This window comes from uncultured Porphyromonas sp., assembly GCF_947254915.1.
Taxonomy (GTDB): Bacteria; Bacteroidota; Bacteroidia; order Bacteroidales; family Porphyromonadaceae; genus Porphyromonas.
Window position 1 is genome coordinate 1 of sequence record NZ_CAMYEZ010000003.1, and the last position, 48,995, is coordinate 48,995.

Annotated in this window: 45 protein-coding genes; 22 read left to right on the plus strand and 23 right to left on the minus strand. The window is 53.3% G+C overall.

The genetic code is table 11. The features are described 5' to 3' along the window. The 8 genes from Q0X57_RS00385 to Q0X57_RS00420 all read left to right on the plus strand — a co-directional run. Positions 1 to 190 (plus strand): hypothetical protein (locus Q0X57_RS00385; protein ID WP_297726009.1); only part of this gene is annotated, 190 nt, incomplete at its 5' end. Then, positions 190 to 564: a hypothetical protein gene (locus tag Q0X57_RS00390; RefSeq protein WP_297726012.1), complete on the plus strand. Its 375-nt coding sequence runs from the start codon at positions 190 to 192 to the stop codon at positions 562 to 564. The genes Q0X57_RS00385 and Q0X57_RS00390, both read left to right, overlap by 1 nt. Beyond that, positions 501 to 1,853 (plus strand): hypothetical protein, encoded by a 1,353-nt coding sequence (locus Q0X57_RS00395; protein ID WP_297726015.1) that lies wholly within the window; start codon positions 501 to 503, stop codon positions 1,851 to 1,853. Before Q0X57_RS00390 ends, Q0X57_RS00395 begins: the two co-directional genes overlap by 64 nt. A gap of 207 nt (positions 1,854 to 2,060) precedes the next feature. After that, positions 2,061 to 3,188: a hypothetical protein gene (locus Q0X57_RS00400; protein WP_297726017.1), complete on the plus strand. Its 1,128-nt coding sequence runs from the start codon at positions 2,061 to 2,063 to the stop codon at positions 3,186 to 3,188. A 175-nt stretch (positions 3,189 to 3,363) separates the two neighbouring features. Beyond that, positions 3,364 to 4,266: a FimB/Mfa2 family fimbrial subunit gene (locus Q0X57_RS00405; protein ID WP_297726020.1), complete on the plus strand. Its 903-nt coding sequence runs from the start codon at positions 3,364 to 3,366 to the stop codon at positions 4,264 to 4,266. 198 nt (positions 4,267 to 4,464) lie between these two features. Then, positions 4,465 to 8,154, plus strand: coding sequence for a fimbria major subunit (locus Q0X57_RS00410; protein WP_297726023.1), 3,690 nt, complete (start codon positions 4,465 to 4,467; stop codon positions 8,152 to 8,154). A gap of 602 nt (positions 8,155 to 8,756) precedes the next feature. Then, positions 8,757 to 8,936, plus strand: coding sequence for a hypothetical protein (locus tag Q0X57_RS00415; protein ID WP_297726026.1), 180 nt, complete (start codon positions 8,757 to 8,759; stop codon positions 8,934 to 8,936). Between the two features lie 29 nt (positions 8,937 to 8,965). Beyond that, entirely contained in the window at positions 8,966 to 9,520 is a 555-nt protein-coding gene (locus tag Q0X57_RS00420) for a four helix bundle suffix domain-containing protein (RefSeq protein ID WP_297726029.1), read from the plus strand. A 318-nt stretch (positions 9,521 to 9,838) separates the two neighbouring features. Here Q0X57_RS00420 and Q0X57_RS00425 read toward each other — a convergent pair whose 3' ends face one another. Further along, positions 9,839 to 10,105, minus strand: coding sequence for a DUF4248 domain-containing protein (locus tag Q0X57_RS00425; protein WP_297726032.1), 267 nt, complete (start codon positions 10,103 to 10,105; stop codon positions 9,839 to 9,841). Between the two features lie 511 nt (positions 10,106 to 10,616). Here Q0X57_RS00425 and Q0X57_RS00430 point away from each other — a divergent pair. The 9 genes from Q0X57_RS00430 (at position 10,617) to Q0X57_RS00470 (ending at position 17,982) form a co-directional block, all read left to right on the plus strand. Next, complete coding sequence (locus Q0X57_RS00430) at positions 10,617 to 11,972, plus strand: Na(+)-translocating NADH-quinone reductase subunit A (protein WP_297726035.1); 1,356 nt, start codon at positions 10,617 to 10,619, stop codon at positions 11,970 to 11,972. Positions 11,973 to 12,042: 70 nt separating this feature from the next. Then, the gene (locus Q0X57_RS00435; RefSeq protein ID WP_297726037.1) at positions 12,043 to 13,266 is read left to right on the plus strand and encodes an NADH:ubiquinone reductase (Na(+)-transporting) subunit B; all 1,224 of its coding nucleotides are present in this window, start codon (positions 12,043 to 12,045) and stop codon (positions 13,264 to 13,266) included. A 14-nt stretch (positions 13,267 to 13,280) separates the two neighbouring features. Further along, on the plus strand, positions 13,281 to 14,033 hold the full coding sequence (nqrC, locus tag Q0X57_RS00440) for an NADH:ubiquinone reductase (Na(+)-transporting) subunit C (protein ID WP_297726040.1): 753 nt from the start codon (positions 13,281 to 13,283) through the stop codon (positions 14,031 to 14,033). 24 nt (positions 14,034 to 14,057) lie between these two features. Then, complete coding sequence (locus tag Q0X57_RS00445) at positions 14,058 to 14,681, plus strand: NADH:ubiquinone reductase (Na(+)-transporting) subunit D (protein WP_297726043.1); 624 nt, start codon at positions 14,058 to 14,060, stop codon at positions 14,679 to 14,681. Between the two features lie 51 nt (positions 14,682 to 14,732). Beyond that, positions 14,733 to 15,347 carry an NADH:ubiquinone reductase (Na(+)-transporting) subunit E gene (nqrE, locus tag Q0X57_RS00450; RefSeq protein WP_297726045.1) on the plus strand — a complete coding sequence of 205 codons (615 nt, stop codon included), beginning with the start codon at positions 14,733 to 14,735 and terminating at the stop codon, positions 15,345 to 15,347. A 21-nt stretch (positions 15,348 to 15,368) separates the two neighbouring features. Then, on the plus strand, positions 15,369 to 16,607 hold the full coding sequence (gene nqrF / locus Q0X57_RS00455; RefSeq protein ID WP_297726162.1) for an NADH:ubiquinone reductase (Na(+)-transporting) subunit F: 1,239 nt from the start codon (positions 15,369 to 15,371) through the stop codon (positions 16,605 to 16,607). A gap of 713 nt (positions 16,608 to 17,320) precedes the next feature. Beyond that, positions 17,321 to 17,569, plus strand: coding sequence for a 50S ribosomal protein L28 (gene rpmB / locus Q0X57_RS00460; RefSeq protein ID WP_297726048.1), 249 nt, complete (start codon positions 17,321 to 17,323; stop codon positions 17,567 to 17,569). A 31-nt stretch (positions 17,570 to 17,600) separates the two neighbouring features. Continuing rightward, positions 17,601 to 17,789, plus strand: a complete 189-nt coding sequence (gene rpmG / locus Q0X57_RS00465) for a 50S ribosomal protein L33 (RefSeq protein WP_007366007.1) — start codon at positions 17,601 to 17,603, stop codon at positions 17,787 to 17,789. A gap of 40 nt (positions 17,790 to 17,829) precedes the next feature. Beyond that, a complete protein-coding gene (locus Q0X57_RS00470; protein WP_004331849.1) occupies positions 17,830 to 17,982 on the plus strand; it encodes a DUF4295 domain-containing protein in 153 nt (50 codons plus the stop codon). A 484-nt stretch (positions 17,983 to 18,466) separates the two neighbouring features. On the opposite strand, the gene Q0X57_RS00475 is transcribed toward Q0X57_RS00470, so the two are convergent. After that, positions 18,467 to 20,581, minus strand: a complete 2,115-nt coding sequence (locus Q0X57_RS00475; protein WP_297726051.1) for a M3 family metallopeptidase — start codon at positions 20,579 to 20,581, stop codon at positions 18,467 to 18,469. Positions 20,582 to 20,688: 107 nt separating this feature from the next. On the opposite strand from Q0X57_RS00475, the gene xseB reads away from it, so the two are divergent. Beyond that, complete coding sequence (gene xseB / locus Q0X57_RS00480) at positions 20,689 to 20,922, plus strand: exodeoxyribonuclease VII small subunit (protein ID WP_297726054.1); 234 nt, start codon at positions 20,689 to 20,691, stop codon at positions 20,920 to 20,922. 9 nt (positions 20,923 to 20,931) lie between these two features. Here the strand turns inward: xseB and Q0X57_RS00485 are convergent, their stop codons facing one another. From Q0X57_RS00485 to Q0X57_RS00585, 21 genes are all read right to left on the minus strand, one after another. Next, positions 20,932 to 21,903 carry an NAD(P)-dependent oxidoreductase gene (locus tag Q0X57_RS00485; RefSeq protein WP_025883668.1) on the minus strand — a complete coding sequence of 324 codons (972 nt, stop codon included), beginning with the start codon at positions 21,901 to 21,903 and terminating at the stop codon, positions 20,932 to 20,934. A gap of 25 nt (positions 21,904 to 21,928) precedes the next feature. After that, the gene (locus Q0X57_RS00490) at positions 21,929 to 23,314 is read right to left on the minus strand and encodes a hypothetical protein (protein WP_297726059.1); all 1,386 of its coding nucleotides are present in this window, start codon (positions 23,312 to 23,314) and stop codon (positions 21,929 to 21,931) included. A 13-nt stretch (positions 23,315 to 23,327) separates the two neighbouring features. Further along, positions 23,328 to 24,005 carry a peptidylprolyl isomerase gene (locus Q0X57_RS00495; protein ID WP_297726062.1) on the minus strand — a complete coding sequence of 226 codons (678 nt, stop codon included), beginning with the start codon at positions 24,003 to 24,005 and terminating at the stop codon, positions 23,328 to 23,330. Between the two features lie 3 nt (positions 24,006 to 24,008). Further along, positions 24,009 to 24,959 carry a YitT family protein gene (locus tag Q0X57_RS00500; protein ID WP_297726065.1) on the minus strand — a complete coding sequence of 317 codons (951 nt, stop codon included), beginning with the start codon at positions 24,957 to 24,959 and terminating at the stop codon, positions 24,009 to 24,011. Between the two features lie 447 nt (positions 24,960 to 25,406). After that, positions 25,407 to 25,880: a hotdog domain-containing protein gene (locus tag Q0X57_RS00505; RefSeq protein WP_297726068.1), complete on the minus strand. Its 474-nt coding sequence runs from the start codon at positions 25,878 to 25,880 to the stop codon at positions 25,407 to 25,409. Between the two features lie 35 nt (positions 25,881 to 25,915). Continuing rightward, positions 25,916 to 27,280, minus strand: coding sequence for a lytic transglycosylase domain-containing protein (locus Q0X57_RS00510; RefSeq protein ID WP_297726071.1), 1,365 nt, complete (start codon positions 27,278 to 27,280; stop codon positions 25,916 to 25,918). Between the two features lie 13 nt (positions 27,281 to 27,293). After that, a complete protein-coding gene (locus Q0X57_RS00515; RefSeq protein ID WP_297726075.1) occupies positions 27,294 to 28,109 on the minus strand; it encodes a DUF5683 domain-containing protein in 816 nt (271 codons plus the stop codon). Positions 28,110 to 28,125: 16 nt separating this feature from the next. Then, complete coding sequence (locus Q0X57_RS00520) at positions 28,126 to 29,022, minus strand: ParB/RepB/Spo0J family partition protein (RefSeq protein WP_297726078.1); 897 nt, start codon at positions 29,020 to 29,022, stop codon at positions 28,126 to 28,128. A 23-nt stretch (positions 29,023 to 29,045) separates the two neighbouring features. Beyond that, positions 29,046 to 29,825, minus strand: a complete 780-nt coding sequence (locus tag Q0X57_RS00525; RefSeq protein ID WP_007365989.1) for an AAA family ATPase — start codon at positions 29,823 to 29,825, stop codon at positions 29,046 to 29,048. A 542-nt stretch (positions 29,826 to 30,367) separates the two neighbouring features. Further along, positions 30,368 to 31,498, minus strand: coding sequence for a tRNA 2-thiouridine(34) synthase MnmA (mnmA, locus tag Q0X57_RS00530; protein WP_297726083.1), 1,131 nt, complete (start codon positions 31,496 to 31,498; stop codon positions 30,368 to 30,370). A gap of 30 nt (positions 31,499 to 31,528) precedes the next feature. Beyond that, entirely contained in the window at positions 31,529 to 33,343 is a 1,815-nt protein-coding gene (argS, locus tag Q0X57_RS00535) for an arginine--tRNA ligase (protein WP_297726085.1), read from the minus strand. Positions 33,344 to 33,361: 18 nt separating this feature from the next. Continuing rightward, on the minus strand, positions 33,362 to 34,435 hold the full coding sequence (locus Q0X57_RS00540; protein WP_297726087.1) for a porin: 1,074 nt from the start codon (positions 34,433 to 34,435) through the stop codon (positions 33,362 to 33,364). 25 nt (positions 34,436 to 34,460) lie between these two features. After that, complete coding sequence (locus tag Q0X57_RS00545; protein WP_297726121.1) at positions 34,461 to 35,465, minus strand: YitT family protein; 1,005 nt, start codon at positions 35,463 to 35,465, stop codon at positions 34,461 to 34,463. Positions 35,466 to 36,160: 695 nt separating this feature from the next. Continuing rightward, positions 36,161 to 36,592: an Hsp20/alpha crystallin family protein gene (locus Q0X57_RS00550; protein ID WP_039865826.1), complete on the minus strand. Its 432-nt coding sequence runs from the start codon at positions 36,590 to 36,592 to the stop codon at positions 36,161 to 36,163. Positions 36,593 to 36,737: 145 nt separating this feature from the next. Further along, the gene (locus Q0X57_RS00555; RefSeq protein ID WP_297726127.1) at positions 36,738 to 37,484 is read right to left on the minus strand and encodes an ABC transporter ATP-binding protein; all 747 of its coding nucleotides are present in this window, start codon (positions 37,482 to 37,484) and stop codon (positions 36,738 to 36,740) included. 3 nt (positions 37,485 to 37,487) lie between these two features. Next, a complete protein-coding gene (locus Q0X57_RS00560) occupies positions 37,488 to 38,423 on the minus strand; it encodes an ABC transporter ATP-binding protein (RefSeq protein WP_297726130.1) in 936 nt (311 codons plus the stop codon). 4 nt (positions 38,424 to 38,427) lie between these two features. After that, positions 38,428 to 39,342: an HlyD family efflux transporter periplasmic adaptor subunit gene (locus tag Q0X57_RS00565; RefSeq protein WP_297726133.1), complete on the minus strand. Its 915-nt coding sequence runs from the start codon at positions 39,340 to 39,342 to the stop codon at positions 38,428 to 38,430. A 37-nt stretch (positions 39,343 to 39,379) separates the two neighbouring features. Beyond that, the gene (locus Q0X57_RS00570) at positions 39,380 to 40,123 is read right to left on the minus strand and encodes an ATP-binding cassette domain-containing protein (RefSeq protein ID WP_297726136.1); all 744 of its coding nucleotides are present in this window, start codon (positions 40,121 to 40,123) and stop codon (positions 39,380 to 39,382) included. Between the two features lie 2 nt (positions 40,124 to 40,125). Beyond that, positions 40,126 to 40,881: an ABC transporter permease gene (locus Q0X57_RS00575; protein WP_297726139.1), complete on the minus strand. Its 756-nt coding sequence runs from the start codon at positions 40,879 to 40,881 to the stop codon at positions 40,126 to 40,128. A gap of 42 nt (positions 40,882 to 40,923) precedes the next feature. Beyond that, positions 40,924 to 42,198, minus strand: a complete 1,275-nt coding sequence (locus Q0X57_RS00580) for a nucleoside permease (protein WP_297726143.1) — start codon at positions 42,196 to 42,198, stop codon at positions 40,924 to 40,926. A gap of 11 nt (positions 42,199 to 42,209) precedes the next feature. Continuing rightward, on the minus strand, positions 42,210 to 43,643 hold the full coding sequence (locus Q0X57_RS00585; protein WP_297726146.1) for a DUF4270 domain-containing protein: 1,434 nt from the start codon (positions 43,641 to 43,643) through the stop codon (positions 42,210 to 42,212). A gap of 561 nt (positions 43,644 to 44,204) precedes the next feature. Between Q0X57_RS00585 and rsmG the strand changes: the two genes are divergently transcribed. The 4 genes from rsmG to mscL are packed head-to-tail and all read left to right on the plus strand — an operon-like array spanning position 44,205 to position 48,870. Further along, positions 44,205 to 44,879 (plus strand): 16S rRNA (guanine(527)-N(7))-methyltransferase RsmG, encoded by a 675-nt coding sequence (gene rsmG / locus Q0X57_RS00590; RefSeq protein ID WP_297726150.1) that lies wholly within the window; start codon positions 44,205 to 44,207, stop codon positions 44,877 to 44,879. Between the two features lie 13 nt (positions 44,880 to 44,892). After that, on the plus strand, positions 44,893 to 45,546 hold the full coding sequence (locus Q0X57_RS00595) for an MBL fold metallo-hydrolase (RefSeq protein WP_297726153.1): 654 nt from the start codon (positions 44,893 to 44,895) through the stop codon (positions 45,544 to 45,546). Between the two features lie 5 nt (positions 45,547 to 45,551). Beyond that, positions 45,552 to 48,437: an aminomethyl-transferring glycine dehydrogenase gene (gene gcvP, locus Q0X57_RS00600; protein WP_297726156.1), complete on the plus strand. Its 2,886-nt coding sequence runs from the start codon at positions 45,552 to 45,554 to the stop codon at positions 48,435 to 48,437. Between the two features lie 7 nt (positions 48,438 to 48,444). Continuing rightward, entirely contained in the window at positions 48,445 to 48,870 is a 426-nt protein-coding gene (gene mscL, locus Q0X57_RS00605) for a large-conductance mechanosensitive channel protein MscL (protein WP_297726159.1), read from the plus strand. Positions 48,871 to 48,995 lie beyond the last annotated feature (125 nt).

Consider the following 48,995-nt stretch of genomic DNA (forward strand, 5'->3'; position numbering starts at 1 on the left):
TGTAGGGACGCACGGGAGTGTCGAGTCGGAGGGCGTCCGTTGTATCAAAGGTTACGGCGTCCGTTGTGTCAAAGATTCCAGCGTCGTGGTTTTAACGACAACGGACGCACAGATCGTGCGTCCCTACAAAGGGCTACACGTCAATGAGGGCTACTCGTCCCGTGCTTCACGACAACGATTCCCGCTCTGATGGCTCCGATGGCTCCGATGGCTCTGATGGCTCCGATGGCTCTGATCGCTCTGATGGCTCTGATGGCTCCGATGGCTCTGATCGCTCCGATGGCTCTGATCGCTCTGATCGCTCTGATGGCTCCGATGGCTCTGATCGCTCTGATAGCTCTGATAGCTCCGATCGCTCCGATTCCCTCTCCCCTCTACTCTCCAAATCTCTCCAATCAAATACCGAAAATGCAAAAAGAAATACCGATTTGGACAAACACGCTATCACAAATGCGTCGTACCTTTGCACCAAGAGATACTAAAAAGCAACACCAACTCCTATGCGATCACGCATTCATAACATATTACTATTGGCAGGCCTGCTACTCTCCGCAGTGGCATTGACTGGTTGTGGCCGCTCCCCTCTAGAGGGGAGTGATGAGGAGCAGACGCTCCTCATCAGATTTTCCCCTATACACTCTTTCCGTGCCGTCGAGGGTGGTGCTAATGAAAAATCATACACGGTAGACACCTACACCCCCATCACACTCTTCTTCTACGATGCTCAGGGCAACCCCACTGAGCCGTACCGTGTCGAGCTCAAGGACGCAAACGATATAGCTCTAGCTATGGGCAATGGCTACGAGATGGAGGTTCGTGAAGCTGTCAGCAAAGTCTCTGCCGTCGCTGGCATCGAGGGTGTCATCAAGCCCTCAGAGCTTGACGCTCGACAGATTTACAGCCTGCAAGGCCGCGGTGGTGCCGACGAAGCTCAGAAGAAAGGCTTCCTATATAATGTACCCTACGTAGCTCCTAAGACCGATATAGACCGAAGCAATCCCAACAAGCTCACCGTCACCCTCCAGCCGGTCCCCAACGTGGCACGCCTTGAGATCTTTGGCAATATAAAGGTACCCTTCGAGTCGACGCAGCCAGCCGTTGATTACATCATCAAGAAGTTTATGAAGCGCTACTCTGATGATCAGACTAACTACTCTTGGCTCCCAACCCCGCAAGATGTCACGCTGCGCACCATCAAGGATGTCACCATACGAGGTATATACGTCAATAATTATAAGGAGACACCCAACGTCGACAACGCTCATCGCACACGCCTGACTGATAAGGACTGGAAAAACGGTCAGTGGAATGGACACAAAGACGCAATGCACACCCTCTTTCCTGCTACAAACCCCTACGCTAGTCAGATGACCACTGGCAAGGTAGACGCTTATCAGATCTACCCTGGCAAGACTGAGGCTACAGATCCCGAGGCACTAGACCATATCATCGTAGAGGTTGAGTACACCCTGGGCCTTCAGGTAGGACACTTTAATTATAAGGTGTACAACGCTAAAGAGGGACACGATGTCTACGCCTGCACCGGTGTAGAGGATCTACGCGAGCAGACGGTGACGCGCTTCATCACCATACGTAAGTTCCTCGTCACCGAGAGCGGTGCCGACAAGTCGCTCGTCTCCTTTGACCCAGGCAAGATATACCGCATCGACCTGAAGTATCTCAGTCCGCTCTTCTCGACAAATGCCAAGCCTGGTATCAAGACAACGGACGAGATCACCGAGGTGACGCCACGTCCCGAGGGCACCGACGAGCGTCCCGAGGAGACGACCAACACGATCCCTGTATCCGTCGTCGACTGGATACACATCAACATCAATACCGAGCTAGACTAAACGAAGAACGAAACTAAACGAAGAATGAAACGACTAACCCGCTGTAGGGACGCACGATCTGTGCGTCCGTCCTCGTTAAAGGTTACTGCGTCAAGCTGGTTCGACAACGGACGCTCGGGTCGAGCGTCCCTACAAAGGGTTACTCGTCTCTCCAAAACCAAACAATAACCAAACAGAATAATCACTTTAATCAACTAATCAAACTTTATGAAGTACATGAAGATGGCCGCCATCGCCATGATGGCACTCGCTCTGTTCTCCTGCAACAAGAAGGACGAGCCAAAGAAACCTGAGGCAGCAGCCCTCAATATCCACATCAGCGACGCTACACTACGTGCTCTCGAAGCTGGTGTTGAGCAAAATGCTGAGACTGGCGTCACGACAGACGTTGTCCTCACACTACTCCCCAGTGGTCGTCAGATTACAATGACAGCTGATGATATCACTGCAGCTAAGGGTACAGATGGTAAGACCTATGATGTTGGCGAGGTCGTAGCACAGGTCTCTCTAACGGCTAACTATAAGGTCTCTCCAGAGCCTGAGATTACAGCATTCCAGGGTCAGCAAGCAACCTTTGCTACAACAATGCCTCTAGCGGCTACGCCTACGGATGTAACCGTTGGAACAGATCCTCAAGATTCAAAGACCACTATCTACTCGGTTACTCTTGAGCCAAAGCCTATTGTAGCTCGTGTTGAGGTCGCTGGTGACATCATGGCAGGTATTGGCAACGCAGGTCTACCTAAGAATAGCTCAAATAAGACCGCTTACAAGTCTATCAAGGTAGAGCAGGTTTACATCAACAACTACCTACTAACCCGCAACGCTGAGAATCGTACATACATCAAGGGTCAAGCAGGAAACTTCGCAAGCACCCCTGACACAAAGATGTGTGACGAGATTAAGGAGGCTAAGCAGGCAGACTTCAAGGCTAAGAAGTTGGTTGCTGGTTACCAGCTCTTCCCCATCAAGGAGAATGAGGCTGCTTCCGAGCATAGCTACTATGACCACATCATCCTCCGACTCACTGTAACGTATGATACAGAGGTTGCTAAGGGTTATCCTACAGAGCCTCAGACACGCTACGTCACGATGGTTCGCTTTATGAAGGAGAATACGGGTGACCTGAAGAGCTTTGAGGCTGGAACAATCTACAAGCTCGGTCTAGAGGAGCTCACCAAGGACTTCACAACTGATGACAACGGCAACCCAACTGGTCCTGATACACCAAACCCAGAGCAAGAGGGTAAGATGCTCCTCAACGTCAAGGTTAAGCCTTACAAGTGGGAGACTGTCAACATCAAGCCTGACGTCAACGGCGGTTACAAGAAGTAATCACGCCTGACGTACAGACACGTACGTCTACAATATAGTTTCGCGGCGTGGCTCTCGCTCCACGGCGAGCGGAGCCACGCTAGCGACACTAACTTCACTATCCACTAGCTACTACTCACTAGCTACTATCCACTATCCACTAGTTACTAACCACTAGTCAACTCCGCTACCTCCAATGGCAAAGAAAGTACTACTACCCCTCACAGTGCTACTCATGACACTCCTCTCCTCATGCGTATATGAGGACCTGAGTAAGTGTCCCGAGCCACGACTACGCTTCGTCTACAACGCAGACGGGAGCGACAACGTCCTGCCCAACTATATCCACGATGGGCACCTATACATATATGACGAGTCGGGAGCGGTATGCTATACGAAGCAACTCACACGTCAAGACCTCGCCGAGGGGATTCAGCTGCCCGTCTTGACCTTCGCCCAGTACCGAGTCATCGCTTGGGCCAACGTGACCAACCGGTCACAGATAGCTAACCCGGACACACTTGCCAAGGCTGGTATCACAGCACAGCCCGACGACAAAGGCTTTTACCGAGGCACCGACTCGCTATACCGTGCCGAGCTATCACTAGACCTGCGCCACGCGTCGCAGGGCGAGTACACCGTACCCTTCTCATCAGCTCACATCGGGCTCGATGTAGTCATCAAGGGTTATGACGCATTCCACCCCGGTGCGGGTGAGCCACAGATAGAGATCCTATCGGGCGGTACGCACTACACCTTCGTCGAGCATCCTGCCGGCATACCTTTGCCCGATGCTTACCAGACCTTCGTTCCTACCCTGGGACACTCCCAGCGTGACGACATGTATCGCGCACGCTTCGACCTCTTCCGCTTCACCGATGCCAAGGCACCCGTGCTGCGACTCGTCGATAGCAAGTCTGGCAAGGAGATCCAGCGCATTGAGCTCACCGACTACCTCAAGGAGCACAACCTCTCCTTCGACAAGCTCCACGAGGCCAACCTCCCGCTGCTCATCTCCTTCACCTCTCCGTTGCAGATTACCATCAAACCATTCGTATGGGGCAGCATCAACATCAAGCCTGACCAATATAAGCAATAGAAATTAGAGATTAGAAGTTAGAGATTAGAAGAGACGAGTAACCCTTTGTAGGGACGCACGATCTGTGCGTCCGTTGTAGAACGGCAAAACAAATAGCCCCGTAACTTTAACGGGGACGGACGCTCAGGTCGAGCGTCCCTACAGCGGGCTACACGACCTCTAGCCAACAGCCAATTCGCAAGAAAACACAATAACTATATGACACGTCTGACTAAATACACCATTCAGCTCATCAGCGGCTTGCTGCTCGCTCTGCTCACCGCAGGGTGCGTCGCCGACCGCAACGTGAGCGACTGCATCACCGAGGGTGAGGACGTTGAGCTCGAGTTCGCCGTCCAGGTACCAGCACTAGAGACTTCCCTCCGCCAGCTCTCCGCTGACGAGGAGAAGACGGTAAAAGATATCCAGCTCTTCGTCTTCAACACGCAAGACGAGAGTGGCCAAGACCTTGACGAAGCCAACGAGACCTTCGCCTACGAGGCTGAGGTCAAGAGCAAGACTCAGGAGGGCAATACCATACGCATTCGTTGCGCACTCAAGGCTTCCCCTGATAAGCCTATGCGCGTCGTCTGCATCGCCAATGCCCCCAAGAAGATCATTAGTAAGCCAAACTTCGAGGGTAAGACCAAGCAACAGATCCTTGAGAGCGACCAGATGAATAAAAACTTCACCGCTGCTTGGTCTACCGATGGCTCGCAGTTCATCCCTATGTGGGGTGAGAGTGATGCGCAGACCGTCACCCGCAACACCAAGTTCAACAGCTGCGACGTCACTGGCCTTGGAGGCACTGGCATCAATCAGGACAACGCTGGCGTCATCCACCTCGTCCGTGCCCTAGCACGTATCGACGTAGGTGTCAGCTTTGAGAAGGACCCCGCCAGCGAGAAGGCCAATGGTAACACAGACTTCAAGATTCAGTCCGTACGTGTCTACCGCTACGCCACCTCTATGTACATGACCGGTACGCAGAGCACCACGTTCAACTTCAACTTAAACAGTAATACTCGTGAGGCCAAGCCTCACACCCCAGAGCACGTAGCCATAGCGGAAGACGCTAGTCATCTCAAGTTTGAGGCCGCCAAAGGAGGTGTCAATGGCTACGTACGCAACATCTACATCCCCGAGATCAGCAACCAGGGCAACAAGGATCAGCGCACCTGCCTCGTCATCGGTGGATACTACAACGGTAGCGACAAGGAGACCTACTACCGTGTTGACTTCATTCATACGGATAAGAACGCTTCCGGACAGGAGACCACCAAGCAGCTAGACGTACTGCGTAATCACCGCTACCGCTTCAACATCACCAAGATAAAAGGTCCTGGTACCAGCACCCCTGGGGAAGCACTCATCACCGAGCCAGTCAACATCACCTGCGACGTCATCGTATGGGATGAGGCAAAGATCGACGAAATCAAGTACGACGGACAGTACTACCTAGCTGTCTCTAAGGACAAGTTCCACTTTGGCAAGGATGCCACCAGCGAGAATATCACTATCCGCACCAACTGGCCTCAGGGCTACAAGATTGTTGACGAGACCGGTAAGGTTTGGGCAACGAGCACTGACGAGGCAACGGCTAACAATCAGTGGGTCTACTTCACGGCCAATGACAATCAGAAGTTGATCAACCAAGATATGTCCACCACCCTCAACGTCCTTGACAATAAGACTGGCGCTGACCGTGAGATCACCTATAAGCAGCTTTTCGTCCAGGCAGGTCGTATCAAGTGGCCACTCAAAGTCACTCAGTCGAACAAGATTGAGCTAGATATCAAGCTCTACGAGCAGGACAAGACGACGGGGCAAATCTCTGCAAAGACTATCACTAACTTGCAGCTGACAGAGGGTGTAGTAACGTCTAAGCTTGTAGCTGTACGATATACCAAGGGTGCTAGACTAGAGAAACTCCCACTGACGACTCCAGAGCGCTTTACTTGGAGATTCGTCTCAAACGACCCTCAAAAGGGCGAAGCCGTTTATGAGGTTGCTCTTCCTCAAGGCTCGACAACACCAGACGACTTAAACATTACCGAGCTGACACGCTTTAGGGTGACTAAGGGAGATGCGGAGGCTTATGCAGATCTTACAATTCACTTTATGCGCTACGATGCTATTCCTTATAGCGACAAGGCACTCACAATGAATATGACTGGGTACAATGAGAAGTACGTGCTAATCAACCTCCCAGCCAAATTCTATATCAAAGCAAATGCACCCTACGACCTAACCGTTGAGTCTATCAAGATTAGTAAGGGTGCCGTAGAGACCAAGACAAACAAGGTCGTGCATGACTGGGATAAGGGCACGCTAGTCAACAAGTCTGAGTCTGGTAGTCTGAGTGGAGATAAGATTACCTTCCAGCCCTTTGACTGGGTACACGGAGAGACTTACGATGGCAAGACAGTGATGCCAGGCGATCTCTTTGCAGCCACTGTCACATTCAAGCTTGTCTCAACAGATCCCAAGCGACCCTTTAAGGAAAAGACCTTCACAATCAAGCTCACGGCAGGTATTATCCAGCCCGAGGCAAACTGCTACATCATGAAAACCCAGCAGAAGGTCCCCATCCTTATCCCGCTCTCTCGTATCAATACTGCCGCCGATTGGTATGCACAGTACGAAGATGAGTGCAACGAGATTGTAGAAGAGAGACGAAATATAGGTGCTATCAACGAGGTAGGACTCTCTAAGTCTGAATATGAAAGATTCAAAAGGAATGGGGGCTTTGAGCTACCACACTTTAGAGAGGGAGATACCAACATAGAGGCATCTGTCATCTGGAGTACGATATGTGGTCCCAATAGACGAAATCCTACTACAGAGACTGGCTTCTCACCAGAGCCTAAAGTCATTGTAGTAGATGGTAAGAGCTACTTGATGATCTCTTTAGCTGGTAAAACCGAATATGACCAAGGAAATGCTGTCGTTGGAGTACATCGCAAAGGTGATAACAAGAGGTTCCTCTGGAGCTGGCACATTTGGGTTGTCAAAGAATATCCTTGGACACCCTACAATGGTGAGTCTACTATGCCCTTTATGAATAGAAATCTAGGTGCTAGAGATTGGGGGTATGGACTAAAGAATGGGCAGACAGACCTTCGCTACTCAGGTCTAGTCTATCAGTTCGGTCGTAAGGATCCATTCTACCTAGATGCTTATAGCGACTCGGAGTCATTTACTCCTGGTTGGATACGCCCAGAAGGATTTGTGATGGGAGATCCATACTACAAGATGAAAGAAATGGAAGTGTGGTATGGCTATGGTGCTAATTGTAGACTCCATACGATGAGAGACCTCATACGCTACCCCTATCAAGTAGCTATGAGGGATAGAAATAACGAGTATATCCTAGAGCTTGGAGGTCCTAACAAATTCCACCTAAATGGTACAGTCTTATGGCAGGGCGAGGCTCTCTATACTCGCCACGATCAGAGAGCTAGGTCACTGCTAGAGGCTCGGACGAAGAAGACTCCATTTGACCCCTCACCTTATGGGTGGAAGGTTCCCTCAGCTGGAGTCTTGGAGATGAGAAAGATCCTTGACTTAAATCCTAGGTACCTAACCAATAGTGGTTTTATTAAAGCAGGGTTCGGTCCTGACAGAGCGGCGGTATTCGTCTTCCGAACAGACAATCTCGTGCATCTTCACACAGCCACACCAGATATCGGTGGCAAGGGAAATAATGATGTCTTTAACAACGGTGTGATGATCTTGAAATGGGATAGTTCCACCCGCTCTTGGGTGGAGGAGTTCAACACGAATGCTTACTATCCAAATGCACGCACTGCACTACTCCCCGTGCGTTCGATAGAGAACGAGCGTGAGACCGACTTTGTAAACTATACCGAGGAGGGCTTCTATCGTAACGCTCGCTCTTACCGCTAACCCGCACCGTCCGTCACGGCACCGCCCGCTAATCGCGGGCACGCCGTGACCGACAAACGACCCGAGGGGGCGCCGCCTGCAAATGCGTAGGCAGCGCCCCCTCGCTCGTTGTACTCCGTGACGTCGGAGTGATCAGAGTGATCGGAGCTATCGGAGTGGATCGGAGCGATCGGAGTGGATCGGAGCTATCAGAGTGGATCGGAGCTATCGGAGTGGATCGGAGCGATCGGAGTGGATCGGAGCTATCAGAGTGGATCGGAGCTATCAGAGTGGTCGGAGCTATCAGAGTGATCGGAGCGATCAGAGCGATCGGAGCGATCGGAGTGGATCGGAGCGATCAGAGTGGTCGGAGCGATCGGAGACATCGGAGTAGATCTGAGCGATCGGAGCTATCAGAGTGGTCGGAGCGATCGGAGTGATCGGAGCGATCAGAGCGATCGGAGCGATCGGAGTGGATCGGAGCCATCGGAGTGATCGGAGCGATCGGAGCTATCAGAGTGGTCGGAGCGATCGGAGTGGATCGGAGCGATCGGAGTGGATCGGAGCTATCAGAGTGGTCGGAGCTATCGGAGTGGCTTGTCTTTGACTGAGAAAGCGTATATTTGCAGGCAAGGAGGGAGTTGATAGCTCCGATGGCTCTGATAGCTCCGACAGCTCCGATTGCTCCGATTGCTCCGACAGCTCCGATAGCTCTGATAGCTCCGACAGCTCCGACAGCTCTGATGGCTCTGATGGCTCCGATAGCTCCGATCCCTCCGATCCCTCCGAGCTCTAATCTCTAATCTCTAATCTCTAATTTCCCCCCCCCCCCATGTCCCAGTCGTTCTTGACTTCCTCTGGTAACCCCCGTAATCTGCGTGTATATAAGGTTACAGAGGTGATCTACGATTTGACCTATTACTTTACACAGCACTACTTACAGCGAGGGGATCGGACCATTGACCAGATGGTGCAGGCAGCACGCTCGGGTAAGCAAAACATCATCGAGGGGAACGAGGCTGCGACAACCTCTCGAGAGACCAATATCAAACTAACGAACGTGGCTCGCGCTAGTCTGGCTGAGCTATTGACCGACTACGAAGACTACCTGCGGGTACGTAACCTGCCACTCTGGGGTGCCACGCACCCTCGCTACGAACGTATACGTAGCTACGCCCGTAGTGAGGAGTTGCAACAAGAGTACCAGGCTCTGATGTCCCGCCTCACGGTTGAGGAGCTGTGCAACCTAACGATCACCTTGATTCACCAGGCCGACTACCTGCTCGGTCGGCTCCTCCAGTCGCAGCAAGAACGCTTTTTGAGTGAAGGAGGCATCCGTGAGCGTATGAGCGCCATGCGACGAGAGGCTAGACGTAGAGGCTATTAGAGCGATCAGAGCGATCGGAGCTGTCGGAGCGATCGGAGCGATCGGAACCATCAGAGCTGTCAGAGCGATCGGAGCTATCAGAACGATCGGAGCGATCGGAGCTGTCGGAGCGATCAGAGCGATCGGAGCTGTCGGAGCAATCGGAGTAGATCGGAGCTATCGGAGCTATCGGAGTAGATCGGAACCATCGGAGCTGTCGGAGCTATCGGAGTGGTCGGAGCCATCAGAGTAGAGGCTAGCCGTAGAGCTCAGAGACGTCCTATGTTTCCGATAGCTCCGATTCCCTCCGATAGCTCCGATGCTCTCTGATCCTTCGGCTTAGTCGTCGGCGTAGATGTAGTGCTGCGGATGGCCTAGGTAGCGGACGATCAGGCGCACCATGGCGGGGGTGTAGCTGCGAGAGCCACGTCGGTAGCCGATCTTGGTGAGCTTGTCGAGGAGTTCGCCGTCACCGCGTATGAGGCGGGTCAGGTGTCGCGTAGCACTAGAGGGTAATACATCGGGGAAGTAAAGTATGGCGAGCTCCTGCACGCCATAAGCTCGTACCAAGAATAGGCACGACTCATCTTGCTTAGTCTGAGACATAGTTAGTAAATGAAAAGATTAAGTATAAGTGTTTTGCCGAGAGAAGCAGTATGACCTTAGGGACTACTTCGGTCGTCACTGCAAAGATAGTAAATTTAGTGATTAGAGATTATAGGGTAGGGGACTTCTAGTAGCTCTAGTAGCACTAGTGACACTAGCCAACGGCCAACAGCTAGCCCCCCCCCCGAGGAAATCGAAAATCTCTCGATAGGGATTTCGGATTATCTAGCGAGGAACGGAAAAATTCTTCGGAACTTTGATTTCTTTCTTCCGAAGTTTGATTTCATTCTTCCGAAGTTTCATTTCGTCCCTCGGTGGAGGATATTCGTTTGCTTCGTGGGGATTTCTGATTTCCTTGGGAGGGGTCAGCTAGAGAGACTAGTGCTCCTAGTGTCTCTAGTGGTGCTAGTGCTCTAGCGCTCCTAGGGAGACTGTTTACCGAAAATGCGGTAGTCCCAAATAAAATGAGTACTTTTGCACTGATTGTTAGATACTAAATAGAGAGATCGTCATGTCAAGAACGATAACTATCAAGCGAGGCTTGGATCTCAAGCTCCAAGGGACTGCGCCCCGCACCCTCCTGTCTACTCCTTCCTCTGGCGGGACATCAACCTATGCGTGGATCCCCGATGATCTGCCTGGACTAACCCCCAAGATGAAGGTGCATGTAGGAGATCACGTGGAGGCGGGCGACCCGATCCTCTACGACAAGCAGTACCCAGATATATTGATCACAGCACCTGTCAGTGGGGAGCTGGTTGCCATCAACCGTGGTGCCAAGCGCAAGATCATGAGCGTAGAGATACGCCCCGATGAGACGCAGACGCAGCGCACCTTCGCTGTCGATGGACTACTCGAAGGTGATGCGAGCCAGCTCAAGACGCTACTCCTACAGTCGGGTCTATGGACGCTGATACGTCAGAGACCTTATGACCGTCTCGCAGATCCTGCGATAGCTCCACGAGATATATTTGTCACAGCACATCTGACAGCTCCGCTGGCGCCTGAGATAGACTATCTACTAGAGGGTCGTGAGGAGGAGCTACGTATAGGACTCCGTGCTCTGGCACGACTCACGGAGGGCAAGGTCTATGTGGGTGTCGCTCACGACTGTCCCCTGACACTCCCCGCTGAGGTGGAGGGTGTAGAGGTACGAGGTCCGCACCCGGCTGGTAATGTAGGGGTGCTGATAGATCATCTAGCTCCGATCAATAAGGGTGAGACGGTCTGGACGCTGCGTGCTACGGATGTGGCTCTCATTGGTCGTCTCTTGATGATGGGGCGTGTGGACTATACACGTCGCATTGCCATCACAGGTAGTCACGCTGCCGTGCTTGGCTATATGGATCTACTCCCTGGCTGTCGTATAGAGAGTCTCGGTAAGCTTGCCAAGGAGGGCTGCAAGACTCGTATCATTGCGGGTGATGTGCTGACTGGTACTCAGCTGACGGAGGAGCGTCCTTTCCTCCCGATGAACTGTGACCAGATCACGGTCATCCCTGATGGGTCTGACTGTGATGAGTTTTTAGGCTGGGCTATGCCTCGTCTAGGGGACTTTAGCCAGAGCCGTACCTATCTGAGCTGGTTGATGCCTCGCAAGCGCTATACGCTGGACGCTCGTCTCAAGGGTGGTAAGCGTGCGATGATTATGAGTCACGAGTTACAGAGTGTCTTCCCGCTAGACATTTATGCGGAGTATCTGCTCAAGGCGATTATAGCTTTTGACATTGACAAGATGGAGGAGCTCGGCATCTACGAGGTGGCGCCCGAGGACTTTGCTCTGTGCGAGTTCGTCGACACCTCCAAGATGGAGCTACAGCGCATCGTGCGTCAAGGTCTAGACCTACTATATAAGGAGATGAACTAAAAGAGTAGCCCTACGGATGAGCAGCTAGGCTTCGTCGCCGTCGGGCTAAGGACTATGACTACTATATTATATGTCACTAAAAGATAGATTCAATAAGCGACGCTCCCTATTTGAGCCAGGGGGTAAGCTGCATGCGTTTCACTCGCTCTTTGATGGGTTTGAGACCTTCCTCTATGTACCACATACGACAGCGGCTCCCCGAGGGGGTGTGCATGTACACGATGCGATAGATAGTAAGCGCGTCATGAGTACCGTGGTGCTGGCTCTAGTGCCTGCGCTACTCTTCGGTATATACAACGTGGGACTCCAGCACTTCATCGCTATCGGTCAGACGGCTGGCTTCTGGTCGATGTTTTGGTTTGGCTTCCTAGCGGTACTGCCTAAGATTGTGGTCTCCTACGTGGTGGGACTGGGTATCGAGTTTGCCGTGGCTCAGTGGAAGCATGAGGAGATCCAAGAGGGTTACCTCGTGACTGGTATGCTCGTGCCGATGATTGTGCCGATAGAGACACCGCTCTGGATGATTGCTGTGGCGGTCGCTATGTCGGTCGTCTTCGCTAAGGAGGTCTTCGGCGGAACGGGCTACAACATCTTCAACGTGGCACTGGTGACCCGTGCAATCCTCTTCTTCGCTTATCCAGCAGCGATGACTGGAGACAAGGTCTTCGTCCGTACGGAGCCTATCTTTGGCTTCGGAGGTGGTGGCGACATGGCTACGGCAGCTGTCGATGGTTTCTCAGGGGCTACCCCTCTGGGTCAGGTGGCTACGGCTGGCGATACGCTCCCGACGATTGTTAACACGATGGGCGAGCCTTCTACTCTATGGGACGCCTTCTGGGGCTTTATCCCTGGTAGTATCGGAGAGGTCTCGACCTTTGCGATTCTGCTCGGTGCTATCCTCCTCATTTGGACAGGCGTGGCTAGCTACAAGGTGATCGTGAGTGGCGTCGTGGGTGCAGCGCTGATGACGCTCCTCTTTAACGCTATCGGCACGACCGCTGCGATGCAACTAGACATTGCGCATCATCTACTCTATGGTGGCTTTGCCTTTGGCCTTGTCTTTATGGCGACTGACCCGGTAACCTCGGCTCGCACCGAGACGGGCAAGTGGATCTACGGTCTCCTCGTGGGTGTCATGTGTGTCTTCATACGTGTCCTCAACCCGGGCTATCCTGAGGGTATGATGCTCGCGATCCTACTGATGAACGTCTTCGCACCGCTCATCGACTATGTCGTGGTAAACAATAATATCTCTAAGCGCAAGAAGCGCTGGGAGATGGCTTCTAAACATTGATCATTCTTACGACTATGAATAGAGATAGTAATAGCTACACGATCCTCTACGCAGCCATCATGGTGGTCGTAGTCGCAATAGCTCTAGCGCTCACGGCTGTGGCTCTACGCAAGCCCCAAGAAGAGAATGAGCGCATTGACAAGATGCAACAGATACTACGTGCTGTACATCTAGAGCCTACCAAAGATCAAGTCATCCCCACCTACACAAAGGTGATCAAGCAGGAGCTTCTGGTCAATGGTCAGGGCGAGGTGATCGCTACTTTTGAGGGTGATCAGATTGCTCAGAATGAAGCTTTCCAGATGAACACGGCCAATCAGTTTAAGCTCCGCTCGCAAGATCCCTCTCTCGGACTACCTGTCTACGTGGCTGAGGTGGATGGCCAGCAACTCTACATCTTCCCGATGGATGGCGCCGGTCTATGGGGCGCAATCTGGGGCTTCCTCGCTGTACAGGCTGATGGCTCGACCGTCTATGGCGCTGACTTCTCACACGCTGGTGAGACACCAGGACTAGGTGCTGAGATCGCTACGAAGCACTTCTCACAGGAGTTCGTCGGCAAGCAACTGTACCGTGACGAGCAGTTTAAGTCTATCGCCGTCGTCAAGCACGGTCGCTCGCTTGACGACCAAGACTACGTGGACGGCATCTCAGGCGGTACGCTCACGAGCAATGGCGTCAACAATATGCTCTGGAGCTCTATCCACGAGTACCTCCCCTACATTGAGCAGATACGTGGAGCTCAAGCAGCAGTAGCAGCAGAATAATCAGAAGAGAGAGTAATCTAAGCTATGAGTAAGATAAGTAATAAAGAGGTACTCCTAGGGCCTCTCAATAAGAATAACCCGGTCACCGTACAGGTGCTCGGTATATGCTCTGCGCTGGCGGTCACCGCTCAGCTCAAGCCCGCTCTAGTGATGGCTCTGTCGGTGACGGTGGTCGTCGCCTTTGCCAACGTAATCATATCGCTACTGCGCAACACGATACCTAATCGTATCCGTATCATCGTACAGCTGGTGGTCGTCGCTGCGCTTGTGACGATCGTCAACGAGGTCCTCAAGGCCTACGTCTACGATGTCTCTAAGGAGCTGTCGGTATACATTGGTCTGATCATTACGAACTGTATCTTGATGGGTCGACTAGAGGCTTTTGCCTTGGCGCATGGTCCTAAGGCTTCCTTCCTCGATGGTATCGGCAACGGTCTAGGCTACGGACTCGTCTTGGTGATCATCGGCTTCGTCCGTGAGTTACTCGGTAGAGGTTCGCTACTGGGCTTCCAGATTATCCCACAGGCCTGCTACGATATGGGCTACGTCAATCACGGCTTGATGATTATGCCTCCGATGGCGCTCATCGTCCTAGCCTGTATCGTATGGATACAGCGCAGCAAACTCAAGGATCTACAGGAGAAGTAATCCTCCCCAACTCCATATAATCTCACACACTTCATAGATAAAGTCTAAGCAATGGATTATCTAAGTCTGTTTTTTAAGTCGATCTTCGTCGACAATATGATCTTTGCCTACTACCTAGGTATGTGCTCTTACCTAGCTGTATCCAAAGACGTCAAGACCTCACTGGGATTGGGGCTAGCGGTCACCTTCATCCTCACTTGTACGCTACCGATCAACTACCTCTTGGAGACTTACGTCTTTAAGGCTGGTGCGTTGAGCTGGCTCGGAGCGGAGTTCGCTTCGGTTGACCTGAGCTTCCTATCGCTCATCGTCTTTATCGCCGTCATCGCCTCCTTTACGCAGCTAGTCGAGATGGTCGTCGAGCGGTACAGCCCCTCGCTATACAACTCGCTCGGTATCTTCCTCCCGCTCATCGCTGTGAACTGTGCGATCCTCGGAGGCTCGCTCTTCATGCAGCAGCGTGACTTCATCAATACGGGCATGGCGACCGTCTACGGCTTCGGATCAGGTATCGGTTGGCTACTCGCCATCGTTGGCCTAGCAGCCATCCGTGAGCGACTAGCCTATAGCAATATACCGAAGCCCCTCAGAGGTTTTGGCATTACGCTCATCGTCACGGGACTGATGGGCATCGCATTCCTCAGCTTCTCAGGTGTCAAACTCTAATCGCCTACAGATATGGATCAAATGACCTTAATAATAGTATCGAGTGTAGCGGTCTTCCTCCTAGTCGTACTGCTCCTCGTCGTGGTACTGCTGGTGGCTAAGAGCAAGCTCATCCCCTCTGGCAACGTACATATCAATGTCAATGACGTGAAAGACCTAGAGGTGCCAATGGGCGGTACGCTGCTCAACACGCTTCAGAGCCAAGGCATCTTCCTATCCAGCGCTTGTGGCGGTGGTGGTAGCTGTGGACAGTGTCGCTGTCGCGTCGTCGAGGGCGGTGGCGAGATACTCGCCACGGAGAAAGGCTTCTTCTCTCGCAAAGAGCAGATGGCGCACTGGCGTCTCGGCTGTCAGACGAAAGTCAAGGAGGATCTCAAGGTAATCGTCCCCGAGAGCGTCTTTGGCGTCAAGGAGTGGGAGTGCGAAGTCGTATCCAACAGAAACGTCGCTACCTTCATCAAGGAGTTTGTCGTCAAGCTCCCCGAGGGCGAGCATATGGACTTCAAGAGCGGTAGCTACGCTCAGATCAAGATCCCCAAGTACGAGGTCAAGTACAGCGACTATGTCGTCGAGGAACAGTTCCGTGGCGACTGGGATAAGTTCAACATGTGGAGCCTTACGGCAAAGAACACCGAGGATACCGTCCGAGCCTACTCTATGGCCAACTATCCTGCCGAGGGTAACATCATCACGCTCAACGTCCGTATCGCCACCCCGCCAATGGATCGCGTGACCCACACCTGGCAGAAGGTACCTGCAGGTATCGCTTCCTCTTACATCTTCAGCCTCAAGCCTGGCGACAAGGTGACCATGAGTGGTCCTTACGGAGACTTCCACATCCACGAGGACTCCGACGCCGAGATGCTCTACATCGGAGGTGGTGCAGGTATGGCTCCGCTACGTGCTCAGCTGTTGCACCTCTTCCTCACCGAGCACACGACCCGCAAGGTCTCCTTCTGGTACGGAGCACGCTCGCGCAGTGAGATCTTCTACGAGGAGGACTTCCGCGCCATTGAGCGTGAGTTCCCGAACTTCTCCTTCCACATCGCCCTCTCGGCACCGCTACCTGAGGACAATTGGACTGGACTCACGGGCTTCATTCACCAGGCCATCTACGACAATTACCTCAAGGATCACGAGGCTCCTGAGGATATCGAGTACTACATGTGCGGACCTGGTCCTATGTCAGCAGCTGCTATCACGATGCTGGACAACCTAGGCGTGCCACCTGAGCAGATAAACTTCGACAACTTCGGCTAAGGCACCTTAGGGTCACTCCGCAATAGAATAAAGATAAGGCGACAGCGCATAAATCCGCTAAGCGGTGTGCGTTGTCGCCTTGCTTATATAGCGCTCAGGACTATCGCACTATATATCAAACGAGAGGACTAATATCACGCTCATCGTAGGGAATAGACGTTTTGCTCCGAGGAGTTGCAGAACTCCTATAGAAACGTCCTCTAATCCAAGACTAACGTGCATCATAATAACGAGCTCATCAAAGTCCTCTACGGAAGAAATCACAAACTCTTCGGTAGCAATCTTTGATTATCCAGTGAGGAACGGAAAAACTCTTCCGAACTTTCATTTCATTCTTCCGAAGTTTCATTTCACTCTTCCGAAGTTTTATTTCACCCCTCGGTGGAGGATTTTCATTTGCTCCGTGGAGATTTCCGATTGCCTCGGGAGAGATAGTTATCTGCGAAGATGTAGGGGTAGTTATAGTGCGTATTTATACTACTCAGTAGCGAGGCGTAATGCTTATGTTGCTCTGAGTGAGATCTGGTGTAGTCGCTAGGGGAGCGGATTTTCGTTACGTTGCCCTGGATTCGGAATAGAGGAATTTGCTTTTGTCAAAATATTTGCGTTACTTTGCAGTCTGATTGCAGTACTAGACCAGATGATGCTAATGGCTGGAGCTGAGTCAATCACAGAAATATCGTAGAAGTATAAAAGAAATACCACACACCGTCATGTCTAAGATATGTCAGATCACCGGTAAGAGGGCTATGGTGGGCAATAATGTGTCTCACTCAAAGCGTCGTACGAAGCGTACCTTTGACGTCAATCTCTTCCGTAAGAAGTTTTACTGGCCTGAGGAGGATCGCTGGATATCTCTCAAGGTCTCAGCAGCTGGTCTCCGGCTCATCAATCGCGTAGGTCTCAACGAAGCCCTCCGCCGTGCTAGCGATGCTGGCTACCTAAGCATCAAGAGCAAGTAACCCACTCACTCCTTAACTACACTGATATACTATGTCTAAGAAAGGTAAAGGCGATCGAGTACAGGTGATACTCGAGTGCACAGAGCACAAAGAGAGTGGCATGCCAGGCACCTCTCGCTACGTCACGACAAAGAATAGAAAGAATACCACACAGCGTCTAGAGCTGAAGAAGTACAATCCTATCCTCAAGCGCTACACGCTACATCGTGAGATTAAGTAATCATCTCTCCCCTTCAATAACTAAATAAGAACTAAGTACAATGGCTAAGAAATCGGTCGCAACCTTTAGAACGGGCGATGGTCGCTCATACTCAAAGGTTATCAAGATGGTCAAGTCGCCTAAGACTGGTGCTTATACCTTCCAAGAGGAGATGGTACCAAATGACCACGTACAGGACTTCCTCAAGAAGTAATCTGAATACGCTATAGAGACGCTCCTGTAGAGAGGTGGCTATCTACATATCTCTCTCTACCCTAGGTGAGCAGTCACCATATGGAGAGCATTGATGCGCTTGTCGTGTCAATGCTCTTCCTATGTTGTGAGGGGTGTGACTTAGAGATTAGAGGGGTTGTTAGGGGGAGACTGTTGTATCTCAGAGGGTGAGGGGACTATGATCGCAAAAGGAGACTGTTGCATAAAGGCGAATCGCTGCGTTGCTTTCGGGATTCGCCTTCGGTCACATATAGAGGTATACTCCCTTCAGACCTCACCCTCAGAGCCTTGCGCTTCAGCCTTTCTACAAAGTCTAGATAATCTCGCAAGCAAGATTGTGAGACAGTTGACTTTTGCACCAGTCTCAAAAGAAGAGCCTGCCACAATAGTGACAGGCTCTTGTACTCTCTGTATGGATCAGGCGCTAGCTAGCTGTCGTTTGATCAGCTAGCTGCGCTGTGTGATTAGCGGAGACCGCGGAAGCGTAGGAGTGGTTCGATGTCGACCTCCTTGTGACCAGTGAACTGCTCGAAGAGTACCATCAGGTCCTCACTGTTGCCACGAGAGAGGAGCATGTCGGCGAGACGCTGACCGTTCTCACGAGTCATACCACCGTGTGCCTGGATCCAAGCGTAGACCTCGTTGTCTACTGCCTCGCTCCAAAGGTATGAGTAGTAGCCAGCAGAGTAACCGTTGCTCCAGATATGGCGGAAGTAAGGTGAGCGGTAGCGTGGAGGTATCTGTGCATTGAGCATGCCATACTTCGTCAGTACCTCCTGCTCGAAGGCTTGTACATCGTCTACCTTGTCGCCTACTGCGAGGGCGTGCCAGCACTGGTCGATGAGTGAGGAAGCGATGTTTTCGCCGATAGAGTAAGCCTGGTTGAAGTTGCCCGCAGCAATCATCTTGTCACGTAGCTCGGTAGGCATAGCCTCGCCAGTCTTGTAGTGCTTCGCATAGTTGGCAAAGACAGTTGGCTCGGATGCCCAGTGCTCGTTGAACTGTGAGGGGAACTCGACGAAGTCTCTCGAGACGTTGGTTCCAGAGATCGAAGGATAGGTCTGCGTAGAGAGCATACCGTGTAGCGCATGACCGAACTCATGGAAGAGCGTCGTCACCTCGTCCCAGGTCATCAGACAGGGCTGACCAGTAGCGGGCTTCTTATTGTTGCAGACGTTATAGATGACGGGCTTATTGCCTAGGAGTGTGGACTGCTCGACGAAGTTGCTCATCCAGGCACCACCGCTCTTGGAGGGACGTGCATAGGGATCGAAGTAGAAGAGTGCGATGACCTCGCCCTGCTCATTCTTGACATCGTATACCGTTACGTCAGGATGATAGACGGAGACATCAGTGCGCTGCTCGAAGGTGAGACCGTAGAGCTTATTGGCAGCATAGAAGACACCATTGTGCAAGACGCTATCTAGTACGAAGTACTCACTGAGCTGCGTCTCATCAATGTCGTACTGCTCCTTACGCATCTTCTCAGCGTAGTAAGCCCAGTCGTAAGCCTCGAGCTTGAAGTCAGGACCCTCGCTCTTGCGAGCAAACTCCTCTAGCATCTTAGCATCCTCAGCAGCCTTAGGCTGGTAGAGCTTAGCAAGACGCTCAAGGAAGTTGCGAGCGGTCTCACCATTCTTAGCTAGAGCGTCTTGTAGTGTCCAGTCGGCAAAGGACTTGAATCCAAGTAACTGAGCCTTTTCAGCACGAAGCGTAGCGAGACGCTTGATGATGGACTGCGTGTCGTACTTGTCGCCGTTGTTGCAACGATTGATGGAAGCCTCAAGGATAGCCTTGCGACTGTCACGATTGTTGAGCTTAGCCATGACGGGCTGCTGGGTCGTGTTGACTAGGCGGATAGCCCACTGACCCTCTTTGCCCTCTTCCTTGGCTAGGTCGGCAGCCTCTTGTAGCTCGCTCTCGGAGAGACCGTCGAGCTGGCTCTTGTCGGTGAAGAAGACGGGCACGTTCGTGGCATCGGTCAGCATATTGCCAAACTTAGCGGTGAGCTCGGCCTCTTCGCCGTTGAGCTTCTTGAGCTTCTCCTTGTCCTCGGCAGAGAGGTTAGCACCGGCCTTGACATAGTTGTCGTAGTACTGCTTTGTGAGGCGTACCTGATCGGGCTGTAGTCCCTCTAGACCAGTCTCGTAGACAGTCTTGATGCGAGCGAAGAGCTTGTCGTTGAGCATGATCTCATCGCTGTGGGCAGTGAGCTTGGGTACGTACTCAGCCTCGATGGCACGTAGCTCATCGTTGGTATCGGCACTGGTCAGTGCGAAGAAGACGGCAGAGGTGCGCTGGAGTACCTGTCCAGCACGCTCGAGCGCCTCAATGGTATTGGTAAAGGTGGGCGCCTCAGCATTGTCCACGATGGCTGCTATCTCCTCGTTGTGCTGACGCATACCCTCGTCAAAGGCGGGCGCAAAGTGCTCTGCCTTGATTTTGGTAAAGTCGGGTGCATTCATGTAAGTTTCACTAGGATGAACGAATGGATTGTCAGCCAGGTCAGCCTGCTTCTGCTTGTTGCAAGCGAGTAGCATCGTGGCGATGGCTAATAGCATAATTGCTTGTTTACGCATAGTCTAGGTTCGTTTGTATGATTTATATAGTTACTTTTGCAACGCAATGAGGTACCCCAGTGTGGTACCACACGAGACAAAGGTACTAAGAATTAAATACATACCCTATGACAGACGTTAGTAAAGACCTCTCCGAGGAGTCCCAGCAGACTTATCAGGAGGCAATCACACGTATTCAAGAGATCGTGCGACTCCTAGAGACGGGAGACATAGAGGTGGACGAACTGACCAAGCTTATTGAGGAGGCAACAGTCTTGATACAGTTCTGCTCCACACGACTCACCGCTATCGACAAAGAGGTCTCACAACTTCTCCAGCAGCTTGACGAGAGCCAGGAGTAAACCCTTACTTTACTTAACGATACTGATGGGGCGGTCGCCCTCGAAGTAGCCGATGATGCAGTTGCACAGCTCCTGCGCCATAGCGACACGTGCCTCGTAGGTCTGCGTGCCTACGTGCGGTGTCATAGTCACCTGCTCCATCTCGTACAACTCGGGGAGCGGATTGTCGCTATGCTCAAAGACGTCTAGCCCCGCAGCGGCTATCTCGCCAGTCTGGAGGGCGTGCACGAGAGCTGCCTCGTCAACGACCGCTCCGCGCGCCGCATTGATCAGGATAGCCGAGCGCTTCATCTGAGCTAGACGACTAGCCGAGACGAGGTGGTGCGAGTCTTCATTGTACGGGGTGTGGAGAGATACGACATCGCACTCCGTAAAGATCTTGTCTAGGTCGGCATAGGTGACTCCTAGCTCCTGCTCCGTGGCAGCGTCGAGCTGGTGACGCTTGTTGTAGAGGACGGTCATACCAAAGGCTTGCGCCATATGTCCCACGGCTCGGCCAATGTTGCCGTAGCCGATGATGCCGATAGTCTTGCCACAGAGGTTGGTCGCCATGCCAGAGCTGTCGGAGAGCGACTTGCTACTGCTCTTGGTGCGACGCATATGACGATCCCACATAGCGATCTTGCGACTGCAGCTGAGGAGTAGCCCCATCGTTAGCTCTGCCGTAGGCTGGATCACGGCACGAGGCGTATTGGTCACGGTGATCCCTTTGCTGTGTGCGTAGGCGACATCGATGTTGTTGTAGCCGACTCCATAGTTGGCGATCAGCTTGATATTGGGGAATGCGTCAATCAGCTCACGATCCACAGGAAAGGTAAACTGCGTGGCGAGCGCATCGTACTGTGCGCCTATCTCCATCATCTCCTCACGCGTGAAGCTCTCGCCCGCAGGGCGGCGGGTCATATCGGCCCACTCGGCAAGCTCCTCAAATCCGGGGCGTACGGTGTCAAAGGAGATCAGTACTTTCTTTTTCTTGTCCATAAGATATATCAGGTTTAGAAGTTGGTTAGATACGTAGGCGGTAGGGCTTAGGGTATAAGTTGTTGAGCCGTGCGCCCGTGCTGTGTGCTAAGCCTAAGGGGATGCCCCGATAGGTGATGACTGTGAAGCCTCGCTCTGTCGGAGTCTCCATCGTGAGCGCCTCACCTCGCAGGTAGCGCAGTGCTTCTTGCAGGGGAAGCTCTAGAGCGGATAGGTCTGTCGTGGCATATAGAGGGTGATGTAGTAGAGCAAAGGAGGGTTCGTAGCCCTTCGCCTGATGGCGCATGGAGGCTATCTCCAGTCCTGGCGTGGCAATGGCGAGACGCTGCTTGTAAGCCTCGGCAAGGAGCTGAGCCGCCTCGGGCGAGAGCTGGTAAATGCGCTCGCCGATGGTGTAGTAGTCTGCGGATGTCGCTTTGCTGAGCCAAGAGAGCGAGTCGAAGGTCTGTCGGCTGGTTCGTGTCAAGCCTTTGGCTTTGCGCATTTCGCTTGGGGTCTCGATGGTGTCGGTGAGACGTAGCGCAGCGAGGTATTGCCCCTCACCACGTACGATGCCTGGCCAAAGGTGCAAACCGTACGAAGTGGCATAAGCTCCAGTGATGCGCTCGGCACAGTGGGAGAGGTCAATGAGTTTGCAGGGGTAGTTGTCAAGTAGCCACTGAACCATCTGATCGTTTTCCTCTTGGTTGAGCGTGCAGGTAGCGTAGAGTAGTATGCCCTCGGGAGCTAGCATACGCATCGCCTCCTGTAGGATAGCTCGCTGGCGGGTCACGCAGTCGGCAACGAGCTGAGGTGACCACATACGCCTTGCCTCTTCGTCACGGCGCATTAGCCCCTCGCCACTACAGGGGGCATCAACTAATATGAGCCCGCAGGAGCCTTGTAGCCAAGGCGTCAGTCGCTGTGGCTCCTCTTGCGTGATAATCATTTGGTCGGCACCGCACCACTTGACCATATTCTCCACAAGGATCTTGCATCGCTTGGGTAGTATCTCATTGCTCACGAGGAGTGTCTCTGCGGGGAGCAGATCGCGCAGGAGCGTACTCTTACCCCCAGGGGCTGCGCAAAGGTCAAGAGCTAACTTAGGAGTCTCGTGCCAGCCGAGTTGCTCCCGAATCGTGGCAAGCGTCATAGCGCTAGCGTCCTGCACGTAGTAAGCTCCAGCGTGCCACAGAGGGTCTAGCGCAAAGGTGGGACGCTCGCTGAGCCAGTAACCCTCCAGTCCTGCGGGCAACCACGGTATAGTCCCATCCTCCAGCTCTGCAAAGGGGCGTGCCGATAAGGTGCGAGCTGGGTTAAGGCGTAGAGAGACTGACGGGGTCGTCTCTAGAGCCTTGACAATGCGGGAGGCATACTCAGGGTATGCTTGTGCTAGCTTAGCTTTTAGCTCTGACGGGACAGGAGTCTGCATCGTATCAGAGAGACTAGGGTAGGAGCGTCATACGCTTGATGATTACGTCTCGCTTGGGTCGGTTCGTGCTGTCGGTCGGTAGGTCTTCGATCTTGGTTATCGTGCGCATACCATCAATCACCTCGCCAAAGACCGTGTACTGCCTGTCCAACCACGGGGCACCGCCCTGACTCTTGTACGCCTGACGCTGCTCAGGCGTGTAGTCCCACTCACGCTGTGCTGCTATATCGTCTAGGTCAAAGTCGGTGTAGTAAGTGCCCGTGACGATGTAAAACTGGCTGCCCGAAGACTCCTTCTTCGGATTCTCTTCATCGGCTAAACGTGCTGCCGCTAGGGCTCCTCGCTTATGGATATGGTATGGTAGGATCTCCGCAGGGATGGTTGTGGAGAGAGTGTCTATGGATACGTCTGTATCGCGGGTTGCTCCACGGGTTGAGAGGTTACCTCCCTGGATCATAAACTGCGCTATGACACGGTGTATCAAGACTCCCTCGTAGTCTCCCCGACGTACATGCTCTAGGAAGGCCGCTTGGTGTAGAGGTGTGTCGTCATAGAGTAGGAGCGTGAAGTCTCCCTGCGAAGTCTCCACGAGCACCCGCCGCCCAGCGGGAAGAGCTTCAGTCGTAGTCTGAGCTGAGAGTGAGGTGACGCAGAGAGCGCAGAGGAGTAAGAGGGTGGCAATTGGTTTCATAGCTTAGAGGATCTGAGGTGCAGTGTCGTTGGTCGCATTGGTCGTTGCGATAAAGGCTTTGGGGTCAGCCTGGAGTACCGCTTTCTTGAGCTTGTTGACATACTTGCGCTCTACGATCATAAAGATGATATCTCGCTCGGTACCAGCATAGATCCCGCTCCCATGGAGGAATGTACCCCGCAGATTCAGCTCCTCGACGATAAGCGTGCGTAGCTCGGTCGTGTGGTCGGAGACGATGAAAATCGCTTTGTTGGGATTCTCGGGCTGTAGGAAGTCTACGACCTTGCCATAGACGAAGATGGTAATCCAAGAGTAGAGAGGCACGCTAACATCCTTAAAGGCGACTAGTCCAAAGAGTACAATAGCCGAGTCAACCGCTATAATCATATGACTGGTCTTGAGGTTGCTCCCCTTGGAGATTACCCGAGCAATGACATCGGTACCAGCACTAGTGCTACCCGCCTTGAAAGTGAGTAGCACACCTAGTCCGAGGATAGCCCCGCCATAGACGGAGGAGAGAAACTTATCATTGCTCACGATGACCACATCTCGTGTCATCGAGGTGATTAGGTCGGTGCATACAGAGATAAGTAGGAAGGTCGCAATCGTCTTGCCCCCGCTACGCAATCCAAGAGAGCGTGCTGCTAAGAGGAAGAAAGGTACGTTGAAGCAGAGCGCCACAGCGCCAATGGGTAGCCCCTCGGGGAATGCCCCAAAGAGTCCTTGCGTCAGGTGGTTAATCGTGATACTGAGACCATAGCACCCCCCTGGGACAATATTGGCAGGAGCTATGAAGCAGGCGTAAGCGACTGCCTGACAGATAGCACCGAGGACTAGGTAGAGTATCTCCACGGCAAGCGGAGAGCGCCGAGGTGTGAAGGTCTGCCGCTCGTGTGGCGGTATAGTTACCTTGGTAGGAGTAGATAGAGTGGAGCCGGACGTAGATGTAGGCATGAGGGCTAATGAATAATGTATCCAATGCAACGAAGAGCGCACACGGACTACTAGCGTGATAGAGCCGAGTCCTCAGCGAGCTTACAAAGATACTCAATCTCGTAGATATCAGAAGATCTCATCACATATCCTAAATGTCGGCCAAATCCTACTATGAAGCGCTGATAGGAAGCTACGAAGTCTGACACGCCGTGCCGACAAATATCAATCCCTCGGAAGAATTTCCCAAATAGCACCCGAGGAAATCCTAAATTCTTCGGAAGAATGAAATGAAACTTCGGAAGAGTGAAATGAAACTTCGGAAGAATGAAATCACAAGTCCGAAGAGTTTTGCCATCCCTCGGTAGAAAATGAAAAATCTCTACGGAGCAATGTTTGATTTCCTCCGTAGAGACTTAGACGAATGCCTTTTATATTAGGTGTCTACCCTGCTTCTCTTGCGAGGAGTTACGCCGTGGGGGCGGGGCGACGGTGCTTGACGGCGACCATCTTGCCACGAGCGGTGACGCGCTCGCCACAGTGCAGCTCAAGCGACAGGATAACCTTGCGGTCGGTCACCTCTACGGGGTAAGCGCGGACCTCTAGCTCGGTGCCCATCGGTGTCGGGGCGAGGTAGTCCACCTCTAGGTGTGCGGTGATGAAGCGCTGGAGGGTGTCTGCCGTCAGCTCCTCTGCGTGTGCGACTAAGTAAAGAGCGGCGGCTGCGGCTGTGCCGTGGCAGTCAAAGAGCATGGCGATGAAGCCTCCGTATAGGTTGTCGGGGACTCCACCAGTGTAGACAGCATTGGGCGTGTGATGACAGTAACAGTAGGCGTGGTCGTCGCTGAGGTAGCTCTTGAGATGTAACCCATAAGGGTGTACAGCTCCGCAACCCCAACAGTGGCTGTACTCGGGAGCGTAAAGGTCTTGGATGGCGAACATATTAGACTTTAGAAGTTAGAGGTTAGACTTTAGAGTTATTTGGGTATCTTCAAGCGCTGACCTGGGTGGAGTCGAGGGTTGCGACCTTTGAGTCCGTTGGCTCGCTTGATGGCAGAGGCGGAGACGCCGTGTCGCTTAGCAATCTTGGATATGGTGTCCCCACGTCTCACCTTATATGTTTTGTGCCCAGCCCGAGAGGCTTTGCTTTTTTGAGTGGGAGCGGGGGCTTGTTTGATCTCCTCCTGAGCCTCGGCGATCTGCTTGCTGAGCTCCTCTTTGTGATCGCGACGCAGTGTGATGAGCGCCTCGTCTAGTCGTGTGATGCCCTTCAGAGGAAGTCGTATGGTATAGGGTGCTGGTCCAGCAGCGGGTATGACTCCTCGCTTGTATTGCGGATTGAGCGTGCGGATCTGTTCGGTGGATATGCCAGTGCTCTGCGAGATTTGGGCAAAGGAGAGCGGTATCTGTACGGCTAGTGTGTCAGTCGCCAAAGGCATTGACTGTGCTTGGGGACAGATGTTGTGCTCATTGTGATAGTAGCAAGCGTAGTAGGCTCCAATAAAGAGGGGAATGTAGTTGCGCGTCTCACGAGGCAGGTAGGGATAGACATCCCAGAAGGTGGTCTTTCCTCCAGAGCGTCGGATCGCTTTGGTGACATTGCCTGGACCGCAGTTGTACGCAGCGATAGCTAGGAGCCAATTGTCAAAGAGCCCGTAGAGCTGCTTGAGATAGAGTGCAGCTGCTTCACTACTCTTGTACACGTCAAAGCGTTCGTCAATAAGACTATTGACAGTCAACCCCAAGCTGCGTCCCGTGGGGAGCATAAGTTGCCAAAGTCCGGAGGCTCCTGCTGGTGAAACGGCAAAGGGGTTGAGCGCGGACTCAACGACGGTTAGATAGATAAGCTCTACGGGTAGTCCATTACGGTCAAAGATCTCCTCCATAATGGGAAAGTAGTAGTCCCCGAGAGCTAGGATGACACGTATCAGTTGAGGACGATCCGTGATGTAAGTAGCGATGCCCTCCTTGACCATAGCATTGTAGGGGATCGGGATGACGGTGGGCAGCGCCTTTAGTCGGGAGATTAGCACAGAGTCGCTTAGGGAGCGAATGTTTTCAGCCTTGTAGGAGCCACACGGTACCTCAAAGCGCTTCTGTGTCGCATAGCCCGTACGCCAGGTCTCCATGAGCAGACCGAGGTCCGTGTCTAGACTCTTCGGCAGGTACTCTTGTAGCTCCTTGTGAGCCGTGACAGCGTCCAGCTCGACAGCACCCTCCGTGTCTACACTGTCTTGAGCGGTGTACAGAGGTGTCGCTACGAGCAGTGCTGGCAGGCAACAGAAGAGTATTATATAGGTCGTGATTCTGACACCAGCGTGTCTTAGAAAGGGGATCTTCATACAGAGGTCTTGTCTAAAAGCGCACCGAGGCTCCGACCATCACACTTTGAGGTCTAGGCCCTGAAGGCTTGTCTCGTAGTCCCTCGCCCATATCTACTGTGAGCTGTGGGGATACATTAAAGTAGTATAGCTCCGCATCTACATAAGCGTCCAGCGCTGAGAGGAGATAGAGCGCCACCGTGAGGACGATGCTCAGGTCTCTACTCTCCTTGTATTGCTTAGAGCCACGCTCCAGACGCGAGCGCAGATTGCCGTCGGAGACATACTGACTAGGATCAGCCCCAGACGGGATAAAAGCTTGCCAAGAGGTGTGGTCGAGCGGGTTTTCGCTCAGTAGGTCAGCGTAGGCCGTGTGGTACTCGTTGTAGAGTCGCTGATTCCACGTGACCGCGTAGAGACCCGCCGTCATAGCCGAGAGCGCAATCGGTATCTTCCAGTAGCGCTGATTGTAGAGCTGTCCGCCACCTGGGATGATGGAGCAGAGGAGTGCCACGTTGGAATTGGGATAGCGCGTGAACCACCTGGTCATCTTCTTGATAAAAGGCACTCCTTCAGGGCGCTTGTCCCCTTTCATCGCTGTCGTACTTTGCAAAGCTTTGCCCTTATCGGCCAAGTTTGGAGCAGTCGTCGGTGGCGTAGTGAGGAGTTCGCTCGGCTCCTTCGTCCTCAACGTGTCGGGCTGGGAGGTGCCCAGCGTGTCGGTCACTAGCGCCGTCGTGTCTTGTGGCACTATCGGCGTAGTCGCAAGGAGAGCCATCCCGCTGTAGCAAGCTATAGCGCAGCTCATCACGAGGATGAGTAGGGAGCGGGTCAGGGCGGTGCGGGACATCTTTTTAAGTAGTTGACTAATGGTTAGCTCCGCTCTCCAGGATTGAGCAGATCTCTATGAGCTGCTCCTCAGAGCTAAAGGGAATCGTGATGCTCCCCTTGCCACTCTCCTTACAACGCAGAGAGACCTTCGTCCCGAAGAAGCTACTCAGTTGCTTAGCTAGAGGAGCGTAGTCATTGCCACTGGAAGCGAGCTTGGAGAGCGTCTGTCTCTTCTTGCTCGCTTTCGTTGTCTCTTCGGTCGGCTCTTGCATCTCATTGGCCAAAGCCTCTACCTGTCGCACACTCAGATGCTCCGTGAGGGTGGTCTGGTAAAGCTTCAGTTGCTGTGCTGGATCGGTCAGGCTCAGTATGGCACGAGCGTGACCCATGTCGATTTTCTTCTCCGTCAGTCCCAGCTGCACCTCTGCGGGCAGACGGAGGAGACGTAGGTAATTGCTAATAGAGGAGCGGGTCTTGCCCACCTTCTTGGCGAGCTCCTCTTGTGTCCCCTCGGAGTGCTCTAGGAGACGCTTGTAGGTGAGTGCTATCTCAATGGCGTTGAGGTCTTCGCGCTGTATGTTTTCGATCAGCGCCATCTCGACCACCTTCTCGTCATCAGCCTTGACGATATATGCTGGGATAGAGGTCAGGTTGGCTAGCTTAGAGGCTCTCCAGCGACGCTCCCCCGATATGATGAGATGCCGTCCGTCGGTCAGCTCCCGCACCGTGATAGGCTGCACAATGCCGAGGGCACGTATGGAGGCGGCCAGCTCCTCGAGACTCTCTGGGTCAAAGTGTGTACGAGGTTGGTCAGGATTAGGCTCGATCTTGTCGATGGCTATTTCGCTAATGCTAGAGGAGTTGCTCACATCGCCGAGTAGAGCGTCTAGTCCTCTGCCTATTACTTTGTTCTCTTTCTTCTTGTTTGTCATGATGAACGTAGGGTAGGGTATAGTTATAGCGCAGCGCGCTGAGCCGTGCGACGAATCAGTTCCTCGGCTAGCTGGAGGTGGTTGATCGCCCCCTTGCTGTCCGCATCGTAGAGGAGTGCGGGCAAGCCGTGACTAGGCGCCTCGCTCAACTTAACATTGCGCTGTATGACCGTGTCGAAGACAAGCTGCCCGAAATGCTCCTTGACCTCCTCGTACACCTGATTAGCCAGTCGCAGACGGCTGTCGTACATGGTAAGGAGAAAGCCCTCGATCTCCAGCGCTGGGTTGAGGCGACTCTTGATGATACGTATCGTGTTGAGGAGCTTAGAGATCCCCTCCAGTGCAAAGTACTCGCACTGCACGGGAATGATCACCGCATGGCTAGCGACCAAAGCATTGACCGTGATGATGCCGAGCGAGGGTGAGCAGTCGATGAGGATGTAGTCATACTGATCCACGACAGGGCGGAGCATCTCTCTCATGACGGTCTCCCGCTCCTTGAGCTGGAGCATCTCTATCTCCGCTCCGACCAGGTCAATGTGTGAGGGGAGTATGAAGAGATTGTCTACGTGTGTGGGGCGTACCACCTTGTCGAGCGGTAGCCCACCGATGAGGCACTCGTAGATAGTCTCGCTGAGGGTCGTGGAGTTGACTCCCAGTCCCGACGAAGCGTTTGCCTGTGGATCGGCATCGACTACGAGTACCTTCTTCTCGAGTACAGCCAAGGAGGCTGCGAGGTTGATCGTAGTGGTCGTTTTGCCGACTCCACCCTTCTGATTAGCAAGAGAGATGATTCTACCCATGATACATATCAGTCATAAATAACGGGTCAAAGCTACAGAATAATCTAGACATAGACGCTTAACTGTTGATAACTTAGTCTCCGAAATCCGCTCTATCCACCCACATAGAGACGAGTTGTGGTGTGATATGTTGCAAAAAAAAAAACTGGAGCTTTGAGCGGTATGTATCATAGCTCTAGGGCTGACGCACTATCTTGTTGTACCTTACTATCTACGCTATACGACAACTCTGGAACATAAGGATTGAGCTTGACTGTGTCGTGCTATTGTTGCTACATATCTTCGCTACGTCTGGATATCTCCTGTGGAATTTCCTCAATAGCTCACGAGAAAACGAAAATTCTCCACCGAGGGACGAAATAAAACTTCGGAAGAATGAAATGAAACTTCGGAAGAATGATATGAAAGTTCGGAGGAATTTTTTCGGTTCCCGCTGGATAATCCAGAATATCTACGGATGAATTTCCCGATTTCCTCCGTCTTTCCGATTTCTCTCGTAGAGGCTCTCGTCCGTTATACTGCATCAGCCCTGGTGATAGCTCCTAGCGGCCCGAGCGGATCGGGGCGCTGCCCCAGCAGAGCTGACGCTGAGGATCGTAGATGGTGGCAAACTGCCCGGCCGCAATGCCCTGTATCGGCACGCTGCTGACCAGCTGATAGCCGCCTGAGGGGAGATGCTCGAGGCGTCCTGCGGTGAAGTCGGGCGTGTGCCTTATCTTGAAGGTAACCTCCAGCGGACTGTCTGACGGAGTCTTCGTCCAGAGCCACGGATCGGTCGTGAGCCAGTGCATCTCCTCGGTCTCGATGATTGTACCGTACTGCGTCTTGGGGTCGTAGCCTCGTGAGGCGTAGAGGATATTGTGCTCCACATCCTTTGCCACGACATACCACGGGCCGCCCGAGAGCCCGAGCCCTTTGCGCTGGCCGATAGTGTGAAACCAGTAGCCACGATGCTCGCCGATCTTCTCGCCCGTCTCATGGTCAATGATGTCGCCTGTCTGCGTGCCTAAGTAGCGCTCGATGAAGTCGTTGTAGTCTATTTGTCCTAAGAAGCAGATGCCCTGACTGTCTTTGCGCTGCGCATTGACCAGATGCGCCTCTAGGGCGATGCGACGTACTTCCTCTTTTGGCAAATGCCCGATGGGAAAGAGAAGACGCTCCATCTGCCGAAAGCCGATCTGCGCCAAGAAGTCTGTCTGATCCTTCACAGGGTCAGGAGAAGTGCCGAGGAAGGTCAAGCCATCCTCCGTCTGTCGTATCGTAGCGTAGTGGCCCGTGGCTATGTAGTCGTACGAGGCACCGCACCTTTCCTCAAAAGCTCCGAACTTGATCAACTTATTGCACATCACATCGGGATTGGGCGTGAGCCCCCGCCTGACGGCATCCATCGTATAGGCGACCACCCGATCCCAATAGACTTGATGCAGGTCAACGATCTCTAGGTGCAGATCGTAGCGACGCGCCAAGAGCGTCACCAGCTCGATGTCCTCCTCGGCAGGACAGTCGAGGAAACTGCCTTCCTCGTCCTGCATGCCGATGCGTATGTAGTAAAGGTCTGGACGAAAGCCCGCCTCGACGAGCAGGTGCATCGCCACACTGCTATCCACCCCGCCCGAAGCGAGCAGTGCGATGCGACTATCTCGTGGTAGTGCTGTGTAGAGAGTGGTCTCCATACACCTTGTGTATCAAGCCCTCAAAGCGGACTACATGCGCTCGGGCAGTGCGATGCCGAGGAGCCCCATGGCACTATGTATCGTCTTGGCAACGGTCTGGCTGAGCTGCAGGCGCATACTACGCAGTGCCTCGTCCTCCTCACGCAGTACGGAGCACTCGTGGTAGAACTGGTTATACCCCTTGACCAAGTCATAGGTATAGTTGGCAATGCGGGCTGGCGAATAGCTCGCGGCAGCCTCCTGCACGACGGTCGGATAGTCGAGCAACTGCTGGACAAGTGCCGTCTCATACGACGAGAGTGCTAGCTCACCGCCCTCGGGGAGCTGATGCTTGTAGCCCATCTCGTCAGCCTTCTGCAGGAGCGAGCAGATACGCGCATAGGTGTACTGGATGAAGGGGCCCGTGTTGCCGTTGAAGTCAATAGACTCCTCGGGGTTGAACATCATATTCTTCCTCGGGTCCACCTTGAGGATGAAGTACTTGAGCGCACCCAGTCCGACCATCTCGGCGGTGCGTAGCTCCTCAGCTGTCGGCTCGGCGGCTAGCGCTACGCCCTTAGCTTGCTGGGCTGTCCGTGCTACCTCTAGAGCGGTGTCGCGCATAGCGTCCATCAGATCGTCCGCATCAACGACCGTCCCCTCGCGACTCTTCATCTTGCCGTGAGGTAGCTCCACCATGCCGTAGCTAAAGTGTGTCAAGCTCTTGCCCCACTTATATCCCAATCGGTCTAAGAGCAGCGATAGCACCTGAAAGTGGTACTCCTGCTCGTTGCCCACGACGTAGATCATCTGGTCTATCGGGAAGTCCTGATAGCGAAGCTTGGCAGTGCCGATGTCTTGGGTGATGTAGACCGAGGTGCCGTCACTGCGAAGGAGGATCTTCTTGTCCAGACCCTCCGCCTCAAAGTCGGCCCAAACGGAGCCATCCTCGTGCTGCTCGAAGAGTCCCTCCTTCAGACCGCGCAAGACCTCTTCGCGCCCCACGAGGTAAGTGTCGCTCTCGTAGTAGATCTTGTCAAAGGAGACACCCATACGCTTGTAAGTCTCGTCAAAGCCTTTGTAGACCCACTCATTCATCTTTCGCCATAGCGCACGTACTTCTGGGTCGCCCTGCTCCCACTGACGGAGCATTTGGCGTGCATCGGCCATCAGTTGAGACTTAGCCTCGACCTCTTCGTCGCTCCAGTCGGGATGCTCAGCACGTATCTGCGCCAGCTCGGCACGATACTCCTTGTCAAAGCGCACGTAGTAGTCGCCGATGAGGTGATCGCCCTTCTTGCCCGAAGATTCAGGCGTCTCGCCATTGCCCCAGCGTAGCCATGCCAGCATAGACTTGCAGATGTGCACGCCACGATCGTTGACGATATTCGTCTTGACCACACGATGCCCGCTCGCTTCTAGTATCTGAGCGAGGCTGTAGCCGAGTAGGTTGTTGCGAACGTGTCCGAGGTGCAGGGGCTTATTAGTGTTCGGTGAGGAGTACTCGATCATCACAAGGGGCGACTGCTCTGTCGGTATGATGTGCCCGTAGTGCGGGGTCTCGGCAATCTCTCGCAGTGCTGCGAGCCACGCTGAGTCGGTCAGCGTGAGGTTGAGGAAGCCCTTGACCACGCCATAGGAAGCTATGAGATCTGTCTGCTCCTGTAGCTTGGCACCGATCGTCTCGGCAGTCTCTTGGGGAGACTTGTGCGAAGCCTTGAGATAGGGGAAGACGACGAGCGTCACATGCCCCTCAAACTCAGGTCGTGTGGCGGTCAGTGTGATCTCGTCAGCGGTCGTGGTGAGATCGTAGAGTGTATGTAGTGTCGAGGCGATCGCCTCGCTAAGCTGTCTGTAAAGGCTCATAGTATATAGTATAACGTATTAGAGGACTTTCATACGCCAGGTGACACCCACATTGACTTGTGTGCGCTGATTATGCAGTACAGCTTGCGGGTTCGTATTCGTTCCAAAGGCGTAGTTAGCGTGTGCATGCAGGCGCACATCGGGGATTGGTGAGTACTCGACCCCGCCACCGAGACAAGCTATCTGCGTACCATCGGTGACTCCGTAGTCTGCGTGAAAGCCACTTGTATTGTGATCGTAGCTCCCCTTGAGGTAAAGCTTCGTTTGCTCGGTCGGATGGTAGGCTAGCTGACCATAGATAGAGTAGTCGGCAAAGAGCTTTTTGCCATCTCCATCAAGTGGTGTGCGGTGCATCAGGTCTAGGTCCACGAAGGTGCGAGGGGTCAGCTGGAAGCGGTTGCCCAGCGAAATATAGTTCATGAAGCGCCTAGGCGCATACTCCATAAAGTTGACACTCCACATCGGCACAAACCAATCGTGGTGCGCTGTCCAGACCAAGTTGTAGGCGTACATATCGGCAGGCTTACCACTCCTCGCCTCGTAGTCCTTGCGGTAGGGACTCTGGATCACCTGCATATGGAGGTTGTCCTGCCCATTAGGCAAGGTGTAGCTCACCGTAGCGCCCCACTGATAGGCTGGCATATGGTAGCAAAACTCTCCCAGCTGGAAGACATCTATCGGCGCAGGCTCAAACTCCCACCCACCGACGAAGACGATCCACTTGCCGAGTCGTATACTCAGCTGCTCGATTGGGTTGTACTGCAGGTAGAGGAAGTCGATCGACTCAAAGAAGGTTCGATCTAGATTGATCGAGCTAAGTCTCTGTCGGTAGAGGTAGCTAAATTTTGGCGAGAGGGTGCCACTGAGTATGACGTTAGCTATATTTCCCTTAAAGCCTGAACCCGCCTCATCGGCTTGATGTCCTAGATAGATGCGCTGGTAATCACCGCGCGCCTCGAGCGAGAGGGTTATCTTCTTATTATGCGGAGCCTCTAGCTCAGCATCGGGGACAGGCTCCTGAGCCATAAGTGAGCCGAGGGCAAGTGTCAGTAGGAGTATGAGAGCCGAGAGCGACTTCGTAAGATGTGGCATAGTCTAGAGGGTCAATCAGGCGATACTAAAAGGTGCTCTCATCAGGTGTATCCGTCTCGACTGGTAGTTCCTCCAGCTGGCTCTTCTTGCGCCATAGCCCGTACACCTCGCTAACTGGGTCGGAGGTGATAAAGGGATCCATACGCTCAGCACGCAGATGGTCTAGTAGCTTGCCAAACTCATCCCTCGTCAAGATACACTCCAGCTGCTTGTGCTCCTCGCCTGAGTAGCCACCCGTCACGGGGTGGATGGTTACTCCACGATTGAGCGTGTGAATGACAAAGTCACGGATATGCTCCCAGTCCTTGGAGATGACGTAGACACGTGTCCGTGAGCTCATACGGGTCATAAAGTAGTCGAGGATCAAGCCATTGAGCCACGTCCCCACGAGTCCCATAATCACGAGCCCCGTAGGACTGGTCAGGAAGGCAGAGCAGCAGATCAAGCCTCCAGCGATCGTTACCGACACGCCTAGTGGCACATGCAGGAACTTGTTGAAAATCTTTGCCAAGATGTCTAGTCCTCCCGTTGAAGCATTGATGCTAAAGAGAATCGCCTGCGCTGCACTCATCACCAAGATGAAGCAAAGCAGGTCAAACCATGGGTTTGCTACCCACTCGCCGTGCACATACTGAGCAAACATGGACCCACTGACTGGATCTATCCACCCCATCAAGTCTACAAACGGACCTAAGATCAGTGCCGTGTAGCAAGTCTTAGCACCAAACTCGTTGCCGATCAGGATGAATGAGAGGAGTAGCAGGATCGCATTGATGAGAAACATATAGGACCCCAGCGACATCACTGGGAGCAACCGCTCCAGCACGATGCCCAGTCCCGTCACCGAGCCAACGATCAGACCACTAGGAGCGAGGAAGTAGTGTACCGCCATAGCGCCGATAAACATGGCGACAGTCATCAAGACCAATTCGTACCAAAACTTACGACTAGTGAGTAGGTCAGTAGCCTGGCCTGGCAGAGCTGCAAGGCGGGCACGAAGTTCATCCTTACTGGGGAGCTTGTATTTCATTAGATGCGTATTACGTAGTGAGAAATCTATCGCAAGACAACCACACAGGGCAGAGACGCTCTTCAATAGTTATCTGCGTGCAAAGATACAAAATAGCACACACCCATCAGCCAATAGCACACATTCTGTTAGGACTGACGCATCACAAAAACGATCTTCTTGAAGGCACTACGAAGAAAATCAAAAGATTTCCTCGTGGAGATTCTAGATTATCCAGCGAGCAACAAAGAAATTTCTCCGAAGTTTCATTTCATTCCTCCGAAGTTTCATTTCATTCCTCCGAACTTTTATGTCAAACTTCGGAGGAATTTGGGATTTCCTCGGGAGCTTTTGGAAAATTGCTACCGAAGAATTGGTTTCTAGAGGAGACTGTTGCAAAAGTCAACAGTCTCACAATCTTGCTTGCAAGATTGTCTAGACTTTGCAGAAAGGATGAAGCGCAAGGCGCTGAGGGTGAGGTCTGAAGGGAGCATACCTCCGTATGTGACCGAAGCCGAATCCCGAAAGCAACACAGCGATTCGCCTTTATGCAACAGTCTCTAGAGGTGAGCGGTGAGCCACTTGGCTGGGACATCAGGACGACCCAAACGCAAGTAGCCCCACTCGGTGCTGAGACCAAGCGGGGCTACTAGGTGTGTGTTAGACTTTTATGGTGAGACTAGGGTCTGAGGCTCTAGTCTATCGGTGTGGCGCTATTACTCAATAGCGATGGTGCGACGAGCCTTCTGCTGATCCTCTTCGCTAATCTTGGGAATCGATAGGGTGAGGACACCGTCGGCCATACGAGCCTGGATACGCTCCTCGTCGACATTGTCTGGCAGGATGAGGGTCTGCTCGAACTTGCTGTAGGAGAACTCGCGACGTAGGTAGCGACTCTGCTCGTTGTCGTGCTGCTCCTCCTCGTTGTGGCGCTCCATCGTGATGACTAGGTCGTGCTCCTCGTTGATCTCGATGTTGAAGTCTTCGCGCTTCATACCTGGAGCTGCGATCTCTACGCGAAATTCCTCGGGCGTCTCTAGTACGTTGATAGCGGGTGCGGTAGCGTTGGGTCTTACCATCCAGTTGCTGTCAAAGAGGTCGCTCCATAGTGCGGGTCTCCAGTTGTTGTCTCTTCTTGATAGTGTCATAGTTGTATTGATTTTAATAGGTGTTTGTATACTTACTCTGTGCAGGGCCTCTGATCTCTCAGGGTGACCTGCACTAACTATCTAGCAAAGGGTAAGCCAACGACTGGAAGTGCGACAATTTGTCACAAAGGAGAGACTAGCGAAGTCACTCAGAGCGCTTAGCACCGCGGGCTAGCTGGTAGAAGACCTCGTCCATCGAGTCACAGTCAAATTGTCGCTTTAAGGCTCGTGGGGTGTCTAGCGCTTTGATTTGCCCGTCTACCATGATGGAAATGCGGTCGCAGTACTCCGACTCGTCCATATAGTGTGTGGTGACGAAGACGGTGATGCCCTCGGCAGCTGCGTTGTAGATAAGCTCCCAGAAGCGTCGCCGTGCCACAGGGTCTACACCTCCCGTAGGCTCATCGAGGAAGACTATCTTGGGACGGTGAAAGATAGCGACGGAGAAGGCCAACTTCTGCTTCCACCCGAGGGGAAGGCTGCCCACACGGAGCTTGCGCTGATCGTAGAAGTTGAGCTCCTCGAGGAGTCGCTCCATACGGCTCTGTATGATGCGTCGCGAGAGACCGTAGATGCGTCCGTAGAGGAAGATATTCTCCTCAACAGAGAGGTAGTCGTAGAGTGAGAACTTCTGGCTCATATAGCCGATGCTGCGCTTGATCAGCTCGGTTTCTTTGCGCACATCATAGCCTGCCACCTCGGCATAGCCTGAGGTGGGCTTGAGGAGTCCGGTGAGCATACGTATGGCGGTGCTTTTGCCAGCTCCATTGGCTCCGAGGAAGCCGAAGATTTCGCCTGGCAAAACATCAAAGGTGATCTCATCGACAGCGGTGAAGTCGCCGAAGCGCTTGGTGAGCTTATTGGCCAATATACTATACTCGGTGGAGGGCATGGGCTAGGACTCTTGGGAGATGATGAGGAAGTAGTCCTCGATGGAGGGGGGGATCTTGCGAATGTCTAGCCCCCGCACGCCCTGCTCTAGGAGTCGTGTGTGGATCTCCTCGGGGGTGATTACCTGCTCGTCAAAGGTGAAGTGGTGCGCCTCGCCGAAGGCAAAGCTGCTGAGCACGCCCTGGAGGCTGCGCAACTTGAGGAGTAGGTCGCCCATATCCTCTGCGGTGGCGGACCAGAGGGCACGATCCATCTGCGAGACGAGCCCGTCGGGAGTGTCTATGGAGAGGATCTGTCCATCTTTCATCAGGGCAACTTGGTCGCATAGCACTGCCTCGTCCATATAGGGTGTGCTGACGATCATCGTGATCTCGCCCTGCTCGCGTAGCTTGGAGAGCATCTGCCAGAACTCACGGCGCGAGACGGGGTCTACGCCTGTGGTCGGTTCGTCAAGGAGGAGGAGACGAGGCTTGTGAATGAGTGCGCAGGAGAGCGCTAGCTTTTGCTTCATACCGCCTGAGAGCTTGCCAGCGGGGCGCTTTTCGAAGGGGAGGAGCATCTTGTAGATGTCCTCGATGAGGTGGTAATTCTCCTCAACGGTCGTCTTATAGACGGTGGCGAAGAACTCAAGATTCTCTCGCACGGTGAGATCTTGGTAGAGGGAGAAGCGACCAGGCATGTAGCCGATCTGATGGCGTAGTGGACGGTAGTCGCGCTTGACGTCGTGACCTAGGACGGTGACTGCACCAGCGTCTGGGTTGAGGAGCGTGGCGATGATGCGTATGAGGGTTGTCTTGCCGGCTCCGTCGGGACCGATGAGTCCGAGTAGCTCGCCCTCACGGACGCTGAGGTCGATGCCTTGGAGCGCAACGGTCTTGCCAAAGCTCTTGCATACGCCCTGGCAAGATACTGCTGGTCGGGTCGCCTCCTCTACAGACATAGGTCTACTGGTCTAGCGCTACACGTCCATACTGTCCGATGCGTAGCTTGCCGTCGTTGGGGACGCGTACCTTGATCGCATAGATGAGCGAGGCGCGGGCGTCGGGTGTCTGGATGTTCTTGGGGGTAAACTCAGCGCGGTCGGAGATCCATACTACTTTTCCTGTGTAGGCTTGCGGCTCCTCCTCGCCCATGTCGCTATAGACGGAGACTTGCTGACCGAGGGTCACCTTTTGGAGTTGCTCTGCTGTGACGTAAGCCCGCAGGTACATTTGCTGGAGGTTGGCTAGGCGAAAGAGCGGCATGCCTTGTCCTGCGAGCTCGCCCTGATAAAGGTAAACGGTGAGCACCGTGCCCGAGATAGGCGCCTTAATGAAGCTTCGAGAGATCATCTGGTTGACCTGACTTTCTTGTACAGAGAGCGCATTGCCACTCCCTGTGGCAGAGCGGTTTTGCTGTCCGATGGTAGCTCGTGCGGCTGCTATTTGTCCCTGGACCGCAGAGATCTTAGCATTGATCTCGTCTAGCGTGCGCTGAGCCATGATGCCACGAGCCACGAGTGGGGCGTAGCGGTCACGCTCTTTGTGGAGCGCTTTGAGTTGAGCTTCTAGAGGTGCTACCTGTGTCGCCGCATTGGTATGTCCCGCCGCATTGACTGTCGCCTGCTGTGTGTCGACGAGGTCTTTCTGTAGCGCCAGGAAGGTGGTATCGATCAAGCCTACGACCTGTCCCTCCTCTAGCTGGTCCCCTTCAGAGACATCTAGACGAAGTAACTCGCCCGAGGTGACGGCTGAGACGACGATCTCGTCTGCCTCAAAGATGCCTTGGGCGGAGTAGTCACTGCTGTGATCTTTGCACCCCCACGAGAGGAGGAGGGTGAGGAGGAAGAGGGAACCTATATATCGCTTAGCGTGTGTCATCTTATTTGCCAATGAAAGAAAAAAGGGAAGGGACGTATCAAAGGTAAAGAAAGTTTTTGAGAGAAGCTGGAATATTACCTCTGAGTTCCTCATGCGAACCTTGCCACGCAACCTGCCCTTTGTCTAGATATAGGATGTGATCAGCGATAGTTTTGATAGAGTTCATGTCGTGGGTGTTGATGACTGTCGTGATCTGGTACTCCTCGGTGAGCTCTTTGAGGAGCTTGTCTATCGAAGCCGAGGTGGTGGGGTCTAGTCCAGAGTTTGGCTCATCGCAGAAGAGGTAGTGCGGATTAAGCGCCACGGCTCGAGCTATGGCGACGCGCTTCATCATGCCCCCGCTGATCTCGGAGGGAAACTTGCGCTGAGCACCCTCTAGTCCGACGCGATCGAGGAGTGCCATCGCATGCACTCTGCGCTCTCGTGGCGAAAGCTTGGAGAAGAGCTGGAGCGGGAAGAGAACATTCTCTAGAACGGTCATACTATCGAAGAGTGCCGACCCCTGAAAGAGCACACCCGTCACTTGCCTTAGTTGTTTGAGCTGCTCCTTAGACAATAGCGTCATGCTGTGCCCGTCAAAGAGTATCTCGCCCGAGGTGGGCTGTATGAGACCTATGAGGCACTTGAGCATAACGGTCTTGCCAGCGCCACTGCGTCCGATGATGCAACTGATGCTTCCTGGCTTAAAGGTGGCGTTGATCTGGTTTAGCACCACCTTTCCGTCAAACTCTTTGCAGAGCTCCCTGACCTCTATGATCTTAGTCCCTTTGCCCTCTGTCATATCTATATAAATAATAGACTGGTGAGTACGACATCGGCGAGGAGGATCAGCACGCAGCTCGACACTACTGCGTTGGTGCTGGCGCGCCCTACGCCGAGGGCTCCTCCCTTGACCGTATAGCCGAAGTAACTAGCGCCTGACGAGATGATGAAGGCGTAGACGAGCGCCTTGATAATGGAGTAAAAGATGTTGCGAGTCACGAAGAAGGTCTGTAGTCCCATCTCAAAGTCCGACGGAGTGATAGAGGGAATGAAGTAAGTTGCCAAGTATCCGCCTACCAGCCCCGTAGACATACTGATGACGCTGAGCACTGGAATGAAGAGCATAAGCCCGAGGATCTTGGGGAGGATGAGGAAGTTGGCCGAGTTGACTCCCATAATCTCCATAGCATCGATCTGCTCCGTCACACGCATGGTGGCTAGCTCGGAGGCGATGCTGGAGCCGACCTTGCCCGCAAGGATGAGACACATAATAGAGGAGGAGAACTCGAGAAACATAATCTCGCGACTGGCATACCCTATGGTAAAGTGCGGGATGAGTGGCGAGTTCATATTGATCGACAGTTGGATCGTAATGACGGTGCCAATGAAAAAGCTGATGATCACCACGATCCATATGGAGTCAAGGCCATACTTAGCGATCTCACGGATCAGTTGCTTGAAGAAGATGCCCCACTTCTTCGGTCGTCTGAAGACCTGGGCCATGAGGAGTGTGTACTCGCCCATGACACTGAGCGCGTTGCTGATCGGTTTAGCCATAGCTTAGCGGACTCAGATGGTGCTTAGCTCCTCCCCGCACACTTATGCGGACTGAGCCTTCGAGAGCTGCTTGGGATGAAAGAGTAGCCAGAAGAGGACTCCCGTCACGAGCGCATAGCCTGCGAAGATGTACCAGACAGTCGTCCAGTCGGTCACCTTAGCTATGGTGAAGTGCTCCACAACCCAGCCCGCACCTAGCGAACCGATGACGACGCCTAGACCATTGGTCATCAAGAGGAAGAGCCCCTGAGCACTGGCACGCATAGAGGGCGAGACGGACTGATCGACGAACATGGAGCCTGAGATGTTGAAGAAGTCAAACGCCATCCCGTAGACTACCATTGAGAGAACGAGTGCGATGATACCTGGCATCCCAGGATCACCTATGCCAAAGAGTCCGAAGCGTAGGAACCACGCAGCGAAGCTCATCGCCATCACGCCCTTGATACCAAAGCGCTTTAAGAAGAATGGGATCGCTAGGATGAAGAGCGTCTCCGAGATCTGGGAGAGCGACAGTAAGATGTTAGGATACTTGACCGCAAAGCTGTCGGCATACTCAGCGACCCCCTTGAAGTGATCAAGGTACATATTGCCATAGGCATTGGTCACCTGTAGTGCAGCTCCGAGGAGTACGCAGAAGGTAAAGAAGACTGCCATCTGCCTGTTTTTAAAGAGCACCAGAGCATCCAGTCCTAGGATGGATAGGAGAGAGCGACGACCCTCTTGGGTCTTCTTGACTCCGTGCGGTACTGCTGGTAGTGTCCAGGCGTAGATGGCTAGGGCGATGGAGGCAAAGGCTCCGAGGTTGAACTGCATCGGGCTGTCCATCCACTTAAATAGGTTGACCAGCCACATCGCTACGATGAAGCCGATGGTACCCCAGACGCGTATCGGTGGAAAGTCCTTGACGATGTCAGCCTGCACTGTACCGAGCGCATGATATGCGACCGTATTAGAGAGCGATAGGGTAGGCATAAAGAAGAGATTGACCCCAAATATAACTAGCCAAGTGGTTGCAAAGGGCGTTCCCACAGGTAAAAAGCCGACAGCGATCAGGCAGGCACCCGTCAGTAGGTGGCAGAAGGAGAGCAGACGCTCAGCGCCGACCCATCGGTCAGCGATGATTCCCGTCAGTGCAGGCGTGATGATAGCTGCAAAGCCTGCCGTGGCAAAGAGTCCTCCGACCTCCTGTCCGTCGTACTGCATCACATTGCCCATATAGCGTCCCATCGAGATGAGCCATGCCCCCCAGACGAAGAACTGGAGGAAGTTCATCGCGATTAGTTTGAGCTTGATCTGTTCCTTTTCTTTAGTCATATCTATAGTCACTATCGTCTATTGTAAAAGCCCGTTCCGATGACACCCAGCTTGAATCCTTGGACACCCCATCTGAGCTGTACGGCTGATGGGTAGAGTAGGTTGGTGATAGCAACCGTCTGACCAGGCGAGTTGGGCGTTGATGCTAGCTCCGTAGCCACAGGGATCAGAAGTAGCTCTAAGTCCTTAGTCACACGATGGTTGCCCGCAGCATCGGTCTCCATATTGCTCCGCATATGTCCCTCGATGAGGTGACTGATATTGCTAAATGTATAGTTACGCTCTAGGACACTGTAGCGTCCGGAGACAAGCGAAGTGGAGGCGACCAAGGGGTCGGTGATACTCCTTGCGAAGAAGTGTGCTACCTTGTCCAGTGGGATCAGAAGTAGCTGTGGGGGCGGGTTGAAGTGGGTGTCAGCCTTGGGGGCATCCACGGTGACCTGTAGCTTGCCCTCGTTGATTACCCAGCCGAAGTCCTTTTTATCCTTGCTCATCTTCTCATACTCGTGGAGCAGTCGGCTGAGCTCATCCTTGCTACAGGTGAGCTTGGTCACCACACCTGCAGGAGACTTGATGTAGGTCTTGCCGTCAGGGGATGGCTTCTTGAGGAGCTTCTCCAGGTGGCTGTGCTTGAGACTGTTCAAGGCGTAGAGACTCTTATTGTTGGTAAAGACCTCCCACGCAGGTTTGTAGACTGTCGAGTCCACACCCTTGGATGACTTTTGCGTAGTTTCATAGGTGTAGAAGATGCGGAGAGCCGTTGAGTAGACAGAGATAATATGCCCCGTGCCCGTTGTTGAGGTGACGTAGAGTCCACGGAGTAGATTGGACTCAAAGGCATCTTGCGATGCCAACCAATCTGGGTGCTCACGAGAGGCTTTGAGGAAGCGCTCTCCTAGATCATTCGGCACACGTATCGTAAGCTCTTTGGTCCCTGTCGTGTCGGAGGGGCGGTAAGTCAGTTCGCCGAGTAGCTTAGCTCCTTGCGTATATGGCATCAAGTCATCTACGGAGTAACGACTCTTGGGCAGAGGCTTGGTGACTTCATAGACCTGCGCCTTGCCCCACGTGGTCGTGTCACCGACAGCGCTGAAGTAGGATAGTATGATATGAACCGAGTCAATGCGGTCTTTGACAGGCTTACGGGTGAAAGTGAAGCCAGGGGCACACTGCAGGCGATTGATAAAGGATGCCTCAAAGTCACCAAAGACTGGATCCGATATCTGTCCTAGTAATGAGATAGCGCTACGACTATATATAGAGTCTAGAGGTACCGTCTCTGTACGGAAGGTGAGTGAGTCGCCACGTGCCGTCACGAAGTCTCGCTCGGGTCGCAGACTCCCTCCGAGAGGAGAGTAGGCATCGTTGCATGAGGTGAGTCCTAATGCGCATAGTGCGCAGATTAGGAGCGATATCTGGAGGTTGTGAAGTAAAGTGCGATTCATAGATTCAGTCTCAGTGTCAGGAGCTCAATCAGCAGCCTCAGTTGAGTAGCTAGAGGTCAGTTACAAGCTCATAACAGATAATCTAGCTCCAAAGGTAAGGAAAAAAACAATTTGACAGCACAGCTCAATGTCGCAAACCGCTCAAGTCGCTATCTAATTCTTCCGAGGAAATTGCCAAATTCATCGGAGGAAATGGGCAAATTCTTCCGAAGTTTCATCTCGTTCTTCCGAACTTTTATTTCATTCTTCGGAAGTTTCATTTCATTCTTCCGAAGTTTTATTTCGTATCTCCGTGGAGGATTTTCGTTTCCTCGTGAGCTATTGGGGATTTCCTCGGGAGAGATTGAAATCGACGGAGACATATAAGTAACTATAGCGGGAGTCTATACGCTACGTGGCAAGGCTCTTGCTATAGATCCCTGCTTGTCGTCAAGTGGCGTGCTAGCGTACAGGATTATAATGAGTCACTCCTGCAGGAGACTGTGGGGTGTGCTCTTTTTTCGTACATTTGTGGGAGGATACGATGTACCCCTTTCCAGCAATTAACTGTGCGCCCTAGAGATGCCCATCACACCAAGTACTACCCCCACGGAGCAATTGGATAGGCTCCTGAGGCAGTTTCCTGCGCTCTCACCAACTGCCACTCAGCAGTTGACCGCTCTCTATCCGCTCTACAGAGAGTGGAACGCACGCATCAACGTCATCTCCCGACGAGACATTGACAATCTCTATCTGCACCACGTGATGCACTCGCTGGCACTCACCTGGCTCCTGCCTGACGAGCCGACCAGCTTCACCATCGCCGATGTGGGCTGTGGCGGAGGCTTCCCCAGCATCCCGCTAGCTATCCTATTTCCTCAATACCAATTCCTGCTAATAGATAGCATTGCCAAGAAGCTCCATGTCGCTCAGTCTATCGCTGACGAGATAGGTCTAACGAATGTCTCTACGCATCACATGCGTGTCGAGAGTTGCAATCTGCGCTGCGACTACGTCGTGTCTCGTGCGGCGATGCCTCTAGAGCTACTCTATAAATATACACTGCATATGCTCCAGGGCTCCAGAGCTCCCCGCTCTGGCATCTACTGTCTCAAGGGTGGCGACCTCAGCGATGAGATAGCGCAGGCGGGCGTGACTGCACAGCTCACAGCTATCTCTACACTGGCGGACTACCCCGACTACTATCAGGACAAATGGATCGTCTATGTCCCTAACCAGGACAAACGAACTAACTAACAGACAAAAACCTATGAACTGCGAAGTATCTACATTCGTATGTAACATCATACAGGAAAACACTTACCTCCTCTCGACAAGCGACGGTCATGCGGCCATCATCGACTGCGGATGTGCCACCGTGAGCGAGCAGGAGCGTCTCGCACAGCGCATCAAGCAGTGGGGACTGAGCGTGGACTTGCTACTCTTCACGCACCTACACTTTGACCACCTATGGGGCTTACCCTGGGCGCTCCGTGCTTTCCCCGAGGCAAAAGCTTATGCGCACCCTGTCGAGCTAGCGCAGGCGGTATCTCCCGAAGCGCAGATGCGTGCTTGGGGCTTTGAGGTGCCAGAGGAGGCCTTCGACCTGTCTCAGATACGTCCACTGCCGAGCGACCAACCGCTACGACTGGGTGAGGTGGCTATCTACGATCTCTTCGTGCCAGGACACACTGCAGGACACGTCGCCTACTACCTACCGAGCGAGCATATCGTCTTCACGGGCGACGTCCTCTTTAGAGGCGACATCGGTCGTAGCGACCTACCCGGAGGCGACTACCAGACGCTCCTGCATAGCATCAAGACTCAACTGCGCCCCCTACCCGATGACACCATCGTCTACCCTGGGCATGGACCGCACACTACCATACACAACGAAAAATGTAATAACCCTTATATCAACTAAACTAGATGGATACAAGAAACTTTGCCTATCGTCACGTAGGCATTTCCCAGGCTGACCTGCCTGAGATGCTCAAGGTCGTCGGCGTAGACAGCATCGATGCGCTGATGCACAAGGTCTACCCCGAGGGAATCTTCCTCGAGAAGCCACTTGACCTACCCGAACCTATGACCGAGCGTGAGCTTAGCGAGCATCTCTTCGAGCTAGGGTCTCGCAACCGTATCTTCACCTCATACATCGGTATGGGCTGGTACGACACGGTAACCCCACAGCCTATCATTCGCAATGTCCTAGAGAACCCCGTTTGGTACACCAGCTACACACCTTACCAGGCTGAGGTATCGCAGGGTCGTCTTGAGGCGCTCTTTAACTTCCAGACGGTCATCACCGACCTGACGGGACTCCCTCTGACGAACTGCTCGCTACTTGACGAAGCTACCGCAGGTGCCGAGGCGGCTCTTATGCTCTACAACGAGCGTTCACGAGAGCAAAAGAAGGCGGACGCCAATCAGCTCTTCATCGACAAGCGTGTCTATGCCTCTACACAGGCGGTCATCCAGACACGCGTTCCCCAGCAGGGCATGGAGATCGTCGTAGGCGACTACGAGACCTTTGACTTTACGGACAAAGTCTTCGGAGCTATCATCCAGTACCCCGACGAAAAGGGACGCATCCACTGCTACCACGACTTTATGGAGCGTGCCAAGGCTGCAGGCACACGTGTTGCCGTGGCGGCTGACCTGATGAGTCTCGTACTCCTCACGCCTCCAGGCGAGTGGGGCGCAGACATCGTCTTCGGATCGGCTCAGCGCTTCGGTATCCCGATGTACTTCGGCGGACCTAGTGCAGGCTATCTTGCCTCGACGATGGACTTCAAGCGCACCATCCCTGGACGTATCATCGGCATTTCCAAAGATACCTACGGTCATCCCGCTTACCGCCTGGCTCTCCAGACGCGCGAGCAACACATCAAGCGGGAGCGTGCCACCAGCAACATCTGTACGGCACAAGCTCTGCTGGCTACGATGAGTAGCTTCTACGCTGTCTACCACGGTCCCGAGGGACTACGTGACATCGCTCACCGTATCCACGCTTATGCGGGCTATCTAGCCGAGCAACTCGTAGCGATGGGCTACAAGCAGCTCAACGATAACTTCTTCGATACCCTATACATTGAGCTACCCGAGGGGCTTTCAGCCGAGAAGCTCCGTGAGATAGCCCTCGACTGTCAGGTTAACCTGCGCTACTACGAGGATGGTCGTCACATCGGTATCAGCATTGACGAGACCACGCTCGAGAGCGACCTAGCTGTCCTCCTCTACATCTTCTCGCAGCTTCAGGGCAAAGAGGGAGACATCGAGGGCGTTGAGGTAGACGACACGAAGGTTTACTTTGATAAGAAGTTCGCTCGCCAGAGTGACTTCCTACAGTATGAGACCTTCCAGAAGTATCACTCCGAGACCGAGCTGATGCGCTACATCAAGCGACTAGACCGTAAGGACATTTCGCTCGCTCAGTCAATGATTTCGCTAGGCTCTTGCACCATGAAGCTCAATGCGGCTTCGGAGGTGGCTCAGCTGAGCAATCCACAGTTTGCCTATATCCACCCCTACGCTCCCGACGACCAAGTCGAGGGCTACCTAGAGATGATACGCAATCTGTCCGCTCTCCTCTGCGAGATCACTGGTATGAAGGGTGCTTCGCTCCAGCCAAACTCAGGTGCTGCGGGTGAGTACACGGGTCTGCGTGTCATACGTAGCTACCTACAGGCTACGGGTCAGGGCGCTCGTGACCTCATCATCCTACCCGCTTCTGCACACGGTACCAACCCTGCGAGTGCTGTACAGGCAGGTTTTGACACGATCACCATTCGCACGGCCGACAATGGGGACATTGATATGGATCACTTTATGGAGCTCACCGAGCAGTACAAGGATCGTATCGCAGCCATTATGATCACCTACCCAAGTACGCACGGTATCTTCGAGAGCAACATCCGCACCATCATTGACCGCATCCACGAGATCGGCGGACAGGTCTACATGGACGGTGCCAACCTGAATGCACAGGTCGGCTGGACCAATCCAGGCTATATGGGAGCTGACGTCTGCCACCTGAACCTGCACAAGAGCTTTGCCATCCCCCACGGTGGTGGTGGACCTGGAGTCGGTCCGATCTGCGTAGCAGAGCACTTAGTACCCCATCTACCTAAGCATGTGGAGCGCTGGTCTGACGGTACGAATCAAGTCTCAGCAGCCCCCTACGGTAGTGCTGGTGTGATTGTGATTACCTACGCTTACATTCGCTTACTAGGCTTCGAAGGTCTACGTCAAGCGACCGCTATGGCGATCCTCAATGCCAACTATCTGAAGGCACGTTTCCAAGACAACTACGGTGTTGTCTACACGGGCGACCGTGGCTTCGTCGGGCACGAGATGATCCTCGACTGTCGAGGTGTCAAGGCTCAGGCCGGTGTTGACGAGGGAGACATCTCTAAGCGTCTGATGGACTTCGGCTATCACGCTCCGACGGTCTCTTTCCCCGTTCACGGTACGCTTATGATTGAGCCGACCGAGAGCGAGAGCAAGGCTGAGCTTGATCGCTTTGTCGCTGTGATGAATCAGATCTACCAAGAGGCTCAGGATATCGCCTCTGGCAAGGCTGATGCAGAGGACAATGTGATCAAGAACGCTCCTCACCCCCAGTACGAGGTCTGTGCCGATGAGTGGCATCACGCTTACACACGCAAGCAAGCCGCCTTCGCATTACCCTATCTTGAGGACAATAAGTTTTGGGTCAATGTCTCTCGTATAGACAACGGATTTGGCGATCGTAACCTGATCCCAGCTTTCTGCGCCTGCCCGACTGAGACAATTGATCAACTAACTAAATAAGCAACTTATGGCAAGCTTCAAGAAAGAATTCAAAGAGTTTGTCCTCCGGGGCAACGTCATGGATATGGCTGTCGGTATCATCATCGGAGGAGCCTTTGGCAAGATTGTCTCCTCACTCGTTGATGACATCTTGATGCCTATCATTGGGCTCTTTACGGGAGGTATCAACTTCTCTGAGCTAGCCTATGAGATCAAGCCTGCTGAGCTCAATGAGTTTGGCGAGGAGATCGTCTCAGCGACTACGCTCAACTATGGTCTCTTCATACAGAACGTTGTTGACTTCTTTATCATCGCACTAGTCATCTTCATCATGATCCGTGCGATCAATAGTCTGAGGAGAAAGCACGAGGAGCCCGCAGCGCCTGCTCCCGAGCCCTCTGACGAGGTCAAGCTACTGACGGAGATTCGCAACCTGCTTGACAAGAAGCAGTAGGCGGACTCAATAAAGAGTCAACATAACTAAAGGACCGCTCTCGCAGGGATTTCCTACGAGAGCGGTCCTTTTGTATGACGGGCATGTCATACATCTGTGGTGAAAGTCCACGCGGGGCGTAGTTG

Bases quoted from the DNA above. Each gene is read 5' to 3' on its own strand.
- Q0X57_RS00390 (WP_297726012.1), top strand. From the start codon at position 190: ATGGCTCCGATGGCTCCGATGGCTCTGATGGCTCCGATGGCTCTGATC.
- Q0X57_RS00395 (WP_297726015.1), top strand. From the start codon at position 501: ATGCGATCACGCATTCATAACATATTACTATTGGCAGGCCTGCTACTC.
- Q0X57_RS00400 (WP_297726017.1), top strand. From the start codon at position 2,061: ATGAAGTACATGAAGATGGCCGCCATCGCCATGATGGCACTCGCTCTG.
- Q0X57_RS00405 (WP_297726020.1), top strand. From the start codon at position 3,364: ATGGCAAAGAAAGTACTACTACCCCTCACAGTGCTACTCATGACACTC.
- Q0X57_RS00410 (WP_297726023.1), top strand. From the start codon at position 4,465: ATGACACGTCTGACTAAATACACCATTCAGCTCATCAGCGGCTTGCTG.
- Q0X57_RS00420 (WP_297726029.1), top strand. From the start codon at position 8,966: ATGTCCCAGTCGTTCTTGACTTCCTCTGGTAACCCCCGTAATCTGCGT.
- Q0X57_RS00425 (WP_297726032.1), bottom strand. From the start codon at position 10,105: ATGTCTCAGACTAAGCAAGATGAGTCGTGCCTATTCTTGGTACGAGCT.
- Q0X57_RS00430 (WP_297726035.1), top strand. From the start codon at position 10,617: ATGTCAAGAACGATAACTATCAAGCGAGGCTTGGATCTCAAGCTCCAA.
- Q0X57_RS00435 (WP_297726037.1), top strand. From the start codon at position 12,043: ATGTCACTAAAAGATAGATTCAATAAGCGACGCTCCCTATTTGAGCCA.
- nqrC (WP_297726040.1), top strand. From the start codon at position 13,281: ATGAATAGAGATAGTAATAGCTACACGATCCTCTACGCAGCCATCATG.
- Q0X57_RS00445 (WP_297726043.1), top strand. From the start codon at position 14,058: ATGAGTAAGATAAGTAATAAAGAGGTACTCCTAGGGCCTCTCAATAAG.
- nqrE (WP_297726045.1), top strand. From the start codon at position 14,733: ATGGATTATCTAAGTCTGTTTTTTAAGTCGATCTTCGTCGACAATATG.
- nqrF (WP_297726162.1), top strand. From the start codon at position 15,369: ATGACCTTAATAATAGTATCGAGTGTAGCGGTCTTCCTCCTAGTCGTA.
- rpmB (WP_297726048.1), top strand. From the start codon at position 17,321: ATGTCTAAGATATGTCAGATCACCGGTAAGAGGGCTATGGTGGGCAAT.
- rpmG (WP_007366007.1), top strand. From the start codon at position 17,601: ATGTCTAAGAAAGGTAAAGGCGATCGAGTACAGGTGATACTCGAGTGC.
- Q0X57_RS00470 (WP_004331849.1), top strand. From the start codon at position 17,830: ATGGCTAAGAAATCGGTCGCAACCTTTAGAACGGGCGATGGTCGCTCA.
- Q0X57_RS00475 (WP_297726051.1), bottom strand. From the start codon at position 20,581: ATGCGTAAACAAGCAATTATGCTATTAGCCATCGCCACGATGCTACTC.
- xseB (WP_297726054.1), top strand. From the start codon at position 20,689: ATGACAGACGTTAGTAAAGACCTCTCCGAGGAGTCCCAGCAGACTTAT.
- Q0X57_RS00485 (WP_025883668.1), bottom strand. From the start codon at position 21,903: ATGGACAAGAAAAAGAAAGTACTGATCTCCTTTGACACCGTACGCCCC.
- Q0X57_RS00490 (WP_297726059.1), bottom strand. From the start codon at position 23,314: ATGCAGACTCCTGTCCCGTCAGAGCTAAAAGCTAAGCTAGCACAAGCA.
- Q0X57_RS00495 (WP_297726062.1), bottom strand. From the start codon at position 24,005: ATGAAACCAATTGCCACCCTCTTACTCCTCTGCGCTCTCTGCGTCACC.
- Q0X57_RS00500 (WP_297726065.1), bottom strand. From the start codon at position 24,959: ATGCCTACATCTACGTCCGGCTCCACTCTATCTACTCCTACCAAGGTA.
- Q0X57_RS00505 (WP_297726068.1), bottom strand. From the start codon at position 25,880: ATGTTCGCCATCCAAGACCTTTACGCTCCCGAGTACAGCCACTGTTGG.
- Q0X57_RS00510 (WP_297726071.1), bottom strand. From the start codon at position 27,280: ATGAAGATCCCCTTTCTAAGACACGCTGGTGTCAGAATCACGACCTAT.
- Q0X57_RS00515 (WP_297726075.1), bottom strand. From the start codon at position 28,109: ATGTCCCGCACCGCCCTGACCCGCTCCCTACTCATCCTCGTGATGAGC.
- Q0X57_RS00520 (WP_297726078.1), bottom strand. From the start codon at position 29,022: ATGACAAACAAGAAGAAAGAGAACAAAGTAATAGGCAGAGGACTAGAC.
- Q0X57_RS00525 (WP_007365989.1), bottom strand. From the start codon at position 29,825: ATGGGTAGAATCATCTCTCTTGCTAATCAGAAGGGTGGAGTCGGCAAA.
- mnmA (WP_297726083.1), bottom strand. From the start codon at position 31,498: ATGGAGACCACTCTCTACACAGCACTACCACGAGATAGTCGCATCGCA.
- argS (WP_297726085.1), bottom strand. From the start codon at position 33,343: ATGAGCCTTTACAGACAGCTTAGCGAGGCGATCGCCTCGACACTACAT.
- Q0X57_RS00540 (WP_297726087.1), bottom strand. From the start codon at position 34,435: ATGCCACATCTTACGAAGTCGCTCTCGGCTCTCATACTCCTACTGACA.
- Q0X57_RS00545 (WP_297726121.1), bottom strand. From the start codon at position 35,465: ATGAAATACAAGCTCCCCAGTAAGGATGAACTTCGTGCCCGCCTTGCA.
- Q0X57_RS00550 (WP_039865826.1), bottom strand. From the start codon at position 36,592: ATGACACTATCAAGAAGAGACAACAACTGGAGACCCGCACTATGGAGC.
- Q0X57_RS00555 (WP_297726127.1), bottom strand. From the start codon at position 37,484: ATGCCCTCCACCGAGTATAGTATATTGGCCAATAAGCTCACCAAGCGC.
- Q0X57_RS00560 (WP_297726130.1), bottom strand. From the start codon at position 38,423: ATGTCTGTAGAGGAGGCGACCCGACCAGCAGTATCTTGCCAGGGCGTA.
- Q0X57_RS00565 (WP_297726133.1), bottom strand. From the start codon at position 39,342: ATGACACACGCTAAGCGATATATAGGTTCCCTCTTCCTCCTCACCCTC.
- Q0X57_RS00570 (WP_297726136.1), bottom strand. From the start codon at position 40,123: ATGACAGAGGGCAAAGGGACTAAGATCATAGAGGTCAGGGAGCTCTGC.
- Q0X57_RS00575 (WP_297726139.1), bottom strand. From the start codon at position 40,881: ATGGCTAAACCGATCAGCAACGCGCTCAGTGTCATGGGCGAGTACACA.
- Q0X57_RS00580 (WP_297726143.1), bottom strand. From the start codon at position 42,198: ATGACTAAAGAAAAGGAACAGATCAAGCTCAAACTAATCGCGATGAAC.
- Q0X57_RS00585 (WP_297726146.1), bottom strand. From the start codon at position 43,643: ATGAATCGCACTTTACTTCACAACCTCCAGATATCGCTCCTAATCTGC.
- rsmG (WP_297726150.1), top strand. From the start codon at position 44,205: ATGCCCATCACACCAAGTACTACCCCCACGGAGCAATTGGATAGGCTC.
- Q0X57_RS00595 (WP_297726153.1), top strand. From the start codon at position 44,893: ATGAACTGCGAAGTATCTACATTCGTATGTAACATCATACAGGAAAAC.
- gcvP (WP_297726156.1), top strand. From the start codon at position 45,552: ATGGATACAAGAAACTTTGCCTATCGTCACGTAGGCATTTCCCAGGCT.
- mscL (WP_297726159.1), top strand. From the start codon at position 48,445: ATGGCAAGCTTCAAGAAAGAATTCAAAGAGTTTGTCCTCCGGGGCAAC.